Annotated in this window: 40 protein-coding genes and 1 riboswitch (2 of these 41 running past the window's edge); of the genes, 34 read left to right on the forward strand and 6 right to left on the reverse strand. The window is 56.2% G+C overall.

Features of this window, described 5'->3' with window-relative positions:
• The 4 genes from uvrA to CJP46_RS36645 all read right to left on the reverse strand — a co-directional run.
• A protein-coding gene (uvrA, locus tag CJP46_RS23455; RefSeq protein WP_094598045.1) for an excinuclease ABC subunit UvrA crosses the window boundary here: on the reverse strand, positions 1-2,495 show its 5' portion. It extends 46 nt beyond the left edge of the window; 2,495 of the gene's 2,541 nt are visible here — the first part of the coding sequence; its start codon is at positions 2,493-2,495; its stop codon lies beyond the left edge, outside the window.
• A 284-nt stretch (positions 2,496-2,779) separates the two neighbouring features.
• Positions 2,780-4,570, reverse strand: a complete 1,791-nt coding sequence (locus tag CJP46_RS23460; protein ID WP_094598046.1) for a hypothetical protein — start codon at positions 4,568-4,570, stop codon at positions 2,780-2,782.
• 15 nt (positions 4,571-4,585) lie between these two features.
• Positions 4,586-5,521, reverse strand: coding sequence for a hypothetical protein (locus CJP46_RS23465; protein WP_094598047.1), 936 nt, complete (start codon positions 5,519-5,521; stop codon positions 4,586-4,588).
• The gene (locus CJP46_RS36645) at positions 5,514-5,663 is read right to left on the reverse strand and encodes a hypothetical protein (RefSeq protein ID WP_179281289.1); all 150 of its coding nucleotides are present in this window, start codon (positions 5,661-5,663) and stop codon (positions 5,514-5,516) included. Before CJP46_RS36645 ends, CJP46_RS23465 begins: the two co-directional genes overlap by 8 nt.
• 342 nt (positions 5,664-6,005) lie before the next feature.
• Here CJP46_RS36645 and CJP46_RS23470 point away from each other — a divergent pair, with 342 nt between their 5' ends.
• The 7 genes from CJP46_RS23470 to CJP46_RS23505 all read left to right on the forward strand — a co-directional run bounded on the left by CJP46_RS23470 (position 6,006) and on the right by CJP46_RS23505 (position 21,585).
• Positions 6,006-7,790, forward strand: a complete 1,785-nt coding sequence (locus CJP46_RS23470; protein WP_094598048.1) for a vWA domain-containing protein — start codon at positions 6,006-6,008, stop codon at positions 7,788-7,790.
• A 42-nt stretch (positions 7,791-7,832) separates the two neighbouring features.
• A complete protein-coding gene (locus CJP46_RS23475) occupies positions 7,833-11,222 on the forward strand; it encodes a tubulin-like doman-containing protein (RefSeq protein ID WP_094598049.1) in 3,390 nt (1,129 codons plus the stop codon).
• Between the two features lie 3 nt (positions 11,223-11,225).
• On the forward strand, positions 11,226-13,712 hold the full coding sequence (locus tag CJP46_RS23480; protein ID WP_094598050.1) for a transcription initiation factor TFIID: 2,487 nt from the start codon (positions 11,226-11,228) through the stop codon (positions 13,710-13,712).
• A 37-nt stretch (positions 13,713-13,749) separates the two neighbouring features.
• Entirely contained in the window at positions 13,750-15,030 is a 1,281-nt protein-coding gene (locus CJP46_RS23485; protein ID WP_094598051.1) for a vWA domain-containing protein, read from the forward strand.
• Between the two features lie 19 nt (positions 15,031-15,049).
• Entirely contained in the window at positions 15,050-15,712 is a 663-nt protein-coding gene (locus CJP46_RS23490; protein WP_094598052.1) for a beta-mannanase, read from the forward strand.
• Positions 15,713-17,089: 1,377 nt separating this feature from the next.
• Positions 17,090-18,349, forward strand: coding sequence for a hypothetical protein (locus CJP46_RS23500; protein WP_094598054.1), 1,260 nt, complete (start codon positions 17,090-17,092; stop codon positions 18,347-18,349).
• Positions 18,349-21,585, forward strand: a complete 3,237-nt coding sequence (locus CJP46_RS23505) for a GAP1-N2 domain-containing protein (protein ID WP_094598055.1) — start codon at positions 18,349-18,351, stop codon at positions 21,583-21,585. The genes CJP46_RS23500 and CJP46_RS23505 overlap by 1 nt, the downstream gene beginning before the upstream one ends.
• Before the next feature lie 92 nt (positions 21,586-21,677).
• Here the strand turns inward: CJP46_RS23505 and CJP46_RS23510 are convergent, their stop codons facing one another.
• A complete protein-coding gene (locus CJP46_RS23510; protein ID WP_094598056.1) occupies positions 21,678-22,085 on the reverse strand; it encodes a VOC family protein in 408 nt (135 codons plus the stop codon).
• Positions 22,086-22,340: 255 nt separating this feature from the next.
• Positions 22,341-22,440: riboswitch (purine riboswitch) on the forward strand.
• A gap of 152 nt (positions 22,441-22,592) precedes the next feature.
• On the opposite strand from CJP46_RS23510, the gene CJP46_RS23515 reads away from it, so the two are divergent.
• From CJP46_RS23515 to CJP46_RS23600, 18 genes are all read left to right on the forward strand, one after another.
• Complete coding sequence (locus CJP46_RS23515) at positions 22,593-24,029, forward strand: NAD(P)/FAD-dependent oxidoreductase (RefSeq protein ID WP_094598057.1); 1,437 nt, start codon at positions 22,593-22,595, stop codon at positions 24,027-24,029.
• 369 nt (positions 24,030-24,398) lie between these two features.
• On the forward strand, positions 24,399-26,084 hold the full coding sequence (locus CJP46_RS23520; protein WP_256992503.1) for a response regulator: 1,686 nt from the start codon (positions 24,399-24,401) through the stop codon (positions 26,082-26,084).
• Positions 26,081-27,877, forward strand: a complete 1,797-nt coding sequence (locus tag CJP46_RS23525; protein WP_094598059.1) for a sensor histidine kinase — start codon at positions 26,081-26,083, stop codon at positions 27,875-27,877. Before CJP46_RS23520 ends, CJP46_RS23525 begins: the two co-directional genes overlap by 4 nt.
• A 95-nt stretch (positions 27,878-27,972) precedes the next feature.
• Positions 27,973-29,388 carry an ABC transporter substrate-binding protein gene (locus tag CJP46_RS23530; protein ID WP_094598060.1) on the forward strand — a complete coding sequence of 472 codons (1,416 nt, stop codon included), beginning with the start codon at positions 27,973-27,975 and terminating at the stop codon, positions 29,386-29,388.
• A gap of 34 nt (positions 29,389-29,422) precedes the next feature.
• Positions 29,423-30,352 (forward strand): carbohydrate ABC transporter permease, encoded by a 930-nt coding sequence (locus CJP46_RS23535; RefSeq protein WP_094598254.1) that lies wholly within the window; start codon positions 29,423-29,425, stop codon positions 30,350-30,352.
• Entirely contained in the window at positions 30,349-31,179 is an 831-nt protein-coding gene (locus CJP46_RS23540; protein WP_094598061.1) for a carbohydrate ABC transporter permease, read from the forward strand. Before CJP46_RS23535 ends, CJP46_RS23540 begins: the two co-directional genes overlap by 4 nt.
• Before the next feature lie 37 nt (positions 31,180-31,216).
• A complete protein-coding gene (locus CJP46_RS23545; RefSeq protein ID WP_094598062.1) occupies positions 31,217-33,049 on the forward strand; it encodes a glycoside hydrolase family 127 protein in 1,833 nt (610 codons plus the stop codon).
• A 753-nt stretch (positions 33,050-33,802) separates the two neighbouring features.
• On the forward strand, positions 33,803-34,426 hold the full coding sequence (locus CJP46_RS23550) for a flavin reductase family protein (RefSeq protein ID WP_094598063.1): 624 nt from the start codon (positions 33,803-33,805) through the stop codon (positions 34,424-34,426).
• A 442-nt stretch (positions 34,427-34,868) separates the two neighbouring features.
• Positions 34,869-36,227: an FAD-dependent oxidoreductase gene (locus CJP46_RS23555; protein WP_256992491.1), complete on the forward strand. Its 1,359-nt coding sequence runs from the start codon at positions 34,869-34,871 to the stop codon at positions 36,225-36,227.
• A 79-nt stretch (positions 36,228-36,306) separates the two neighbouring features.
• Positions 36,307-37,599, forward strand: a complete 1,293-nt coding sequence (locus CJP46_RS23560) for a citrate transporter (protein ID WP_256992492.1) — start codon at positions 36,307-36,309, stop codon at positions 37,597-37,599.
• Positions 37,600-37,686: 87 nt separating this feature from the next.
• Positions 37,687-39,834, forward strand: coding sequence for a hydantoinase/oxoprolinase family protein (locus CJP46_RS23565; RefSeq protein WP_094598065.1), 2,148 nt, complete (start codon positions 37,687-37,689; stop codon positions 39,832-39,834).
• A gap of 60 nt (positions 39,835-39,894) precedes the next feature.
• A complete protein-coding gene (locus CJP46_RS36650; RefSeq protein WP_179281290.1) occupies positions 39,895-40,695 on the forward strand; it encodes a hypothetical protein in 801 nt (266 codons plus the stop codon).
• A gap of 101 nt (positions 40,696-40,796) precedes the next feature.
• Complete coding sequence (locus CJP46_RS23575; protein ID WP_094598066.1) at positions 40,797-41,657, forward strand: MurR/RpiR family transcriptional regulator; 861 nt, start codon at positions 40,797-40,799, stop codon at positions 41,655-41,657.
• Between the two features lie 351 nt (positions 41,658-42,008).
• Positions 42,009-43,034: a Gfo/Idh/MocA family protein gene (locus CJP46_RS23580; protein ID WP_094598067.1), complete on the forward strand. Its 1,026-nt coding sequence runs from the start codon at positions 42,009-42,011 to the stop codon at positions 43,032-43,034.
• A gap of 19 nt (positions 43,035-43,053) precedes the next feature.
• The gene (locus tag CJP46_RS23585) at positions 43,054-43,992 is read left to right on the forward strand and encodes a Gfo/Idh/MocA family protein (RefSeq protein ID WP_094598068.1); all 939 of its coding nucleotides are present in this window, start codon (positions 43,054-43,056) and stop codon (positions 43,990-43,992) included.
• Between the two features lie 212 nt (positions 43,993-44,204).
• Positions 44,205-45,101, forward strand: coding sequence for a sugar phosphate isomerase/epimerase family protein (locus CJP46_RS23590; protein WP_179281291.1), 897 nt, complete (start codon positions 44,205-44,207; stop codon positions 45,099-45,101).
• 21 nt (positions 45,102-45,122) lie between these two features.
• Positions 45,123-45,896: a glucosamine-6-phosphate deaminase gene (locus CJP46_RS23595; RefSeq protein WP_094598070.1), complete on the forward strand. Its 774-nt coding sequence runs from the start codon at positions 45,123-45,125 to the stop codon at positions 45,894-45,896.
• Between the two features lie 10 nt (positions 45,897-45,906).
• Entirely contained in the window at positions 45,907-47,151 is a 1,245-nt protein-coding gene (locus CJP46_RS23600) for an N-acetylglucosamine-6-phosphate deacetylase (RefSeq protein ID WP_094598071.1), read from the forward strand.
• Positions 47,152-47,827: 676 nt separating this feature from the next.
• Here CJP46_RS23600 and CJP46_RS23605 read toward each other — a convergent pair.
• The gene (locus CJP46_RS23605) at positions 47,828-50,104 is read right to left on the reverse strand and encodes a helix-turn-helix transcriptional regulator (RefSeq protein WP_094598072.1); all 2,277 of its coding nucleotides are present in this window, start codon (positions 50,102-50,104) and stop codon (positions 47,828-47,830) included.
• Positions 50,105-50,407: 303 nt separating this feature from the next.
• On the opposite strand from CJP46_RS23605, the gene CJP46_RS23610 reads away from it, so the two are divergent.
• The 9 genes from CJP46_RS23610 to CJP46_RS23650 all read left to right on the forward strand — a co-directional run.
• Positions 50,408-51,322, forward strand: a complete 915-nt coding sequence (locus CJP46_RS23610; protein WP_094598256.1) for an ABC transporter permease — start codon at positions 50,408-50,410, stop codon at positions 51,320-51,322.
• The gene (locus CJP46_RS23615; protein ID WP_094598073.1) at positions 51,316-52,206 is read left to right on the forward strand and encodes a carbohydrate ABC transporter permease; all 891 of its coding nucleotides are present in this window, start codon (positions 51,316-51,318) and stop codon (positions 52,204-52,206) included. The genes CJP46_RS23610 and CJP46_RS23615 overlap by 7 nt, the downstream gene beginning before the upstream one ends.
• Positions 52,207-52,243: 37 nt before the next feature.
• The gene (locus CJP46_RS23620) at positions 52,244-53,794 is read left to right on the forward strand and encodes an extracellular solute-binding protein (protein WP_094598074.1); all 1,551 of its coding nucleotides are present in this window, start codon (positions 52,244-52,246) and stop codon (positions 53,792-53,794) included.
• Positions 53,795-54,019: 225 nt separating this feature from the next.
• Positions 54,020-54,364, forward strand: a complete 345-nt coding sequence (locus CJP46_RS23625) for a GIY-YIG nuclease family protein (protein ID WP_179281292.1) — start codon at positions 54,020-54,022, stop codon at positions 54,362-54,364.
• A 2-nt stretch (positions 54,365-54,366) separates the two neighbouring features.
• Positions 54,367-54,846, forward strand: a complete 480-nt coding sequence (locus tag CJP46_RS23630) for a DUF6530 family protein (protein ID WP_094598076.1) — start codon at positions 54,367-54,369, stop codon at positions 54,844-54,846.
• A 154-nt stretch (positions 54,847-55,000) separates the two neighbouring features.
• Positions 55,001-56,329 carry an MATE family efflux transporter gene (locus tag CJP46_RS23635; protein WP_143813018.1) on the forward strand — a complete coding sequence of 443 codons (1,329 nt, stop codon included), beginning with the start codon at positions 55,001-55,003 and terminating at the stop codon, positions 56,327-56,329.
• A 91-nt stretch (positions 56,330-56,420) separates the two neighbouring features.
• Positions 56,421-56,840, forward strand: coding sequence for a VOC family protein (locus tag CJP46_RS23640; RefSeq protein WP_094598078.1), 420 nt, complete (start codon positions 56,421-56,423; stop codon positions 56,838-56,840).
• A gap of 124 nt (positions 56,841-56,964) precedes the next feature.
• Entirely contained in the window at positions 56,965-57,348 is a 384-nt protein-coding gene (locus CJP46_RS23645) for a hypothetical protein (RefSeq protein WP_094598079.1), read from the forward strand.
• A gap of 184 nt (positions 57,349-57,532) precedes the next feature.
• Positions 57,533-57,671 carry the start of a VOC family protein gene (locus tag CJP46_RS23650; RefSeq protein WP_094598080.1) on the forward strand. Its footprint extends 257 nt past the window's final position, so 139 of the gene's 396 nt are visible here — the first part of the coding sequence; the start codon lies at positions 57,533-57,535; its stop codon lies off the right edge, out of view.

The following is a 57,671-nucleotide window of genomic DNA, read 5'->3' on the forward strand; positions in this document are numbered from 1 at the left end:
TTAACAGCCGCCACGTCTTCCGGCGTGCCCTGCGCGACCAAATGTCCTCCGGCATCGCCGCCTTCGGGACCGAAATCGGCGATCCAGTCGGATGCGGCGATCAGATCGAGATGGTGCTCGATCACGATGACCGTGTTGCCGGCATCCACGAGCCGATTCAATAAGTTGCACAGATGCCGGACATCGCTGGGATGAAGCCCGGTGGTGGGTTCGTCCAGCAAGTACAGGGTATGCCCTTTGCTCTTTTTGCCGAGCTCCTTCGCCAGCTTGATCCGCTGGGCCTCTCCACCCGACAGCGTCGTTGTGGGCTGCCCCAGCTGCAGGTAGCCAAGCCCCACTTCGCCCAGCAGGTTCAGCATATCGGCAATTTCCGGGTCCTCGAAGAGGGCGGCATTCTCCAGGACGGTCAGGTTCAGAATGTCCGAAATGCTGAAGCCCTTGTACTGCACGGCCAGCACTTCCTCTTTGAACCGTTTCCCCAGGCAAACGGGGCAGCGCACCTCCACATCCGGCAGAAAGTGCATATCCAGCTGTAGGGTGCCCATGCCGCGGCATTTTTCGCATCGGCCGTCCGGCGTATTAAAAGAAAAATGCTTGGGACTCAGCCGTTGTTTCCGAGCCTCGGGCAGCTCCGCGAATAAGCTGCGGATCGGGGTAAACAGGTCGGTGTAGGTTGCGATATTGGATCGCGAAACTTTTCCGATCGGGGCTTGGTCGGCAGCAATGACCCTGTCGATATGCTCCAGACCGGTCATGCGTTCAAATTTGCCCGGTTTACTCCCGGACAAACGAAGATGGGATTTTGCCGCGGGTTCGAGGATATCGAAGAGTAGGGTGGATTTGCCTGAACCCGAAACCCCCGTCACTGTGATTAGGCATCCCAGCGGAAAGCTGACGGTCAGCTGTTTCAGATTATGGGCGGAAGCCTGCTCGATCGTAAGCTTGCTGCCGCTGCCCGCTCTCCGCGCCGGAGGGCCGGTGATGTCCATTTCCCGCAAATACCGTCCGGTAGCGGATTCGGGGATCGCTTTCAATTGTTCGAGCGTTCCGGTGCCCACGACAGTTCCGCCTTCCTTTCCGGAGCCCGGGCCAATTTCGACCAGATGGTCCGCGGCCTTCATCACATCGGTATCGTGTTCGATAACCAGCACGGTATTGCCTAAATCGCGCAGCCGTTTCAGCACCCGGATCAGCTTGTGGCTATCCCGCGGATGGAGCCCGGCCGTTGGCTCGTCCAGTACGTACAGGACGCCGGTGAGACCCGAACCGAGCAGCGAAGCGAGACGAAGCCGCTGGGCCTCCCCACCGGATAACGTGCTCGCCTTCCGGTCCAGCGACAGATATTCGAGCCCGACGTCGATCAGCCGCTGGATGCGGTCCGCCAATCCGTTGAAAACGGGCTCCCATACGGCCAGGCTTTCGCCTGGCAGATCCTGTTCCAGCTGCTTGAGCCAGGCATAGAGCGGGAGAAGAGTGAATGAGGCCGCCTCGATGATGGTCGTTCCCTGAATGGTAACGACCCGGCCTTCCCTCCCCAATCGTGATCCCCGGCAATCGGGGCAGGTCTGCTTCATAAAGTACCGATCCCATTTCTTAGAGCCTGAGCCTTCCGGATCCCCGTCATGTTCCCTGTATTTGCGCAGCAGATGGGTGACCAGGCCTTCAAAATTGCCCTTGGCCACGGATTTAGGTGGCTTGACGCCGGGGAAGTGCCGCTGGAACTGTTCGCTGGCTGCGCCGTAGAGCAGCATGTCGCGCGCGATCGCGTTATATTCGCGGATGGGCATGTACGGCTCGTATGGGAAGCCGTAATGTTTAGATGCCGCCAGCAGCACGTCCGCATAGTATTCGCGAACCCAACCGTCCCAGAGCGTTACGCCTCCTTCCAAGATGCTCTTGTCTTCTAGCAAAAGCAGGTCCACGGCAATATCGGTCACGATGCCGATTCCCGTGCAGGTAGCGCAAGCTCCTTCAGGCTTGTTGAAGGAGAAGTGGGCCATCGCCAGCTTCGGGATCGGGGCATGGCAGTGCGGGCAGGGCATTTGCATAGGCCCCTCCGCAGCATATTCAGTTTCTTCAAGATCTTCTTCGGACACCGCAGGGTTGTCTTCGAAGACGGGGTGAATGCTTTGACTGCAAGCTGGACATACGCGCACGCCAAGCTTGGCGTACAGCACACGCAGGTACGTATAAATTTCCGTAACGGTCCCGACGGTGGACCGGGGATTCCTGTTGGACACTTGCTGGCTGACGCTGATGGAAGGGGAAAGGCCGCGAATGGAATCCACCCGCGGTTTGCTGATGAAGTCCGTCACCATCCCCATGGACTCCATGTACTGCCTCTGGCACTCCTTTTGCAGCGTATCCATCGCAAGCGACGATTTGCCCGACCCGGACAGGCCCGTCAGCACGACCAGCTTGCGTTTGGGTATGCGGATCGAAATGTTTTTCAGATTATGTTCCCGCGCCCCTTCGATTTCGATAAATTCGTCCACGAATCCATCCCTCTCTTTCGTTCTGCCATATCGTATCTTAGACAACTTCAGAATAATCCATATATACGACAAAAGATGACGTAATTGAAGAAATGGCATAACAAAAAGGCCTCTCGCCGAAGCGGAAGCCTTTTAATGTTCAGAACGATGCTAAGAACGATTCACGAACGGTTCTTGCACGATGTTCAACTGGGTTCGTCTCCATCGGAAAAGAGACGGTGTTTGGCGGAGTGGCCCACCTCGTACGTTTAAATCCTGTTTGATGTAACCGAAGCCTCCCAAACCTACTCCAGCCGTTCCACGTCAACGACCGGCACGCTCACAGGCTCGACGGTCTGATCTCCGTCCGGGTACATCTCCTCGGAATCGCGGTAGGTCCCGATGACGGTCACGCTGCCCTCGGTGAATTGAAAATTGCCCCTCAGTTTCATATACGACCCTTCCATCTCGGCGAGCGCCTCACCCTGACCGCCTTGGACGACATAGATGGTGAAGCGGACCTTCTCTCCCGGATGGGACGATAGGTCGGTTGCTGTGATATCCGTAAAGTCCTGCTGGAAGCCTGCAAATTCATAAGCATCACCGTGGAGCTCATATACCGCGTTTGGCGCCGTACTGCCCGGGGCGTCCGTACCACCAGTCACGCCGCTGGCGCCAACCTCCGGATTCGTCACCAGGAGCGACTTGTCCGATTGAACGCTATAGCCGTCCGCGCTGAGTTGGAACAGCTGGACCATGCCGTTATCCCGAACTTCATAGGCGGCGTACAGCGCCTTCCGGGACGGCGAGTCCGCCTCTACCAGGATGACCGGCTTGCTGCCCATGCTGAGCGACGGTTCGATGGAGACCTTCCGGATGGCAGCGCCCTGCGGGAAATCGTGGCTGCTGTACGCCTGCACCGTCTCATCGCCGTTCATCCGGGCGAAATAGACGGTGTTGCTGCCGTCCGCCCCGATGGCATAGGCTTTGCCGCCGAAGCGATCCGCTCCTCCGCTGACGAAGTCGTAAGCCGGGGAGGGATCTGCGCTCTGCAGCAGGCGGACCGGATCGTGAACCGTCCAGGCCAGCTGGGCCGCCTTGATCTTGTCTTCCGTATCCTTGTAGCCGGATAAGGCCTGGTAGATCGCGATTGCCTCTTCATACTTATGGTTTTTCACTTTGCGGTCGGCGCTCTTCAGCCAGGTGCTGATTTGCCGGGTGATATAATCTTGGACGGCGGACTGCTTTATGCCGGTGCCGGCCATGTACGCGGCATACATCTTGGCGTGGGCGGCAAAGTTCGCCGCCTGATCTCCCTGTACGTCTTTTGTAAGCAGGGTGCGGGCAAGGGAATCGGCTTTCTCTTTGACCCAATTCGCCTTAAAGCTGCGGCTGTTATATTCCGTCATCATGGACAGGGACCAGTCCAGCATGTCCTGATATTGCCCGGCACCCGCCTTGCGGGCCATCAGGGCCTCGTCGTACGATTGAAATTTACCGCTTAACTGCTTGCTCTTCGCTTCCGCTCCGCCATAGAATTCGGCCGGAATGGCCAGCAGGCTCCATTTAAAGGTATTATCGTCAGCCTGCCCCTTGGCCAATTGATCCTTTGCCTGCTGGTAAAAGAGGGACTGGAACTGCTTGAAATCCTTGGTCAGATCCTCTGAAATCCCGTATATGGCGGAGATCTTCGGATAATAGGCGGCCAGTGGCTGGCTGGCAGCCATATACTCTTTCTTGGCGGCAACCAAGTCGGTGTACACATTCATGATTCCGTCAAAATCCCGGTTCCCGGCGGCAGTCTCCGCCCTTTGATCCAGACGGGACAGCGACTGCTTCATGGAGGTGATCGGCTCAAGCTCCTTCAGGCGGGAGGCGATCAGATCTTCCTTGTAGCGAATGGACCGGTTTGCGGCGGCTTTTTGGTACCATTCCTCCGCGTTGATCAGATCTTTCTGCTCGTAGTACTGGCCCGCTTTGGCGACCCACTCGATCTTCCGGTTCATGTCATAGCCTTTGACTCCGATCAGGACCACTGCCGCAGCACAGAGCAAAATATACAAATTGCGCAGGGTTAGCGCGTTTTTCATCGTCATATCTTTATGGCCTCTTTATTCCCATTTTTGAAAATCCGGGTCCGAGCGGTATTTTTCATTATAAATGGCGGATACCTCTTCGCGGAGACCGTCCCAGGACTGGTTCGGATTGCGCCGCACGATCTGGTACAGCCGCAAAAACCGTTCCCGCGGCAGGCCGCGCGCGTAGCGCCGGATGAAGTCAGGATACATGTCCACGTACTTCTTCATACGCACAGCTGCACCCGCAGCCGCCGTCATAATGCTGGCGCCCTGCTTCATTTGCAGGATGTAACGCTCATGAATGAGCAGATAACGAATGGCGCTGGCTTTGATCAGCTCGCGTTTGACCTTGGCGATTTCGCCGATATAAGCGGCCAGGTCGGAATCGAAATCCTCAATCAGCAGCGGCTCCAGTTCGAGATCCATGTCTTTACGGAGCACGAACGACTGGAGCAGCACGATTTGCTGCAGCCGGATCCGGTCGTTATGCACGATGGTGGCGATCTCCCGCAGAATCTCGTAACCGATTTGCTCGTCATCTTTGATGGCGGCCGAGGCGGTGGACAGATTCAAATAGATGCCTTCTAAGATCAGGCGCTGGCTGCGGTGCAGCAGCTTGTCCAGCTGGCGGCGCGTCTCGGACGGAAGCATCCGGCGCTGGAGCAGCCACAGGAGCACCGTCAGCAGGATGCCCACGCCCAGGGAGACGGCGATCTGAAGGAACGTCTGGCTCAGCAGCACCGCTACCAGCGTCAGCAGAAGGGCGACAAGCCTTTCGGTCTGCATCGACCGCTTGGCATTGATCGCCGCCTGGTCCATGACCGGTATAAGCGCGTGCCGGCCGCAGTTAGCGCACGTATCTTCCCACAGGACGGTAAAATGATGGCAATGTTTGCAAACTCTTAACTTTTGGTAGGCATATCTCGTTTTATAATAGGGGCGCAGACGTACCGGCGTCTTCTTAACCATGGCGGTCTCCCGGATTGGCGATGGTGAGCAGCGTTTCGTCGAGCTCTTCCGGCAGCGGCGCGGTCTTCTGGCCTCTGAAATAATTGACGGATTTGATCAAAACAAAAAGAAACAAAACGGCGAGACATCCGTAAGCAATCATATCAATATTCCTTTCTTTCGGATGGATAATTATGCAAATTAATAGATAGGCCCTAATGCCTACGAGCCGCGGTGTGCCTGTAAACATTGAACTTTGGCAGGTATAATTATATCATAATGTTATAGATTGGGATATTTTAGCGCTTGGCATGGAAGTTTCTACTGAATATGGAATGAAACTAGAAACGGCGCTTCACGTTTTTTTATCGTTTCTTAAGGAATATTTAAGACTTTTTGCCTAGAGTTAATAGAAGTCCTCTTGCGGCCAGGAAAGGTCGAATTTTGCGGAATACTGGCCTCGAATGGTGAAAGCCGAAGACTAACGTTGTGAAGGAGAAACCTTATGCATACAAAAAATAAATGGGCGCTGTGCCTGCTGGCCGCGGTGCTGCTGCTCGTGTCCTGGTGCGGCTTCCTGCCGCCGGTTTCGGCCGCGGGGCAGCCGTCCTCCCAGATTGACGCCGTGCTGGTGATGGATGCCAGCAATTCGATGAAGGCGAGCGATCCGAACCGGATCAGCGGCGAGGCGATGAAGATGTTCATCGACATGCTGTCCGCCCAGGGGGACAAGGTCGGGATCGTCTCCTATACAGACAAGATCCAGCGGGAGAAGGCGCTGCTTGAAATCCAGTCCGCGGCGGACAAGGAAGATTTGAAGCAGTTCATCGACCAGCTTGACCGCGGCGCTTATACCGACATTTCGGTCGGCGTGGATGAAGCCGTGAAGGTGCTGAAACAGGGCTTGGACAAGAGCCATGAGCCGATGATCGTCGTCCTGGCGGATGGCAACAACGAGCTCGATCCCAAGTCGGGCAAGACGGAGCAGCAGGCCGACCAGCAGCTGAACGCCGCCGTGCAGGAGGCGAAGCAGGCAGGCATCCCCATCTATACGATCGGGCTGAATGCCGACGGCAAGCTGAACAAGGCCGCCTTGGCGGACCTGGCCAGCCAGACCGGGGCCAAATCCTTTTCCACCAGCTCGGCGGATGATTTGCCGCAAATCTTAAGCGAAATTTTCGCCAGCCATCAGAAGCTGAAGATCGTTCCGGTGCAGTCGATTACCGCGAACGGCAGCTATCAGGAAGTGATCATCAGCGTTCCGAACGCGAACGTGCTGGAAGCGAACATTTCGATGATGTCCGGCAGCCCGGTCGACGTGAAATTAACCGACCCTGCCGGCGCCGCTCAAACCATCCCTTCGGCGAACGTACTGAGCTCCAAATCGAAGACGTACTCGCTGATTAAGCTGCTGAAGCCGAAGCAGGGCGACTGGAAGCTTCAGGTGAAGGGTGTTCCAAAGGACAAAATCGACATCAATCTCGTCTTTAACTATGATTTGGACCTGACGATGGATTCGCTGCCGTCCAAATCGGTGAAGCCGGGTGACACGATAGATATCAAGTCGTATCTGGTCAGCAGCGGCCAGAAGCTTCAGGATCAGGCGCTGTACGGCAGCATGACCGCCAAGCTCCTGGTGAAGGACCTCGATACGGGCAAAACCGAGGAAGTTAAGCTGACGAATCAAGGAGACCATTTCGAAGGTTCTTATAAAATTCCCGACAAGCACCAGTACGAACTGAAAGTGCGTGCGGAAGACCAAAGCTTCTACCGTGAAACACAGCCGGTTACCGTCAGCGCGAAGCCGGCGGCTTCAGGAACGGGCTCCGGGACGGCTGCCGCGGATAAGGATGACAAGAAGCCTTTTCCGATATGGACTGTCGTCATCGGTGTGATCGTACTTGCGGCCATTGGCGCTGCGGTTGCCCTGATGGTGAATGCCGTGAAGAAGGCAAACCGGGGCTTTGTCGGGCAGATGGTCATCGAGATCCGTGACGAGAATACAGGAGAGAAGACGTACCCGCAATATAAGAAGCTGACCACGTTCCGGGGCAAGTTCAATTTGCACCAGCTGCTGCAGCTGGCGCCGGAACTCAAGGAAACCGACAAAATCATGTTTACGCCGGGCAAGAATGACCGCCTGGTGCTGAAGAATGCTTCGCCATGCACGATCGAACGTTCCGGCCGCGTGCTGGATGCATCCGCCGGGGTGGAGCTGAAGAGCGGAGACCGCCTGAGCGTGTCTCTCCAGCAGATTGACAAAACGATACAATTTGAATATTTGGTGTAAAAGTTCATTCATATCAATGCACCTTTTCCAGGAGGGGAACCTATGAAACCTGTCGTTAGAGAACATATACAACAGCTGGACGTGTCGCTGGGAGGCGGTATCGTCAGCGAAAAAATCCGGGTGGACACGATTGACAATCCGATTCTGATCATCGGCCTCGGCGGCACCGGCATCGATGCGCTGCTGCGCTTGAAATACCAGATCAACCGGCGCTTTAAGCTGCCGGAAGATCCGCTCTCCAAGAAAAAAATGGACAAGCCGGACAACGTCGAGTTTTTGGCTTTTGAAACGAACGAGCAGGACCGTAACAAGCGCTACAAAGGCGTGGGCCTTGATCCGATCAACGAATTCGTGCTGCTGTCGAACGCCGAAATCGGCGGACTGCTGCAGAACCGCAGCATTTTGGAGCCGTACATTACGGACTGGCTGTCGCCCGAGCTCAGCATCACCGACGGCATGAACGGCGCGGCGGGCGTTCGCCAGGCGGGACGCTTGCTGCTGTTCACGAAGATCAACCAGGTCGTGCAGGCGATCGACAAGAAGATCAAGACGCTGTCCGTAGGCACCAACAAAAAGCTGATGGTGTTTCTGCTGACCGGCCTCTCCGGCGGTACCGGAAGCGGCTGCTTCCTGGACATCGCCTATATCGTCCGCGGCATTATCGAGCGCGACCATGGCTCCGCCGGCATCGACCGGGTCAACACGCTCGGTTATCTGTTCACGCCGGATATTAACCTGGCGAACAAGAGCCTTAGCGAACATACGCGTGAGTACATCAAGAAGAACGGCTACGCGGCCCTCAAAGAGCTCGATTACTGGATGAACGTGGATTCTCGCGGAGAGCGGTTCAAACAGCAGTACGGCAACATTTTGACCGTCAACTCGCCGTTGCCGCCGTTTAACCTGTGCCATCTGATTTCGGCGACCAACACGGAAGGCAAGCTGCTCGAGAATGCCTACGATTACTGCATGAACGTGACCGCCGAGAACATTACGAACTTCATGGCCAGCGAGGAAAAGCAGTCCGGCGAAGAGTTTGCCATTCATGATTACATCAGCAACATCCGCACGAACATCGCCCAAATGAACAAGGCGTATCCGGCCAACTACGATTACAACATCATCGGCGCCTCGTCGGCCGTGCTTCCGATTGAGGAAATGACGACGTTCCTGGCGTACCGCCTGTTCGGCAAAATGGAAACGATGTTCGAAAAAGCGCCCAGCCAAGAAGACGTGGAGAAGTTCGCCCACAAGCTCGGCGTCGATCTCGACACGATGGTGAAGACGTTCGAATCGCGCGTGCCGGAGCCGCTGCCCGGCTACCAGAACAGCGAGCGCCTGAGCTACACGAACGTCGTTAAGAATCAGGTCGTCAACATGGACACCGAGCTGGAGCAAAATTTCCTGGCGCGGGCCCGTGAGGAATACATCAAAGCGAAGAAGCAGCTGCCGGGCGAAATCGTGGCGCAGTTCAGCGACCAGATCCGCCGCATGTTCCTGCATCCGCAGCAAGGACCGTTCTACGTGTCCCGTCTGATCTACACGGAGAAGGGGTTCAGCCTGCTCAAAATGCTGCTCTCCTACATTGAGGCGCTGCGCGAGAACCTGACCCGCATTCCGCGGGATATCGAGGTAGCACGGGAGCAGGCGAACGAGCGTCTGGGCGATGCGAAGAGCGCTTTCGTATCCAAGGACAAGAAGAAAAACTTCTACATCGAGGCCAAGATCAACGAATACTGGCTGATGGCGGATGTGGAGCGCACCGAGCAAATGATCGAGTTCTACGAAGATCTGTACGATCTGCTGAACAAGGAAAACAACCGCATTTATAACGTATATACCGAAATTTTGAACGCGCTGAACTCCATTTTCGCCAAAAACGGAGACATCCTCTTGAACGGGGAGGAGCAGCAGGATCACAAGGGCAACAAAACCTACTACTGGAATCTGGTCAGCGTGCCCGATATCTCGAAGGTCATTAACCGCATGATGGAGCAGAAGGATGTCGACGACCTGATCCGCGACTTTGCGCAGGAGTTGCTAGACCATTCAGGCCGCTGGATCCGCGAGCAGGAGATCGACGTGGTCAGTTCCATTTCGGAATTTCTGACCGACAAGTTCGGCGACCTCATTACCCGCTCGATGGAAGACTTCCTGATTATGAAGTTCGGCCAGGAGGAGTCGATCGAGAAGTTTGTGGAGCGGAACATCGCCAGCAAGCTGGACGAAGAGGCCGTGCCGGTCTTCCACTTAAGCAACAGCGCAGGCAATCTGTACTTCCCGTCGTGGGGCTTTGTCTCCGTGCCGGTGCAGGCGCCGAGTATCCTGAAGGGGATCCGCAATTACCAGAACAACTCGGTGGGCAAATCGCATTTTACTGTTAAAGAGAGCGAAGTGAAGAACCGGATCTTCTGGCTGAACACGAAAAACGGCGTGCCGCTGTTCGTTTATACGCCGCTTAAGGTGTACGAGGAGAGCTACGAACGCACGATTCTGGACAAAGAAGGCATCGGCCGCCACCTGGTGCAGACCGACCGCGTGAACTGGACGTACCTGCCTTCGCCGATTCCGGAAAAATCGTGGGGCGAGACCTACGTGAACCCGCGGGTACAGAGCTACAACGCCCGTGTCCGCACCGAGTTCGACCAGGCGCTTCAGCTGAAGGTGGTTCAGTTGAAGAATGACGACCAGAACACCAGCAACCGCTACACGGTGGTGTTTACGAAGCCGTTTGAAGCAGAGTCTGCGCTGCGCGCGTACGACATGCAGCTGAATGCTGCCAAGCCGAACCTGGGCGAAGTAAAACGGGCGCTGACCGAGCTGAAGCATTACTTGAGTGAGGGGCTGGAGCGGGAAGGATCGAAGGATATTTTTGGCTCGATCAATGAGGATCTGGCCAAGGAAAACCTGATCCGTTCGCCGGAGCTCATTACCCGGGTGCGGGCTGAATTGGCCAAGTATACTGCCATCGCCGCCAAGGCTGCCGAACTGGAGGATATCATCAGCCAGCATCAGGATGAAGAGAAATGGCTGGACCAGTTTATCGAAGCGATGTACACCGGCACGATCTGCAAGAAGGGCGCCCTGTACGTCTACGACCGCGATCCGGAAGAAGAGGCGTGGCAGCCGTTTGCCAATCTGCTGAAAAGCGTCAATTACGTCGAATACGAAGTGTTCAAGCATTTCCGCGGGCTGGATGAGAAGAGCCGCAGCACCCTGCTGCGCAAATCGTCCCGCCGGGATGCCGAGCTGACCGCTTCGGAGGATATCACCCCGCTGCTCACCAAGCTGGAGGAGCTGTCGGCGACCTTCCTGGAAGCCCGCGACCGTCTCGAATACGAGAAGGTTGAGCTGGCGGACGGAGAAGACCGCTACCAGTTCTACAGACAGATTTCTTCCAAGCTGAACGATATCCGCAGAAGGCTGAAGTAAGCGATGAACGGCATTTTAGAGCGGTTTGCATCCAGCTATGCCGCGGCCCAGGAGAGCCTGACGGGTAAGGGAGACGACCAGAGCAGCATCCATTACCCGGCGGTGCTTCTGTTTATCGGCGATAAGACAGCGGACGCCATCGGCCCGATCATGAAGATCCACCGGCAAAAGTGGGATAACAGCGCCGGAGTGACGTATTTTCATGTTGGCACGGCGTCCGGCAAGAACCAGGGTGCTATCGCTTCAGGCGAAACCCTCGGCACTTCGGTGTCCATGGCCGATAGGGGCCATCATGAGGACGGACGGTTCGAGGCCCCAGGGTACGGATTCGGCGAAATGCGTTCCGAAGACGGCGGCTCCTTGTTGAGCCGGTTTCTGTTGGACGATTCCGCTGTGCCGAATGACCCCAAAACGATACGCAAAGAGCTGTACCGGGCGTTCTACCGGAACGAAAGGCAGCTGTTTGAGCTGAATAAGGCGATCCGCCGGCTCAGCCATCATATTGCGGATTACGGCCGGATGTATTCCTCGTTCGACCGGATTCATCTCTCTGTCATTACGCGGGTCGACGACCCGCTTAATGTGTTCATACCGGAAATTTCGCTGCTGGCCCAATCGATATTCAGCCAGTCGTTCAAGTCGGTTCAGATGGACCTGTACGCGCTGATCAGCGAACGGGAGCAGCTGGAGTCGTTCGGATACGCCAGTTCCGCAGGAGTTTCCTTTCTGCGGGAGCTGGACATGATGCAGCGCCCGGAGTACGCGTTCTCCGCACCGCTGCATGTGACGGAGGACGGACTGTCCATTCCGGTAACGCACCCGGCTTCACCGCTGTTCGATCTGGTGTACGTGCTGTCGGACAAAAACGAGCGCGGCATCGCCGATCCGGGCGGCATGCAGGACAACTATGAGATCATCTGCCACCTCGGCCTGCTGAAGAACCGCAAGCAGAAGGAACATCAGGTCGACGGACAGGCGGGGAGTTATAACAACACCTCTTTTAAAAACAACATCATGACCGAGTCCGGCCGGCAGGGTTATATCTCCGCCGGTTTCTCCCGGGTCAAGCGGCCGAACCAGCCGATCGCGCTGACGGTGCTGTACCATTTCTACAGCCAGCTGCTGCTGCGGATGAAGGCCGGCAGAGAGCTCGGCATCAAGGAACGCCTGGCGTTCTTCGGGCTGGATTCAGCGGCGGTTTCGTCGCGCGCGGACCATTTGGTGCCGGACGGAAGCCGGATCGAGGAGATGAACGGCATGATGACCCGGCCGGTCGGCTTCGCTTCGCTGAAACGCATGTCCGTGCGCGAAGCGGAGGAGGCGCTGTTCGGAGACGGATGCCGGCGGTATTTCCAGGCCAACTACGAGCAGGAGACGAGCGAAGCGCTGGGCCGCCTGGACGGGGCGGAAGAGCTGGATTCCATCATCCGGCAGCGGATGTCGGAGCATCCGGAGATCAGCGTTTTCCACATTGCGGCATGGACCGGCGAGAAAGACGGAGCCGGCGGCGTGCTGGAGGCACTGCGGGGGCGGATACGCGATATGGGCAGCCAGCTGGAGGCTGATCGGGCCGAGCTCGACGGGTATTACGGGGAGCTGGTGGAGAACCTGTCTTTTCCGAAACGGCCGCTGATGGACAAGCATAATGTACGGAACTTTATCCGCTATTTTTTGGAGACCATCTACCAGCGCAAGCTGGAATTGCTTCTCCTGGAGACCGAGCTGAAGCTATACCGCCGTTACGAGGCGGAGCTGGAGCGTCTGCACGGCCACTACAAACGGCAGGCGCAGCGTCTGGAGCAGCTGGAGGGCGAGCTGCATGCCTCCGCGCAGCAAAGCATTCGGGCTGCCGATGATTATATCGGGCAGAACATTATGGAGTACTACGGACTCGTGACGGAAGACATTATGCGCGACCTGGAGGCGAAGAGGGGGCCGTATATCTTTTTCGAGGACCGTTATGTCGGGAACCTGTCGGCTCTGTCCGCTGCAGGGACTGACAGACTGCTGGAGAGGCTCATTGCTGTCGTGGAGCGCGATTTGCTGACGGCGGAGCCTTTTGATCAGACCTTTGAGGATGAACTTTTGCGCCGGGCCAACGTAACGATCGATTACAGCAACAAGCAGGTGCTGTCGAAGGAAGACCTGTTCAAGATGCTGTACCGGACCCTTGAGGAGCATGCGGTGATTAACGTGCGGCTGTTTGATTATACGCAGGAACACCGCTATGAGGAAAAATATTTCTTCGGCGACGCCCGCAGCGAATTCATCCGGTATGCCCTCGCGGCAGACGAGACTTCACGGATCTACAAGCTGGGGGTCGTGCACGAGAAGCGCAGCAGCGGCGTCGAGAAGCTGAACCTGATGGGCGGATTCCATCTGGAGGACTTGATGTACTACCGCAACGGCAAAGCCTATTATGAGACGTACGTCCAGAACGGCTACGAATTTCACGGCGTGGACCCCGGGCAGCTGCCGGAGCTGCGGTAAGGGCCCGGGCGCCACTTAAGAAAGGAAGCATGGTATCATGCAGCGTAAAATCAATTTGCTTCTGCTGCTCCTCAGCCTGATCGGCGGCGCGGCCGGCTACGTGATCGGAGAGGTCGTGCTGCACGTGTGGGGCAGCGATCTTCCGCGAATCGTGGCCATTGGAATATATTTGGGGATTCTGGCTCTCTGCATCGGCACAGGCTGCCTGATCGCGGAGATGATGTCACCGCGCCTGAACGGACCGTCCTGGAGGCAGCGGTATTTGGGGACTTCCTGGAAATTGCTCGTGCCGGCCACGTTGGTGCTGGTCTTCGTGCTGGGTCTGATTTTGGAGTTCGTCTACGAAATCAATCCCGGACATGCCAAGCCCGTCAAGGACATTGCCCTGGTCATCGACAACTCTGGAAGCATGGGGCAGACCGATCCGGACAATGACCGCTACACCGCGGCCAAAAGCCTGATCAACCGGATGGACAGCGACAACCGGGTGGCGGTGATGGTCTTTAATGACCAGACTACCCTGCTGCAGCCGTTCATGAAGGTCAAAAATAAGGACGCCAAGAGTAAGGTCATCTCCGAAATTGACGGGCTTGAAGCAACCGACGGGGGAACGAACATCAGCCTGGCGCTGGCGGATACGATGAAGCATATCGAGGAGACGAACGACGCCAGCCGGAACACGATGGTCATTCTGCTGTCGGACGGCATTAGCGATGTCGACCTGAACAGTGCCCTAGCAGCGTACAAGCAGCGCCATATCGCCGTCAACACGATCGGGCTCAGCCTGGTTCAGGCGGATGGAGCACAGCTGCTGCAGGACATTGCCCGGGAGACGGGCGGGCAGTATTACGACGTGACCAATGCGGGCGACCTGTCGCTGGTTTTCCAGCAAATCTATGAAGACGTGGGCGATCGGACGCTTCTGACCGAACGGACCGGCCCGACGCAGGACAGCGTCTATTACCGGGCGCTGCACATTGCCTTCATCGCCATTATCGGCGGGGCGATCGGCCTGTCCCTCGGCCTTGTTTTCGACAACCGGTATCTGGCCCGCAGCTTTGGCATTGGCGGCGTGGTGTCCGGTTTGATCGCCGGAGCTGTGCTTGAATTCGGCCTGTCGGGCCACACCGTTGGGGACGAAATGGTTCGCCTGCTGTCATGCCTGATTCTGGCCGGCGTGCTGGCTCTGTTCACCGGCGTCATTCCGGTGAAGGAGAACGGCAAACTGGCGACCGGTCTTCAGCGTCCGGGACAGGCCGGGCGGACGCAGTCCGGCTTCGACCGGCGCCAGAAAGACAACACGAGCAGAGGATTCTAAGCAAGGAGGCGTATGACTTATGCGGTTTATCGATGCCCAGCCGGGCGACCCGGTCATCCGCGGCTTGTCCCACCAGCTGGACGAGGACCGCTGTACCCTCCGCTGGCAGTGGCCGGAGGGGATTCAAGCCGTGTATATCGGCAGAGCCTTTGACATTCTTGCGGAGGATGCGGGGGAGGGCGGGGTTTCGGTTCCGTCCGACCCGCCTTCCGGTAAGCTTAGGCTGTATACCCGAAACGAATACAAAGCGAACAACGGTTACCACGACCGGATCGAGGGCGTCGGGCGCGTCGTCTACACCGTCTACGCATCGGTAACGGAGCAAGGTGAGGCCGTACTGTTCCGCCAGCCTGACGGGGCCAATCGCGCCGTCTTCAGCACAGGCAAAGCCCGCGTGACCGTCTCCATCCGCGAGAAGGGCGGATGGCTGCAGAAGTTCAAAACCGTGGAAATCCGGGTGACGACCGAGGTTCCGATCCCTAAGGAAGCGCTCTGCTACGTCAAAAAGCAGGGAAGCTCCCCCGCCCACAAGGAAGACGGAACGGTGTATCCGTTCGTCATGGACTTCGCGGCGGGCAAAAACGTGCTGCCCGTCATCGAGGTGGGCAAAAACGACTACGTACGCCTGTTTTTTACGGACGGGGAGAAGTACGGGCAGCTGTACGAGTTACGCTCCATATAGGTCGCTCCATATATGCCCCTGCGGCTTCTCTTGAAATCGTGTTATTTGGATGAGATTAGAAGGGAATAACACGATTTCAAAGGAAGCACGTAAACTCTCCGGTCCATATATTCCGCTTGGCAGGGGGCAATTTGTGGGTAGACTCAGGATGCTCCATATCGACATGGCGGGAGGCGCTTGTGGGCGGACTCGGGGTGCTCTATGTTCGCTTGGCTGGGAGAATTGTGGGCAGATTCAAGGTGCTTCATATCCCGCTTGGCAAGGGGGCTTGTGGGCGGACTCAGGGCGCTCTATGCTCGCTTGGCAGGAGGAAGCTGTGAGCAGACTCAGAGGAGCGGGCGGAAGCTGATTAGCTCGAAGATGGCAGGTGTGAGCCGCCTCGGGGTTCTGGGGCAGGCCATGCCGGCTGCTTGTGGGTAGGGAATGTACGATAAAATACAGAGATTAAACATATGAACTATTAAACTAGTGAAATTAAGGGTTAGAGTGAACGGAACTAGATTCAAGGGCGGATTGCTTGCTTTAAGAGACGAATTACAGGACTAAACGTTCGCAAGCTTGCGGAATCGACCTGTAAAGTTGCAGAATGGAGTTTGAAGGTTCGCGGTAGAGTTAAACGTTAGATCTGCAGAACAAATAGATTAGCAGAACGAGAAGATGACCAGAACGAATAGATTAGCAGGACGTATACATTAAGAGAGCAGAGCTTTGAGAGAAGTGCTTGGAGTTTGAAGAGCGTAAAGCATTAAAGCTTAAAGATTATAGCTTGGAACTTAGAACTTGATGATCAGAGATTAGAATGATGATCAGAGATTAGAATTTGGAGCCTAGGGAAGATCATAGCGTTAAGGGCAGGCTGAGCTGAATGCCGAGCTAACAGAACTCCCTAAGGCTTATGCAGCGCGAGGGTCTGGAGAAGAAGGACTGCTTGAGATGACCCAGCGGAGAGGACGGAATCATTCTGGAGAAGCGGCAGCGGTCGCCTTTGCCTCGGAATTTCAACCTTTAACAGGGTTAATCAAATCAGGAAATTTGGAGGCAACAGCGATCGGAAGAATGATCCGGCATCGGAGCGGGCTTTAGCTTCCATGCCACGGCTCGAAGAAGTCCTTCTCGATGTTTTGCTTTCGCAAAACGAGAGATATCAGCGGCTCTAATGAGCCAGCTCACGAAAAGGCATCAGCGGCTCTCCGAGCCAGCTCACGAAAAGGCATCAGCGGCTCTCCGAGCCAGCTCACGAAAAGGCATCAGCGGCTCTAATGAGCCAGCTTACGAAAAGCATCAGCGGCTCTTCGAGCCAGCTTACGAAAAGCATCAGCGGCTCTTACGAGCCAGCTTTTTAACATAGAAGCACTGGGAAGGGGGAACGAAAGCACCATGGGCATTTTTGACAGGTTCAAGAGAAAGCCGGAGCCGGAGCCCCGGCCATTGTTTTACGATATCGTATGTCCTTACTGCTTCAGCAAATTTTCGCCGGAGGAGGTCGTGTTCCGCGCCGCCCATCATCGGGAGGACGATGAGGATTACGCGCTCCGTGAGGATGAGGAGCTGAACCGCTACCGGGAACGCTTCGGCTTGGATTCGGTGTACGACATGGAAGCGATCCTCTATCCGCGGGACATTCCCGAGGAGCATCAAATCTACTCCGATCATGTGCTGATCGGGTTGAACGACCGCTACGGGGTGGTCACGCGCAGACGGCTGTGCCCGAAGTGCCATAACGAACTTCCGGTAACGGCGGGCAAAGTGCCGAGCAATATCATTTCGATCATCGGCGCATCGCAGGTCGGCAAATCGGTGTATATGACCTCGCTGATCCATACGCTTCAGCATATGACGGCGGACCATTTCGATGCGGCCTGCATGCCGCTGAATGCGGAGATCAGCCGTAAGTTCCGTACGATGTACGAGGAGCCGCTGTTTGAACGCGGGGACCTGCTCGCCTCCACGCAGAAGGAGAAGATGCAGGAGCCGTTTATTTTCCAATTCGTGTTCAAGGACGAGACCAAACCGCCGCTTACGCTGGTGTTCTTCGATGTGGCCGGTGAGGGCATGGTCGACGAGGACTACCTCGGTCTGCACGGGCAGCACATCAAAAACTCCGCGGGTATCCTGTTCATGGTCGATCCGCTGCAGATCCGCTCGATCCGCGAGAAGATCCGCCTGAATATAGGTGACCAGCCTGGCGAATGGGTGTCGCAGTACGACGAGCCGCGGGACGTGGTGCTGACCCTGTTCGGCGACTTTATCGCCTACGAGGACAAGGGCAAGACCGACATACCGACGGCCGTGGTGCTGACCAAGAGCGACATGCTCCACTCGTTGAAGGACGAGGACGGCGAGTACGTGAAGTCGAACAGCAACATTTTCAACAACATGGTGCACCGCAAATCTTTGAATCTGACCGAGTTCGAGAATATCGACGGGGAAATCCGCCGCTTCATCGAAAAGGTCGACCGGCCGTTTAAGGGGACGATGGACGTGTACTTTTCCAATACGGCTTATTTCGCGGTGTCTGCGCTGGGCAGCAATCCGGTGGGGCAGAAGCTGCAAAGCGTGGTCAGCCCGATCCGGGTCGATGAGCCCTTTATCTGGCTGCTGTACAAGCTGAAATACATCGAGGGGAGAGAAGACTAGTGCCTGATTTCACTCCCGAAAAAGTTCAGCAGCAAATGTATACCCGCGAACGGCGCGGGATTTTCCGCTCCACCGAAGGTTTTGATACGATCGCCAGATCGCTGGGGCTGGAGCATGGTTTTATTAAAAAGGTGCTGCATCCGTTCTGCCAGTACGACGCCCCGGCGGAGCTGACCGCGCGGAGCGAGAAGGAAGCGGCCGCTTATCCGGACGCCCTGCATCTGTTTCAGGCCGAGACCGGGGAAACGGTTCTGGGACGGAGCGTGTACCAGCCGGCGGATTTTACGGGCCTGCGCAGCGCCTTTTTTACCCATAACTACGTACTCCCTCCGGGCTGGATGGAACAGGCGGGCACAGATTACCGCAAGCTGCTGAACGCCCAGTTTGCCGATCAGTACGACATTGAGCAGGGGACGGATCTTCCCGAACTGGTGGACCTTCCGGAGGCGGAAGGCGCGCAGGAAATGGCGCCGGCCGAAGTGATGGCGCTCCTGGAGGAGCTGCACATCGACGAGAAGGTGTACAAGCAGCTGCTGTTCGCGGCCATGTCGTCCATATCGGGCAAAAAGAAGGTGTACATCGTCCTGGACGTTCCGGTGGAACAGTTATCCGTCAAAGCTCGCCAGCTGCTGAATGTGCTGTACGGCAGCCTGCCTTACGCGCTTCGCCGCGAGCTTGGATTTCTGACTTATGCCAAAGAGCCGCAGAGCAAAAAGGGCATCCACCTGACCTTTGTGGAAAAAGGGGGCCTGCGCCTCGGCGACCGCAGCGTCGAGAAGGATTATTTGTTTGAGCTGGCGGCGCGCCGCGTCATCAACGTGGACCTGGACTGGTCGAAGCAGCCTTATCTGGATTTTGCCTGGACGAATCTGCGGAATCCGGAGCGGGCGGCGGATTTTTATGCTTTTGCCGACCAAATGATGGAGGGCATGGAGCCGATCCGGCGCATTTCAGTTGCGGGATACCATGAGCTTTGCGTGCTGTACCAGATCGATCAGGGGCGGGAAGATCTGTATACGGTGCATCCCGGCCCGGTGCTCCGCTGCATTCTCGAATACCTGTCCACGCCCGGGGCGCTTCATGCCAAAGCGCGGCTGAATCAGCTGTTCTTGACGCGTTTTGACCGGGAGCTGGACCGGGTGAAGCTGGCCGAGGTGCCCGGCACGGACATCATCGAGAGCATCAAGGATTACTACGCCATCGACGGCAAAAATTTCGGCCTGCGGATCGTGGAGTACTTCATCCGTACGATCAACAATGCGCTGTCTCAGCAGCGTGAGGATATTGCGCAAGCAGCGTACGGCATGCTGGAGGGCACGCCGGCTTTAAGCCGTGCTTTCTTCGCCCGCGTGCTCAGCAGCCCGGGTCTGCCCGGCTTACTTTTCGAGCCTTATATCGAGAAGCAGCTGAAACAGGCCGCCACAGCCAGCGATCTGGTTAAACTCGCCGGTGCGTGGGTGCAGAATCATCCGATCGTGCTGGAAAACACCGTGTTCACCAAGCTTGCGGACACGCAGCTGATGGACAAGCTCGGCCGGGAGTCCGATCCGGTCCGCGCCGTAAACGCGGTGATGGACCAGCTGGATGATCTCGAGCGGGATCCGGGCCGCGGACTGGGCCAAATCGAAGGCGGATCGCGGTTTGTCGACCGGCTGGTGTATGCGGCCAATCTTTTTTTGCTGAAAGATCTGGATTTGGAACGTCTTTCGAGGGAGCAGCTGCTCGATATTGGATTTCTGCGGGAGCCGAAGGAATTGAGATCGTGGGTATCCCGCTTCGATGCGCGGGTCCGTTCCAAAGCGAATGTGATGCTGTCGCTCTATCAATGGTTCGGTACCGACCATCCGAAAAGGGAGGACGTGCTGGACGGATTGTCCTTTGCCGAGAGGGACCAAGTGCAGCATATCGGCCGCAACTGGCTGAAGCGGGAAGTGAAGCCGGAGGTGTTCGATTGGATTACCCTGGCCTTCTGCCAGGACGTGGAGACCGGAGCGGTGGACTACGGATCCCTGCTCGATTTCGTGTATAAATACGGAGACAGCCCGGAGACGGTGTACGAGTATATCCAGTGGTCGGCTAATCAGCCGCTGTTTGTGCGTCCGCGCGGCTTGGTACCGGCGTACGCCGCGGCGATCGTGTCGTTTATTAAAAGAAATGACCCGGGCGCGTTCCGGAACAAAGACAAGGTTAAACGATACTTTGACTCCGCTCCGCCGGCGCTTCAGCCCGCCTATGCCCGAGCACGGGGGGAGCTGGCGCCTTCGTGGATGAAGTTTTTCAGAAACAACCGCAAGCCGATCATGCTCAGCTCGGTACTGCTGATCGTTGTGATCGCGGCAGGCGTTACGATGCTGACGCTGCAGGCGAACGGCGCCTTCGACCGGAAGGCGGACCCTGTAGACGTGAAGAAACCGCCGGTCGCATCCCAGCCTCCGGCGACGGAGACGGCAACGGAAATTCCCCTGCTGACGGCGGAGCAGGTCAAGGATGGGGATCAAGGGGAGACGACGGAGCTCACCTTCCACTTCAAGCAGCCGGAGGCCTGCCGGAACTTCAAGGCAGGCGAGGTGACCGTCTTGGATAAGGATGGTAACATCCTGTTCGAGGCGATTGATCCGCAGACGGTTAGCCAGTGCGCGGCGGATCCGGACGCGGGAACGGATTCCGTGTCCGGAGATGCGTCTGCAGACAAGTCAACCGACGGACAGACCACCGATTCGGCGGGAACGTCGGGCACCGATGCGACGGACAGCGGTCAGAACGGCGAGTCCTCAGGGGTCTCCGGTACGGATGCGGCGAAGGACGGACAGGCGGATACCGGCGGGTCCTCCACCGGGACGACGAAAGCCGCGGATGGAACAGCGGGAACGGATTCGAACGGCGAGGGGACGGGTACCAACCAGGCGGCTGATAGTACGACCGGCAGTGCCGGCGGAAAAGACGATGCGGCCGCAGGCAGCGGAGACAGCAGCAACTCTACCTCCGGAGAAGAGACGGACGGTGCGGGAACTACGGGCACGGTGGGTTCCGGTACGGTGCTCACGGACGAATACATCAGCACCGTAACCTTGAAGCTGGGCAAAAAGCTGGACATTGCCAAGATTGAAAAAGTCAATGCGTCCGGCGGATCGTTCGTCTTGACCGCTGATCACGGGCAAGGAAATACGGATCAGGGATCCGTAGACACGTCTGATGAGAAGGCATCAGACGATCAGCTGTCGACCGAAGGAAAATAGGGCCGGGCGTCAGTGGCAGAACAGGTCTCATTCCCAACTCGAGTTAAAGAAATCCCCTCAGTCGCATGTATGATGCGACTAAGGGGTTTTTTTTAAGCTTTCATTTGCGGGGAATCCGGGTTAAGCTGCATAAATTCGATGCGATTGCCGTCCGGATCCTTCGCCCAGCACTGCCAGTTGGAGTCTTTGCCCTGCTTGGGCTCCACGTCCAAGGGGACCCCGCTCCGTTTCAAATGGGCGGCAATTTCTTCGATGCTGTCCACTTCCAGGCATAAATGAGAGAATCCGATGGGGCGCTTCACCGCAGCAGGTTTACTTTCAGCACCATGGAACAGTTCAATAAACTGGCCGTCGCGGACTTTAATATACTCGATCCAAGGGTTGCCATGATCATCCTCAATCGAAAAAGCCTTTTTGAATCCGAGAATGCCGCAGTAGAAATCAATCGATTTGTTCATATCGGCCACATCAAAGGCCAAATGCCCGATCCCTTTAATCATCCGGTATACCTCCCGTACATTGAAATAGAATCAAAAATCGGTATGGCTCGCTGCCTATAGGTAACGCTTACATCGTATCCGATCGAGGGAATATTGGCAATTCGGTTTTTTGTTGGTTTGTTATAATGTTCGGTTTTTTTAATATATAATCTATTATTCGGTTTGTTTATTCAGATGTTTGCTGGCATATACGAACGATACGTAAGTAATATGTTGACACATTCGTATTTATCCATTACACTAACTCCTGTAAATGATAAATATGGATACATTGTTCGTATAACCTCAATGATATGGTTTGAGGGTTTCTACAAGGGGCCGTAAATCCCTGGCTACGAATAGGCTGCTTTGCATACCTATTCTATGCCGGGGGTTTTTTGTTGTTTGCGGATATCCCGGCCTGGCAGGCAGCGGGCACCCCGCTTTGTCGCTTGTTGTGAAGACGCGCTCGGTCCGGGCTTTCCTGGTGATGGCCTACCGGATCTAACCCATTTCAGGAGGAACATGATGAGTAAATATGATGTCATTGTCGTTGGAGCCGGTCCGGCCGGCATTTTTGCCTGTTATGAATTCACTTTGAAGGCGCCTCACCTGAAGGTGCTTCTGGTGGATAAAGGGCATGATATTTACCGCCGCAGCTGTCCGATTCTGGAGGACAAAATCAAGTTGTGTCCGCCTGCCGGCGGCCGTAAGGAATTTGCAGGCTGCGTTCCCGCCTGCTCGATCACAGCGGGCTTCGGTGGAGCCGGAGCTTACAGCGACGGAAAATTTAACATTACGACCGAATTTGGCGGCTGGATGACGGACTATCTGCCTCCATCCAAAGTGCTCGAGTTGATTGGGTACGTGGACGAGCTGAACTTGCAGCATGGCGCCACGACGAATATTACCGATCCGACGACGGACGTCATCCGGGGCATCGAGCAGCGTGGTTACGCCGCGGGATTGAAGCTGCTGCGGGCACAGGTGCGGCATCTCGGCACCGAGCAGAACCTGGAAATTTTAAAATCGATCTACGAGTTTCTGAACACGCGCATCGACATGATGTTCAAAGCCGAGGTGGAAGACATACTCACCGTCAAAGAAGACGGCGGCCATACGGTGGAGGGCATCGTCTTGAAGAACGGGGACAGCTATGAGGCTAGCCGAGTCATCATCGCCCCAGGCCGGGACGGGTCAGCTTGGCTGACGAGCATCCTGAAGAAGCGGCGGCTCAAAATGTACAACAATCAGGTCGACGTCGGCGTTCGCGTTGAAACCTCTGACGTGGTGATGTCGGAAATCAACCAGCATCTGTACGAGGGGAAATTTGTGTTTAACACGTCTGTCGGAACCCGGGTTCGCACGTTCTGCAGTAACCCTTCCGGCCATGTCGTGGTCGAAAACCACAGCGGCGCTATGGCGGCCAACGGCCATTCTTTCAAGGATCCGGCGCTGGGCTCATCCAACACGAACTTTGCGCTGTTAGTCTCGCATAAATTTACGGAACCGTTCGATAAGCCGAACGAGTATGCCCGCGAAATTTGCAAACGGGCCAACGACCTGTCGAGCGGCGGGATTATCGTCCAGAAATACGGGGATATTTTGCGCGGACGGCGCTCGACCGAAGGGCGGATTCGGGAAGGATTTTTGGAGCCGACCCTGAAGGAGGCCGTGCCGGGGGACCTTGGTCTTGTTCTGCCTTACAATACGATGAAAAGCCTGATCGAAATGGTCGAGGCGCTGAACCATGTCACGCCGGGCATCGCTTCGGAGCATACGCTTTTCTATGGCGTCGAAGCCAAGTTTTACTCCGCTCGTCCAAAGCTGTCGGAGACGTTGGAGACGGAAATCCGCGGCCTGTACTGCGGTGGCGACGGGGCGGGGATTACGCGCGGTTTGGCCCAAGCCGGGGCGGCCGGCGTGTGGATCGCCCGCGGGATTGTGGAGTCGCTGGCCCGGTAAACATCCGAGGCGGCACCGGTGCTCAATTCGAATGCTGCATAACGGTGTGGAAATTGCTTCAGGTGAAACGAATAACGATGGTATTGCGGACGTTCTTCTTCCATCAGAATCGTCAGCGATAGATCTGGGGGCCTTTGAATGAACCGGACGACATTGAAAGCTTGATCCCGTTAGGGAAACCTTTCAGTGTCCGCTATGCAGTCCCTTCGACTTACTGAAATTTTCAAATATAGTCCATAAACCACCACACCCCGGACAGGATCGCCTCCTGCCCGGGTTGTTTTTTTATATATCTACCTGTTCTCCCATCTGATACGATGTTGTTGAATTTAATGGTATGAATTTCTGGGGGTGAACCGCTTGAGAATCATGATTGTAGACGATGAGCCGCGGCACCGCCGGGGCATGGCCGGAATGCTGCTGGCGAGCCGGCCTGGCTGCGAGGTATTTACGGCCGGGGACGGAGCCAAAGCGCTTGAAATGGCCGGCATCGACCGGCCTGACGTCATTTTTACGGACATCCGGATGCCGCAAATGGACGGGCTTACGTTCCTGCGCCGATTGAAGGAAGCCTTGCCCTACAAGCCGCGGGTCGTAATGCTGTCCGCGTATAACCTTTTCGAATATGCCCAGGAGGCATTGCGGCAAGGGGCCTTTGATTATTTGTTAAAACCGGTCGATGTCGACAAGCTGGAAGAAGTGCTGGTTCGCCTGGAAAGCATCCATCGGGAGGAGCGGGAAGCGAGGGTCCAAACCAAGGTGCTGGAGGAACAAATGACGGCAGCCTCATTGGCCCATCAAGGACGCTTAATGCAGCAGTGGCTGTCCGGCAGCCTGAGCGGGGAGGAGGAACGGAGCTGGCTTTCAACCGGAAACGCGGATGGCCAGGGTTTGGTCATCGTTTCGGAACTGGAGCCGGCCAGCGGAAAAGGAAGCGACTTTGCCACGAAATATCCGCAGCGTGAGATGCTATCCGAGCTCCGAACTTCATTACCTGACACTTACATTGAACCCCGCTCCACCTCCCTGCAGGCCGACAGGCTGCACCGCGCGCTGGAACGCGCCTGGTCTACCTTCGGTACGGCTTTTACGGTCGCATGGGATGTGGCGGATTGGACGCGGCCAAGGTGGGTCACGATCCTTCAAGCCGGCGCAAGTCTCGGTGAAAGACGGGAAGAAATCCGCAGGGTTGTTACAAGTCTTCAGACGGAGCCTGCCGGCGGGGGATCCCCTGGACGATGGGTGCATGCCATCGGGGATGAATGCGTTGATCTGACCGAGGGTGGGCCGCAGTCTTACAGAACGGCTTTGGCTGCGCTGTCGTATCTGTTTTACGACCAGCATGGCGCCGTGTTGTTCCATGACGAGCTTCTGCCCGTGCGTCCGGTTTTAACGTGCTCCGCGGCAGAGCTGCTTGATCTTCTCCATACCAGCGATGAGGATGCTGCCAAGGAGCTGTGCCGCAAGGCCGTGACCGCCATGTCGGCTGACGGCATGGCTGATCCGCAGACCGTCAAGGACCAAACTTGCCTGCTCCTGCTGAAGCTGGCGGACAGCAAACCGGGGTTGGGGCTGAACGAGGTGGTGGAAGAGGCCGTGCAGCATATCCGCTCCTGCCGCCGTTTTTCGGAAATGCTGACGATTTTGGAAGCGGCGCTCGGGCGAATCGGCAGCACGCTGAAGGAACAGAAAAAAAGCAAACGCGAGCTCGTGATCGACAGCTGCCTGGACCTGATGCGCGAGCGGTACATGGACGATTTATCCCTGGAATCGGTGGCGGAATCGTTCCGCTTCAACCCGTCTTATTTCAGTACATTGTTCAAGGAGGCAACGGGGCGCTCCTTCTCCGATGTTCTCATTGAGATCCGGATACGTAAAGCCGAAGAACTGCTGCGGGACGGCAGCAGATTAAAGGTCTATGAGATCGCCGAAAGATGCGGTTTCCGCGACACCAAATACTTTTCCCGGAGCTTCAAAAAGCATGTCGGCGCTACGCCGGAAGCGTACCGGCATTGGGCCAGACAGCAAAAATCAGGGGAGGGGAGCTCCAGATGAAATTCCGCTCCAGACTCCTGGCCAGCTATTTGGTTCTCATCGCGCTGCCTTTACTGCTGCTAAGCTTCATTTATTACCGGAACGGCTTGAGCTCAATGCGGGATCAGGCGCAAAACAGCGTGCTCGAGATCGTCAAGAAGAGCAATGAGGTCATGGACACGAAGCTGAGGAAGGTAGACCAAGGCAGTTTGGCTTTGTTCGTGGACCGGGACCTCTTTCGGATTTTCAATCGGCTGGATCCTTCCGTCCCGTCGGAGCTGCTGAATGCGGACAGGCAGGTGTCGGCCATTCTGAGCAAGTATTTTACGCAAAATGAGGATGTGTACACGTACCAGCTGTGGACCTCCTATTACAGTTTCGGCTCACAGCGGAATCTTCCGCAGGGCGATCCGACCCGCACGGCGCTGTATAAGGAGGCGGAGGCAGCACATGGCAAAATGGTCTGGTACCCTACCTACGATTTCGTCCAAATGTTCGATCAGCCCTGGCTGCAAAACAGCGATATCGATTACCGGTACATGTTTTCCGCCACCCGCCTAATGGAATTTTCCTATGTCGATAACTCCACGCTTGCAAGGATGAAGCCTGACGTAGAGAGGCCGGTGTTGACGATCGGCTTCAGGGCGGACTTTTTCAACTCCCAATTCGAGCAGAGTATTCCTGCAGGCTCAAGCTATTTGGTCATCGATCCGGATAACAAGGTCGTGGCCAGCTCGGATGCCTCCCAGGTGACCAAGGTGTTCAATGAACAATGGGTAGATGCCATTCGAAAGACGGGCAGCGGAACGCAGAGATTGGTGCTGCATGGCGAAAAGACGATCCTTTGCTTCGACCGCTCCCCCGTAACCGGCTGGCTCTCGGTGGTCATGATTCCGGAATCCACGCTCGTCCGCGGCTTTATTCCGACCATCCGCACGTCGACGATCGTGCTGGCCATGCTTCTGGCGTTGATTGCGTACTTGTTCGCTTACTTTATCGTCCGCAAAATCACGGGGCCGATCCGGCAGCTTTTCACCGCCATGCGCTCGGTCGGAGAAGGGGACTTTCAGACGCGGGTGGAGGTCCGGACCCATGACGAGTTCGGGGTGCTGCTCCAGCGGTTCAATCGGATGAATTCGCGCATCGAAACGCTGGTAAAGGAAAACTACGAAATCCGGATCAAGGAGAAGGAGGCGGAAATCATGGCGCTCAACATGCAGATGAATCCGCATTTTCTCTACAATACGCTCAACATTATGAACTGGATGGCCATCGAATCGGGACAGAAGGAGCTGAACCGGATGCTCGTCCGCCTGTCCAATATGCTGCACTACACCTCGCGCAAGGACTGGGGGGCCGTAACGATCGCCGAGGAGCTCGAATGGATGAAGGACTATTTTTTTATTATGGAGGCCCGCTTCGAATCGAAGTTTTCGGTTCATTTTGGCATCGTCCCCGAGCTGCTGGATACGCCGGTGCCGAGGCTGCTGTTTCAGCCGTTCGTCGAGAATGCCATTCTTCACGGTTTCGAGCAAATGGAAGAGGGAGGGCGCATCGAAGTTACCGGAAGGATCAAGGACGGGGTACGCATGCTGGTGGTGTCGGATAACGGGCGCGGCATGAGCCGGGAAACGGTTCACCGGATTTTGTATGCAGAGTCCGCCTCGATCGGCATCAAAAACACCATTTCCCGCATTCGTCTCGCGTATGGGGACGAGTACGGCGTCGATATCGAATCCGCCTTAGGTCAGGGAACACGCGTTATCATCACACTTCCCCATCGCCCTAATCAAAGTCCACTATTCCAAAAATAATCCGGTTTTGAAAGCGCTGCCTTAAATCTATAATCAAAGGCAACATAGGCTGCAGCTATGAAATCATTCGTAACGCAGGAGAGGGGTTAAAGTTAATGTTGAGAGCACATCGAAAACCGCTGACGGCCATGATTGCGTTTCTGCTCACGGCCGGATTGCTGCTGAGTGCCTGCACCCGGTCGGAGGAAAGCGGCGGGCCAGGAGCTGGAAGCGCTAATAAGGAAGCAACACAGGCTGACTCCGGGGAACCCATCAAGCTCCGTCTCACCTTATGGGGAGCGCCTAATGAAATTGCAGTCAACAAAAAGGTAATCGCCCGGTTCGAAGCAGAACACCCCAACGTTAAGGTGGAATTGCAGCAGATCCCTACCGATTACGACACAAAGCTGACGACCATGGTTGCAGGCAACGATGAGCCGGATGTGGCTATGATGGAATCGGCGACGATCGCCTTTCCGCTTGCGGAGCAGGGGAAATTCGTGAATCTTCAGGAATATCTGGACAACGATCCCGAAATAAAGGCCGATACTCTGGTGCCGAATATCACCTATTCCTCGGAGCCCGGCAACATCATCGGTATTGCCCCCGGCCCGGAATCGTTTACGCTTTTTTATAACGAAGATGTCTTCAAGGAAGCTGGGTTGACGCCGCCGCCTTCAAAGGTATCGGAAGCGTGGACCTGGGAACAGTTCGTGGACACCGCTAAGAAGCTGACCCTGGATAACAAAGGCCGGAACGCGGATGATCCGAATTTTGATCCGAAAAACATTAAACAATACGGGGTGAACCCCGGCAACTGGTGGGGATCGTACAGCAGCTTTATTTACTCGAACGGCGGCGACTTTGTCTCCCCGGACGGCAAGACGTTTGCTTTGAACCAGCCGGAAGCTGTCGAGGCGCTGCAAAATATCGCCGACCTGATCAATAAGTACCACGTTGCTCCGTCACCGCTGCAGGCCAAGAACATTCCGGCAACGAATGTGGCTCTGCAGACGAGAAAAGTGGCGATGGTGATTGACGGACAATGGAACACCAGCACACTTGCGGAGTCGAAAGTTCACTTTAACGTCGGGGTGCTTCCTGTCATGAAAAAGCCGGCGACCACGGTAGTTTGCGCTATGTTCTCCATCTTTAAATCCACCAAGCATCCCCAAGAGTCCTGGGAGCTGCTCAAGGCGCTCATTGACCCGGACGCGTCGATCGATATGCTGACTTACGGCACCTGGATGCCTTCGCTGAAGGACTGGTATACGGATGATGCCCTGCTGGGCAAATGGGCGGTGAATCAGCCTTCCCGGCCATCAGGCTACAAAGATGCGGTGATTGACGTTGTGCTGAATCATAGCCATGCTACGCCTACCGGCTACGTTAAAAATTTCAACAAAATCATGGATATCGTCAATCCTGCCATGGATAACGTATGGCTGGGCAAGACAACGGCCAAGGAGGCCATGGACAGTATCGCCGCCAAAGCTCAGGCCCAGGTGCAGGGGCGCCGTGACGTGAAATAGGAGACAGGAGGTACGCATGCAGACGAACATTCCGATGAACGTTCCGGTTCCCGCACGCCGCAAGGCGGGCGTGCGGGAGCGCAAAGCTTTGTTCTACGGGCTGCTGTTCACGGCTCCGGCGGTGCTCGGATTTATCCTGTTTACCGCCGGTCCCATGATCGCGAGCTTTGTACTGAGTTTGACCGATTACAACGTATTCAAGGAGTCGGTGTCATTTATCGGCTTCGACAACTATACCCGGCTCTTCTCCGGCCAAGACGAGAGCTTCTACCGCTCGCTTGGCGTCACGTTTTATTTTGTCCTGCTGCGGGTGCCGGCCTGCATCATCATTTCCTTCATCATCGCACTGCTGCTGAACATGAACATTAAGGCCCGCGCCTTGTTCCGGACGATCATTTATCTGCCGAGCATTGTGCCGGCGGTGGCATCGGCGATGATTTGGATGTGGCTGCTCAACCCGGATCTGGGTCTGATCAACATGATGCTGAAATGGCTTCATCTGCCGACGAGCGACTGGATTTTTTCCGAAAAGAGCGTCATTCCCTCCATCGTGCTGACGACGCTGTGGGGCATCGGAGGGACGGTCATCATTTTCCTGGCAGGCTTGTCCGGCATTCCCAAGCAGTACTACGAGGCGGTCGATGTGGACGGAGGCGGATGGTACCACAAGCTGCGTCATATTACGATTCCGATGGTAACGCCGACGATCTTTTTCAACGCGGTGATGACCATTATCAGTTCCTTCCAGGTGTTTAACGAGGCGTATATTTTGACTCAGGGGGGACCGAACGACAAGAGTTTGTTCTTCGTGTTCTATCTGTGGCGGACCGCGTTCCGGGATACGGAAATGGGCTATGCCTCGGCGCTGGCCTGGGTGCTGTTCGTGATCATTCTGGCGTTTACGTTCCTCGTATTCCGATCGTCGAAATCCTGGGTTCATTATGAAGGAGGCGGGCCGTCATGAGGGAATCCAGACTGAAACTGGGCGCGGGCTATGTGGCGCTTGGACTGATCTCGCTGCTTTTTATCATCCCGTTTATTTGGCTGATCCGGAGTTCGCTGATGGATTTATCGCAGATCTTCGTGATGCCGCCGGAATGGATTCCGCATCCCTTTCACTGGGACAATTACAAAAGGGCGCTTACGTCTCTTCCGTTCGGCACTTACTTTACCAATACGCTGATCATCGTGGCGAGCGTGCTGATCGGAACGGTGCTGACGAGCACGATCTCGGCGTTCGGGTTTTCACGGATCCGCTGGAAGGGGCGGGACGCCGTGTTCGCCGTCCTTCTGTCGAGCATGATGCTGCCGGGAGCGGTGACGCTCATCCCGAGCTTTCTCGGCTGGAAGGAGCTGGGGTTTTACGATACGTATTATCCGCTTATCGTGCCGTCCTTTTTCGGAGGCGGGATCTTCAATATCTTTTTGCTGCGGCAGTTTTATTTGTCGATTCCGAAAGACTTTGATGAAGCAGCCGTCGTCGATGGGGCGGGTTACTTTCAAATTTATTGGCGCATCATTCTGCCGCTCAGCCGCTCCGCGGTGATCGTTGTCGCTTTGTTCACCTTCCTGGGCACCTGGAACGACTTTATGGGACCGCTCATTTACTTGAAGAGCGACAGCCGCTTCACGCTGGCGCTAGGCCTGCAGATGTTCCAGGGCAGCTACTCGGCCCAGTGGGATCTGCTCATGGCGGCCTCTGCGGTGGTTATTCTCCCGTGCGTTATTATTTTTTTGCTGGGACAGCGTTATTTTCTAGAAGGAATTACCCTGACGGGGTTGAAAGGTTAAGCATCACGGCATATTGCATGAAGGGAGAGGGTGCAGGATGACAACGGCTCATTCGCAGCAGGGCTGGCAGGGCGTGCCTTTTACTCAGGTAAAGATTCAGGATGAACTGTGGAAGCAAAAGCTGGAGGTGTGCAAGCGGGTAACGCTCCGGACCTGTCTGGACAAATGCGAATCGACCGGGCGGATCAGCAATTTCGCCAAAGCGGCGGGCCTCATGGAAGGGCAATTCGAAGGGATTTATTTTAACGATTCCGATGTGTACAAAGTGCTTGAAGGCGCGGCATATTTGCTGATGGCGGACCGGGACCCCGAGCTTGAGGCGGAGATCGACCGGATCATCGGCTTGATTGCAGCAGCGCAGGAGCCGGACGGATACCTGACGACGTATTACACGCTTGAAGCTCCGGATCAGAAATGGACGGATATGGAAAAGCACGAAATGTATAACGGCGGCCACCTGATCGAAGCAGCGGTCGCGTATCACGCGGCTACCGGCAAGCGCACGCTGCTGGACGTGGCCTGCAAGCTGGCGGACCATTACGACAACCTGTTCGGGCCGGGCAAGCGGCACTGGGTGGAAGGCCATGAGGAGATCGAGCTGGCGCTGATTAAGCTGTATCACGCGACCGGTGAGGAGCGTTATTGGAAGCTCGCGTTGTGGCTGCTTGAGGAGCGGGGGCACGGGTATGGCCATGGCGCGATATGGGACCGCGAGGAGTGGGGACCGGCGTACTGCCAAGACGATGTGCCTGTCCGCGACATCGAGAAGGTGACCGGGCACGCCGTCCGTGCGATGTACCTGTACACCGCCATGGCGGATGTGGTGCTGGCGTCCGGGGACCGGACCTACGAGGACGCCCTGCGTAAAGTGTGGGCGCACACGGTGGAGCGGAACATGTACGTTACCGGAGGCATCGGGCCATCTCGGCATAATGAAGGGTTCACGCACGACTATGACCTCCCGAACGAGAGCGCTTACTGTGAAACCTGCGCCTCGATCGCGATGGTGTTCTGGAATCATCGGATGAGCCTGCTGTTTGGCGAGGCGAAGTACGCCGACGTCGTGGAACGCGCCATGTACAACGGGGCTTTGGCGGGAATCTCGCTGTCCGGCGACCATTTTTTCTACGTCAACCCGCTGGCGTCCCAGGGCGATCATCACCGGACCGAATGGTTCGATACGTCCTGCTGTCCGACGAATTTGGTACGGTTTCTGCCTTCGATCGGCGGATACAATTACGCCGTGAATGAGGAAGGCCCCGTCATGCTGCAGTTCGTCGCCGGCACGGCCGATCTGACGCTGAAGGACGGCAGCCGGGTTTTAATGAAAACCGTAACCCGCTATCCATGGGACGGGCACGTGCATATCGAGGTGGAGCCGGTCCAGGAAGCTGAATTCGCGGTGCGGCTGCGCCTGCCGGGATGGTGCCGCGGGGCGAAGCTGTCCATTAACGGGGAGGCGGTAGCCTCTGCGGATTGGACCGTGGACCGGGGATTTATCGTGCTCAGCCGCCGCTGGCAGCCGGGCGATACGATTGACTACGAGATGGAAATGCCGGTTCAGCAGGTGCACGCGCGGCCGGAGGTCGAGGCCGACCGGGGCCGTGTCGCGGTTCAGCGCGGGCCGCTGGTGTACTGCCTGGAGCAGGCGGATAACCCGGCACTCGCTTATGATGGGTTTGCGGTCCGGCCGGGGATTTCTTTTGGCCTGGAGCCGCGGGACGAGCTGGGCGGCATCGTTGCGCTCACCGGGTTCGACGGGCAGCGGCAGTACCGCTTCGTTCCGTATCATTTATGGGACAACCGGGAGCCGGGATTTATGCAGGTCTGGCTGAAGGAAGAAGAGGACGGGCGGCTGTACTCGGTGTAGGGTTCAGTAATATTAAAGATGAGAAGCGCCGTGGAAAGGATTCCGGTGCTTTTTGTTTTGCGGTTCGGTTTGATGGGGATGTGCTAGAGATAGAGACAAGATTAGGCGGAAATAGATGCAAAAGTGCATCTTACGTGAACATTATTCGGCGTTATGGAGAAAACAGCTGCAAAAGTACGGTGTGCAAAAGTGCATCTAATTTAGGTGGATACGGCGGATTTTGGCCCAAAGACTAAAAATAAGTGCATTATCGCAGCTAATTTGCTCGAAACCCCTGATTCCGACAAAAATGGATGCATTTTTGCAGCTAATTCACTTTTAAACGGCCCCTAAGACCACAAACTACGAAAATGGCGTCGCTCCCCGGCCAACTCAGTGCTGCGAATATTTCGCCGCTCTTTGAGCCGCTCAGCACTATGAATAAGGCCCGCTTTCGGGGTTACTCACCACTCCGAATAATAAGTTTCCGCTCTCCAGGTCACTCACCGCTGCGAAGACCTCGCACGTTGCGGAGGATCATTCGGATGTGAGAAAGCCGCCCACGCTTGGCTTTTTCTCATGTGTTCCCGGATAGGCCCGCGTGCCTCCGCCTGTTGCTACGGGTTTCGTTATCTTGCGCTTATACTTGGGAAGCCTTCCAAGCTATCGCCGACGGCAGTATACTTAAGCCGAGATAATTCCTAAGGTGGCTGCAGCCCTACAGGATATCCCTTCGTCATAGACTTTTACAAATGAATAGGGGGAAGTGAGAGGATGCTTAAAACGATAGAACCCAATATTCTCTACTTTGGCACACCTGTAGTTCTGGTCAGCACCTTGAATGAGGACGGTTCGGCCAATTTGGCCCCGATGTCGTCCGCCTGGTGGTTGAATCAGTCCTGCATGCTCGGCATGAGCGGCAAATCGAAAACCGTCCAAAATATCAAGCGTGAGCGCGAATGCGTGTTGAACCTGCCTTCGGCGGATCTGGTCAGCCAAGTGGACCGCCTGGCTCTGACGACAGGGGCGAGTCCCGTCCCTGCCTACAAAGCGGAGATGGGTTACCAATATGAGCCGGATAAGTTCGGCCTATCCGGGTTTACGCAAGTCCCGTCGGAGCTGGTGAAAGCGCCGCGGGCGGGGGAATGCCCGGTTCAACTGGAGGCGGAGCTGGTTCAGATCCATTCTTTCGAGGAGCCGAGCTCCATCGCGGCGATGGAAATGAGGATCAAGCGGATCCACATCGACGAGGAGCTGCTGATGGGCGAGAAAAACCATATCAACCCTGAGCAGTGGAACCCGCTGATCATGAGCTTTTGCGAGTTTTTCGGCCTCGGCCGCAAGCTGCACCCGTCGAGACTGGCGGAGCCGTTTATGGCGAAGAACTATGAGAAGTGATTTATGAAACAAACAACGTTAAGCGGGTTTGATGAAGTTGAGAGAGCACCGGATGGATTCCGGTGCTTTTTGTGTTGGTTTCAGGCTATACTCCCCAGGAATGTAATAAGTCAGCCCGAAAGAGTGCCGCTCCAGATCAGCTTTCCTTAACGAATTCACTCCCTCGTATTATTCCCTCAACCATACCCTCAACCATACCCTCAACCATGCCCCAACCGCCGTCCCATTGCCTCAATATCCGCCAAATCCTTGATCCGTATCCACCCCCAACCCAATGTTATATGAAGTGAATACCGGCAATAGAACTGTCGGAAAATAATTTACTAAAAATCCGGATAATTAGAAAAATATTTTCTTGAAAGCATTTACATGAACTGAAGGTTTTGATAGTCTATGAATCAAGAAACAATCATACATCATTTACCGGAGGAGTGAGGACGAATTGGAGAACAAGCTGAAGTATGATGTGGTGGTTATGGGCGGCGGCATTTCCGGCTCGATGGCTGCGGTGGCGGCCGCAAGCTCGGGGGCCAGGACGCTGATCGTGGAGTCCCACGGGTTTCTCGGCGGCACGCTGACGGCGAACGGCGTCGGGCCGATGATGACCTTCCATGCCGGGGATAAGCTGGCGATCCGGGGTTTTACCGACCAGCTGATCGAACGGCTGAAGCGGCAGGGGAAGTCGCCGGGGCACATTTTTGACACGGTCGGCTTTACGTATTCGGTGACCCCGTTCGACGCCGAGGCAATGAAGCATGAACTGGAGCTGATGGTGACCGAGAGCGGCGGTGAGATTTTGTACCACACGATGCTCGCCGGCGTGAAGGCAGAGGACGGACGGATCGTCGGCATTAAAGTATGCAACAAGTCGGGACTGACCGACATCGAGGCATCCGTGTTTATTGACGGGACCGGGGACGGGGACCTTTCCGTGGGCGCCGGAGCGGAGTTCACGAAAGGTCGGGAGTCCGACGGGGCGATGCAGCCAATGACGCTGAAAATGAAAATGTACAACGTGAACATCCCTAAAGTGAAGGAGTACATCCACGCGCACCCGGAGGATTTTCCGCTTTACAACGGCGACACCTCCATCATCGAGAAGGCGCCGCGCCTGTCGGTCGGCGGCTTTGACAGCTTGTTCCGGAAGGCGAAGGAGCGTGGCGAAATTTCGATTCAGCGCGAGAACGTGCTGTTCTTCGAGACGAACAATCCAGGCGAGGTCATTCTGAACACGACCCGGATTCTGGGGCACGACCCGACCGATGCGTTCAGCCTCAGCCTGGCGGAGATGGAAGGACGGAAGCAGTGCCGCGAGCTGGAGCTGTTCGTCCGCAAATACATTCCGGGCTTCGAGAACGCGGTGGTGGAGTCCACCGGTCCGAACATCGGGGTGCGCAGCTCCCGCCAGATCAAAGGGGTCTACACCCTGACCGCCGAGGATTTGCTGGAGCAGAAGCTTTTCGACGATACCATTGCCCACTCGGGTTATCCGATCGACATTCACAGCCCGGACGGGGAAGGAACGAAGCATCAGAAGCTGGAGTGGGGCGGCATGTACAGCATTCCGTACTCCTGCATGATCACGAATTCCGTGAAAAACCTGATCGTCATCGGCCGCTGCATCTCGGCGACGTTCGAAGCGCAGGCGGCCATGCGGACGACCCCGACGACGGGGGCGATCGGCCATGCGGGGGGCGTGGCTGCGGCATACGCGGCCAAACACGGCGTCAGTGTCCAGGACGTAGACATCAAAGCGGTGCAGGCTCAGCTCAAGGCCCAAGGAGCCCATTTGGAAATATAGGCCATGAATCATTAAACATGTGAAGTAAACATGTGAATGAACCACTTGAATGAATCTCATGACGAGAGGGGTAACCAAAGTGACTGGTGTAATGTGGGTTCAAGCGATCGGCATTTTGATTGTGTTTTTGGTGTTCGTCGGGCTGATGATGACGCGCAAAATCCCGGCAATCCTAGCTCTTCCGCTGATGGCGATCCTGTTTGCGATTATCGCCGGGGTGCCATGGAACTCGAATAATCCCGATACGACAAGCATTGCCAAAACGATCCTGGCGTCCGGCTCGATGCGGCTGTCCGGGGCGATTGCCGGCCTCGTATTCGGTGCCTGGTTCGGGCAAATCCTGAACAAGGTCGGCATTACCAAATCGATTATCCGCAAAGCCGCCGAGCTGGCCGGGGATAAGCCGATGCTGATCGCGATTCTGTTCTTCGTAACCGCATCCATTATTTTCTCCGCAGCAGGCGGACTTGGTATGGTGATCCTGGTCGGTACGATCGTTATACCGATCATGCTGACCGCCGGTATTTCGCAGTTCGTGGCATCGATCGTCGTGCTGTCCGCGGTCGGGGTCGGCGCCCTTTTCAACGTATCCAACTGGGCCGTATACGTCGACGTGCTCGGCCTCTCGGTTGACCAAATCGCCAACTACACGCTGGTGGCCGCGCTTCCGCTGATCGTGCTGTCCCTGGCCATGATCGTATTCTATATCCGCAAAGACGGCAAAGGCCGCAGAGCGTGGGCGATGCCCGCAGCTACCGGCGGCGACGGCAAGAAAGTGCCAACCTATGCGCTGATCAGTCCGCTGGTGCCGGTCATTCTGGTGTTCGCTTTTAAAATCGATATCGTTCCCGCCGTCATCATCGGCGCACTCGTCACGATTCTACTGGCCTGGCCGAAGCGCCCGATCCATGTGCTCTCCAGCGCGCTGATCGAGGGCATTCAGGACGTCGCCGGCGCCATGGCGCTGATGATCGGCATCGGCATCCTGCTCAATTCGGTTATGGCACCGCAGGTTTCGGCGCTGATTTCCCCGCTCATTGAGGCGGTGCTTCCGGGCAATCCGATCATGTACATTCTCTTCTTCACCATCCTGTCGCCGCTGGCGATTTACCGCGGTCCGCTCAACGTGTGGGGTCTTGGCAGCGGAATCGCCGCCCTGTTCGTTACGGCAGGCATGACGCCGGTCGCCGCCATGCTGGCGCTGCGCGTGGTCAGCAACGTGCAGGCGGTATCCGACCCGACGAACTCGCATAACGTATGGGTTTCGGATTTTACGAAAACCGATATTAACGAAATTTTGAAGAAGACGCTGCCTTGGATGATGGTCGCCGTCCTGATCTCGATGGTCATCGGCGCATTCATGGTGTTTTGACAAAGGTTTTTACGAATGATTCCGGACGGGGAACGGACTGCGCGGCTTGATGCGGTCCTTCCCCTGTCCTGACTTCAGGAGGATAACATGGAGAGAAAAAAAGTAAGGGTAGGCATCGACGTTGGCGGAACGTTTACGGACGCAGCCGTCATCGATAACGAAACGTTTGAGGTCATCGGCAAAATGAAAATTCCGACGACGCACCATGATGAGGACGGTGTGGCGAAAGGGATCGTGCAGATTTTGAACCGGATTCTGGAGAGCCAGGGCATTCTCCCGGAGGATGTCACGTTTATCGCCCATGGGACAACCCAGGCGACCAACGCACTGCTTGAAGGGGACGTGGCCAGAGTCGGCATTATCGGCATGGGTACGGGACTCGACGGGATGAGCGCGCGATCCGAGTCCAATCCGGGGGATATTGAGCTGGCGCCCGGCAAGTTTTTGAAGACGTACCATACGTTTCTCGACTCCAAAAATTTGACCGATGCGGACATTGAGTCGGCCATCGACACACTAGTGCAGCAGGGGGCCGAAGTCATCGTCGCCTCCGAGGCGTACAGCGTCGACGATCCGACCAATGAGCTGCGGGTCATCGAACTGGCGAACCGCAAGGGCATCTATGCCACAGGCGGTCACGAAATTTCCCAACTGTACGGGCTGAAGACACGGACGCGGACGGCGGTCGTCAACGCATCCCTCATTCCGAAAATGATGGAAACGGCCAACATGACCGAGAAGTCCGTCAAAAACGCCAATATCCAGTCCCAACTGATGATTATGCGCTGCGACGGCGGCGTGATGAGCATCGACGAGGTGCGGAAGCGCCCGATCCTGACCATGCTGTCAGGCCTCGCGGCCGGGGTGGCGGGCGCTTTGATGTACGAGAAAATTTCGGACGGCATTTTCTTCGAGGTCGGCGGAACCAGCGTGGACATTTCCGTCATTAAAAACGGCAAGGTCATGATCCAAAACGCGCAGGTCGGTGGCCACCGTACGTACCTGCAGTCGCTGGACGTCCGCACGCTCGGCATCGCCGGCGGCAGCATGATCAAGGTGTCCGCCGGCAAAATTACCGACGTCGGCCCGCGGAGCGCGCACATCGCCGGTAAGGAATACGAGGCATTCGCACAGACGGACCAAATCGTTAGCCCGAAGGTGAAATTCGTCAGCCCGCGGGAGGGCGACCCGGCCGAATACGTGATCTTCGAATGCGGAAACGGAAGGGAGTTTTCGTATACGCTGGCGGGTGCGGCCAACATCCTTGGCTACGTGCCGGAGGGCGACTATGCATATGGCAACAGGGAAGCGGCGGTAAAAGCGTGGGAAGCCCTTGCCGCACATGTCGGTTTGAGCGTGGAGGAAACCGCGCGCAAGGTGATGGACATTGCGATCGATAAAACGATGAAAACCGTGAATGAAATGATCGAGGACTATGAGCTGGACCGGGCGTTCGTCACGCTGGTCGGCGGTGGGGGCAGCGGGGCGGTGCTGGTGCCGGCGATGGCCGAGCGGGAAGGCTTCAAGAGCCAGATCGCCAGCAACGCGCCTTACGTCTCCACGATCGGCGTGGCGCTGGCCATGGTCAAGGAGCAGCTGGAACGGACCGTCGTGAATCCGACGGAAGAAGATATCAAGCGAATCCGCGCCGACATCGTGGAGCGGATCGTCCAATCGGGAGCCAGCGAGGAGACGGTGGAGGTCACGATTGAAATCGACAGCCAGAAGAACATTCTGCGGGCCATCGCGACCGGCTCGACCGAGCTTCGCTCCAAAGACCTCGGCCAGCAGGCGATGCAGGTGGAAGAAATGACGGTGGTTGCGGCCAGCTCGGTCGACCAATCGCCGGAGAACACCCGGCTGGCGGCGCAGAGCGGACGCTGGAGCCTGTTCGAAGCCGAGCGGACCAAGAAATCACTGTTCGGCCTGATGAAGAAAAAAGTCAACTACGTCGCCGTACTGGATCGCGAAGGGGTCGTCCGCTTCAAGAAGGGAAGCGTCCAGTACACGAAGGTGACGAAAGCGCAGGCCGATGACCGGCTTAACGAATTTCTGGAAGACAATACGATCTACTCCGACGCCAATGCGACCATCCCGAAGGTATTCGCCTTTTATAAGGAGAAAATGCTGGATTTGACCGGCATGCAGACGAAGGAGCAGCTGCTGTCGATTCTTACCCTTGAAACGGAGATGCTGAAGTCCGAAGACGAAATGATCGTCATTGCGTACCAATAGAACAGCTAGAGAGATTAAGAGATAGATAAAGGTTAGAACACGAAGAGGGGGATGAAAGGCATGCCGGAGTTCCAGGGATACGGTTTGAATGTTCAAAACCTCGGCTTGACCGATGAGGTGCTCGCCCATGCGGAGCTCGCCAAGGATCCGCTGTACCGCAAAATCCCAAAGGACCGCCTGGCCTATTATGTGGACCGTTCGCTCCAAAGGGGCCGGGAAGCGGCCCAGACCTGCCGGGGCATGTCTATCCGGGAGCTGTACCGCAGGGATGGACTGCGCCATGAAATCACGGACCGCTCCGGCACGTTCCATCATCTCTCTCTGCGGGCGCAGATCGATTTTGCCAAAACGCCGCCGGAAGTGGTCGTCTACGCCGCATCCCTCCGCGGCATGGCTGATGCTTACCGGGCGATCATGAGCCCGGGAGAACAGGCACAGCGCCTAAACCATACGGCAGATGCGAAACCAGAACCGGGCAATGCGCTGCAGCCGTCAGGGCTCTCGCCGGATCCTCTTTCGGAGCACGCTTCCGCCCCTCAGGACGAGGAGCTGGAGCGGCTGGTCGATATCCACCTGGCGCATGAATATTTTCACTATCTGGAGTACCGCGCCGGGCAGTTTACGAACGACATGCTGGAACCGGTCGAGGTGTTCCGGCTTGGCAGACGGCTGGTGAAGCGCTCGAGCATCGTCCAGTGCAGCGAAATTGCCGCCCATGCCTTTTGTAAGGAGATGATGGGCCTGCTCTTCCTGCCGAACGTGCTGGATTACGCCTTCCTGATCCAAAACGGTTCTTTAAGCGAAGAAGCCTTTTGCCGGGAAGTCGAGTCGTGGAAGAGCGGTCATGCGGCGGCGTTGTGACATCGTTTTCTAAATACCTTCCCTTGTATGATATAATGGGGTGTGCTAGCGGGGGTTACCGGATTAGCTATTTTCCCACAGGTAGGTCAGGAGGAGGTCACATGTCTTCACAGGTTCCGGCCGTCATCGCCAAAATCGTATCGCAAACCCAAAAGTTAACATACGGCGAAAATCAAATCGCCAACTTTGTCATTCATAATCCGGAGTTCATTACCCGTAACACCATCACCGCGATTGCGAATGAGATCGGCGTGTCCGAGACGAGCATTAACCGCTTCTGCAAAAAGGTCGGCTTCAAAGGCTTCAACGACTTCAAGATTGCCTTTGCCCAGGACGCGTTCTACCGGGATATGCAGGCGAAGAAGAAAGAAAGACGCGAGATCAATCCCATTGATGCCCTCGCTTTGGATTATAATGAGCTGATCGTGAACACGTCCGCGCTCGTGACGGAGGAGCAGCTGAACCAGGTCGTGGACCTGCTGAAAAGTGCCCGCCGGATCGTGGTCATCGGATTGTTCGATTCGTTTTTGGCGGCGATGGCGCTCCGCAATCGGCTGGCGATTATCGGCATGATGGCGGAAGCCATCAACGACAGCAGGGAAATGAAGATCGCCGCCTCCCAGTGCGGTCCGGACGATGTCGTCATCGCTTTCTCCCGTTCGGGTTCAACGAGGGAAATTATCGATGCGGTATCCATCGCTCGGGTCAATCAGGCGAAGGTGATCGCGATCACCTGCTACGACGCTTCGCCGATAACGGAGAATGCGGCCGTCGATATTATCGTTCCGGATAAAATATCCGTGAATAACAGCGCCTTTATGTCCAATCATATTACGTTCCTGTTCGTGGTCGATCTGATCATGAGCGTGTTTATTTCCTCGGATAAAAAGTATTTGAAAAAGAAGCTGGACAGCGAGGGCCTTCTGGCCAGCGACCAGTCGATCACGAATTATTTTCTGTAAGAAGAGCGTTTCCTGCCGGAGGGCAGGGGCGCTTTTTTTTGCTTATAAACCGAATCATCTCCCGAATACCGTAAGGACGCGAATCCGCATGGAAGCAGACGCCCGGCCCCTGGTGGGGTTATTTTGTTGCCTTAAATATTCAAACGGACGGTAATTCATGGCATGAATCCCCCAAAAACGGTCAAGTCCCGGAGAGCGCTGTCATATACATCTTTACGGATTCATCTTCGATCCTGCGGATGACGCCAAAGTTGTGCGCAAAGCCACAGAATGGGCGATTGGCCGTGGAGACGGGTCCCACTAGAATGGGGTTGTAAACTTACAGGTGGTTCCCACCGGGAGGAGATTGGTATGAGCAAAAAAATGCGTTTTGCCATTATTGGGGCCGGCGTGATCGCTCCCCTGCACGCAAGAGCCATCGTGAGCCATCCGGAAGCGGAGCTGGCGGCGATCGTCGACGCCGTTCCGGAGAAGGCGGCCAAGCTGGCGGAAGAATTCGGGGCGGCTCATGTATATACGGATACCCGGCAAATGCTCCGGGAATGCGATGTGGACGCCATTAGCATCTGCGTGCCCAGCGGAGGCCACCGGGATGCCACCGTCGCGGCGGCGGAGGCGGGCAAGCATGTGCTGTGCGAAAAGCCCCTCGGCATTACCAAGGCGGACATGGATGAGATGATCGAAGCTTGCCGGAGTCATGGCGTTAAGCTGGCCACCGTTTTCCAGAAACGCACCACGCCTCACGCGCTGCTAACCAAAAAGGCCATTAACGAAGGCAAGCTTGGCAAGTTAGTGCTGGGAGACGCCTACTTAAAATACTACCGGAGCCGGGAATATTACAAAAGCGCCGGATGGCGCGGAACATGGGCCATTGACGGGGGCGGAGCCCTCATGAATCAGGGGGTGCACGGCATCGACATCATCCGCTGGATGATGGGGGAAGTGGACAGCGTCTTTGCCTACGCGGCTCCGTTAATTCATGACATCGAGGTGGAGGATACGGCGGTAGCAGTTTTGAAATATAAGAATGGGGCGTTTGGGGTGATTCAAGGAGCGACGTCGGTCAATCCTGGCCAGGAGCCCCGTTTTGAAATTCACGGCGAGCACGGCACGATCATTTACGGGGACAGCGGCTTTAAAGTATGGAAAACGGTTGACGGCGAAGTTGCGCCGCTCGTTTCGGAAGGCTCCGCCGAAGGCACGGATGACCCGAATGCCATTTCTTCCGACGGCCACTACATTCTGATCGACGACCTGATTCAGGCGGTACGGGAGGATCGCGAGCCGCTCATTTCGGGAGAGGAAGCGAGAAAATCGGTGGACCTGATCCTGGCCATTTACGAGTCCTCGCGTACGGGCAAGGAAATCAAATTGTAGGAAGAGGCGATTTGCGGAAATGAGTACAGAAGAGCTGAAGATCGGAATCATCGGGCTGGACACGTCGCATGCGCCGCTCTTTGCGGAGCTGCTGAACAACCCGGATCATCCGCACCACGTGCGCGGAGGGAGAGTGACGGCTGCCTATCCGGGCGGATCGCCGGATTTTGAGCTGAGCATCGGGCGGGTGGACAAATTTACCGCCGAAGTCAGAGACAACAGCGGCATTCCTATCGTTCACAGCATTCAGGAGGCAGCCGAAAGCGCCGATGCCATCCTGCTGCTCTCGGTGGATGGGCGCGTGCACCTGGAGCAGTTCCGGCAGGTAGCCCTTTATGGGAAGCCGGTCTTTATCGACAAGCCGTTTGCCGTCACGACCCGTGACGCCAAGGCCATCTATCGGCTGGCGCAGGAGCACGGGATTCCGCTCATGAGCTGTTCCTCCGTCCGCTGGTCGGAGGGCCTGGGCCGGGCACTGGAGTCAGCCGATAAGGGGAACATCATCGGCGTGGACGCCTACGGCCCCATGGAGCTGCAGCCGACGCAGCCGGGCTTTTATTGGTACGGCATTCATGCCGCCGATATGCTGTACCGCAGCATGGGCAAGGGGTGTAAGGAGGTCACGGTCACCACAAATGATGACCATGATCTGGCCGTAGGCGTATGGGGAGACGGTCGGGTCGGAACGCTGCGAGGCAACCGGAAGGGCAACCGCCGTTTCGGTGCGCTGGTTCACCGTGAGCAGGGGACCGACCATGTCGACGTGTATACGGACGGCAAACCGTATTATGCCAGCATGATGGAAGAAGTGATCCACATGTTCCAAACGGGCGCCGCTCCGATTGATTTGACGGAGACGCTGGAGGTTATCGCGTTTCTGGAGGCGGCGAACGAAAGCCGGGAGACCGGTAAGACGGTGAAGCTGGATACGGGCATCAGCCCGGTGGCCAGCACCTAATCTTGCCGCGTGCGCTCTCCCGGCGCACGGTGTAACAATTATGCCGCGTATCTATTCCGGCGGGGTGTGATGGCTGCTGCTTACGTCTATGACGTCTGGGCGAAGCGCCATGCGGAAGTCCCCAGGATACCTGGAACGCGCAGGAAGACGTTTGACGATCTGCTTTTGCATAGATGACGAATGATGGTGATGAAAGGAGGGAGACGGGGGACATGAGTGCTGCTTTTCAACTGGGCGTCATTACCGACGAAATTTCCCAGGACATCGACGATGCGATCCGGATTGCCCGCAGGTACGGGCTTGACGCGCTGGAGCTGCGCTCCGTAGACGGTGAGCAGCTGTACCGGCTGAGCGATTTGCGCATAGAGGAGATCGGTGCGGCCATCCGTGCGGCTGGCCTTAAGGTCAGCGGCTTATCCGCCCCGGTGTTCAAATGCAATCTTCGGAATGAAGAGGAAATAGCCGAACACCGGGAGACTTTGACCCGTTATGCGGATTTGGCGCAGCGGCTCGGCACCCGGTTTGTCCGCGGCTTCAGCTTCTGGGCCGACGGCCCGCTGGAGGAAGCGTTCGACGACATCGTCCGGGAATTAAAGAGCGTGGTGCCGATTCTGGAGAGACATGGCGTCATTTACGCGCTGGAAGCGGACCCGGCTGTCTACGCCTCCAATGCAGCCAAAGCCGCTGCTTTGATCCGGGCGGTGGATTCTCCTTATATTCAAGGATTGTATGACCCCGGTAACGATCTGTGGGACCCGGACCGGGAGGTTCCTTACCCTGACGGCTACGAAGCTTTGAAGGGGCGGATCTGCCACATTCACCTGAAGGATGCGGTGAAGCAGGGAGATCATACCGAAGCGGTGGCGATCGGAAAAGGCCAGGTGGATTACGCAGGCCTGCTGCACCGCTTGGTGCAAGAGGGATATGACGGCTATTTGGTGGTCGAGACCCATTACAGGCTCCAATCGAGCCTGACGGAAGAGCAGCTCAAGCGCCCGGCCGGATATGCTTTTTCCGAGGGAGGGGAAGAGGCGACCACTGACTGCCTGAATTCCTTGTTTGAGCTGCTGGAGCGGAGCTCCATTTCAATAAGCAAGAGCGGTTCATAATTCAATGGAGGAGGAATGATCATGCCCAGTCCCCGTTTGGCGGAGAAAAAGTGGTGGAAGGACCGTCTTCAGGTCCGGCAGTACGCGTCGAGAGACGAAATGGGAAAGGCGGCGGCAGCCGATGTGTCCCAAGCAATGAAGGCGATCCTGGCGGACAGGGGCAGCCTGCGGATCGTGTTTGCCGCGGCTCCGTCGCAGAACGAGCTGCTGGACTATCTCACAGCGGATAAAGACATCGAATGGAGCCGGGTGACCGCGTTTCACATGGACGAATATATCGGGCTGGACGAAGATGCTCCCCAGCGGTTCAGCACTTTTCTAGATACCCGGCTGTTCTCCCGGGTCCGGCCGGGAACCGTCCATCTGATCGACGGTTCCGCCGATCCCGCCGCGGAGTGCGAACGGTATGCTGCGCTGCTGCAGGAGGCCCCGATCGACATCGTCTGCCTCGGCATTGGGGAGAACGGCCATTTAGCCTTTAACGATCCGCCGGTAGCCGATTTCAACGACCCGAAGACGGTAAAAATCGTCGAGCTCGATGACATGTGCCGGGAACAGCAGGTTCGGGACGGCTGCTTTGACCGGTTTCGGGAGGTGCCCGAAACGGCGATGACGCTGACGATTCCTACGCTGCTTTCCGGCGGCCGTCTGTTCTGCATCGTGCCGGGCCCGACCAAGCGCAGCGCGGTGACGCAGACGCTGGAGGGACCGATCACGACCGCCTGCCCGGCCTCCATTTTGCGGGAACACCCGAACTGTACACTATACCTGGATCGGGACTCGTATGGAGGCTGATCACCGCGGCATGGAACCTTCGGCGGCAGGCAGCCGTGACGCCCGGACCCGGCTGGAGGGTATTCATGCCCTGACCGGGGAGCATATCCGGCTCACCTTGGCAGGCGGAGTTATTGCCGGGTACGAAGTGCTCGGGACGCCGGAAGGGGCGGAGAGCCGGCGGGAGGCTGCGGCACAGATGGGCGAGCAAGATCTGCCCCTGATCGGACCGGGACTCGTGGATCTGCAGATCAACGGGTACGCGGGGCTGGATCTCAACACGCATCCGCTGCAGGCGGACACCGTCCGGCGGTTAAACGAGAGGCTGTGGGCGGAGGGCGTCACCTCTTATTTCCCCACGCTGATTACGAACAGCGACGAGGCGCTGCGAAGCGGGCTCGGCACGATTGCCGAAATGTGCGAATCGGGCGATCACAATATGGCGGGAATTCATTTGGAGGGACCGTTTATCTCCCCGGAAGACGGGCCTAGAGGGGCTCATGACGCCAGGTATGTAAGGGCGCCGGACTGGGAGCTGTTCCAGTCCTGGCAGGAGGCTGCCGGAGGACGGATCCGGATCGTCACGGTTTCGCCGGAGTGGCCGGAGGCCGTGGATTTCATCGAGCGCTGCACCGATAGCGGCGTGCTGGTCTCGATCGGCCACACCGCGGCAAGCTCGGCCCAGATCCAGGCGGCTGTCCAAGCCGGGGCGCGCATGTCGACGCATCTGGGCAATGGCGCCCACCCGGTGCTGCCCCGCCACCCGAATTACATATGGGATCAGCTGGCGGAGGAGCCTTTGTGGGCGAGCGTGATTGCGGACGGCTTCCACCTGCCGGACGCTTTTCTCCGCGTCGCCGCCAAGGTCAAGGGAGAGCGGCTGATCCTGGTCAGCGATGCCGTCAGCTTCGGCGGAATGCCGCCCGGCACGTACGACACGCATATCGGCGGACGCGTGACGCTGACGCCGGCAGGGCGGCTGCACCTGGCTGGGCAGCCCGCGCTGCTTGCGGGCTCGGCGCTGCCAATGACCGCCGGCATCGCGCACCTCGCGGGGCGGGGCATCGCCAGCCTCGGCGAGGCGTGGGCGATGGCCTCGGTCCGCCCCGCGAGCCTGCTCGGCCTGCCCGCGGCCCAGGGACTTGCGCCCGGCGCGCCCGCGGACGTGGCGCTCTTCACGAAGGATACGGCGGGCATCCGCATCCTTCGCACCTACAAGCGCGGGCAGTTGCAGTACGACGCCAGCGATGCGCAAGACGCCGGCTTCACGCGGTAACGCCTGCACCACGCACCACGGCCGTTCCACCCGATTACGCCTGCACCACGCGCCATGGCCTCAGCACGATGACGCCCGCGCGATGCCGGCTACCACTCTACCCGATGACACCAGCACTACACGCCATGGCCTCCGCCCGGTGACGCCCACGCGATGCGCGATGCACTGCCCCCACGATGATGCCCACACCACACACCGTGGCCATCTCCACCCGATGATGTCCTCACCTCGCACCATACCCCCAATCCACGCACCACGGGCGCATCGCAACCAATAGTCAGCCCGAAGCGTAGCGCGGGCTAACCAAAACATAACCCCCACCCGGATACGCAGACCGGGTGGGGGTTTTACTTTACCCACATGTGATGGCGGCAGGCGCTGCTGAGGGTCGACGGCCTTTCATGCCATTAATTTTTAATCAACGTAACTCCAACCTCGACCCAGCGGAGTGGACGGAATCGATCTGGAGAAGCGGAGCGGTCGCCTTTGTCTTTGGATTTCACCCTTGTTATGTTGCCGGTAAAGAAATCCAAAGACAACAGCGATCGGAAGAACGATCCGTACACGGAGCGCCAACGCGAGCGCCGATGTATCAGCTTTGTTATGAGATGTCACTTTAACGGACGCTAGCTTGCTACCACGCTACCCGCCCCCAGCCTGCCCGCCATCAATCCCCCTACGACGCATATTTTCGCCGATACTCCCCAGGCGTAATCCCCGCATGCCGCTTGAACATGCGGATGAACGAGTTCACGTTGCGGTAGCCGACCCGGGCCGCCACATCCTGGATGCGCAGATCCAGGTTCTGCAGAAGCTCCTTAGCGGTCCGGATACGCAGGTCGTTCAGGTAGTCGCTGAAATTGACGCCTGTCTTCTCTTTGAAATACGTCGACAGATAGCCGGACGTAATGTTCAGCTTGTCGGCCATCATGTCGAGGTTGATGTCCTCCTCCAGATTCGTGCACATATACTCCGTCACAAATGACGTGATCGGATCATGCTCCTCCGTCTTGCGCCGGATTCCTTGCAGCACGGGGTGCAGCAGGTCCTCGAACCAGCGCTCGTACTGCGCCCGGCAGTAGAAGCGCCGGGTCTCATCGAGCGCCGGGCGCCCGTCGGTATCGCCCGATGCGGCCGGGGGAAGCTGGCGCAGCGCCTTATCCAGCTCGCCGGCTACGTCTTTGGCGAACTGCCGGTAGTCACTGGCCGCCGCCTGCTTCTTCTCGAGCTGGTCCAGGCTGCGCCGGACCCACTCCTGCATGCCTTCTTCGCTGCCGCTCATCAGGCGGGTCTGGAACTCCTGCTCCCACATCGCTTTGAGGTAGCGTTCGCTCCGAGCTCCTCCGTCAGCAGGGGAGTCCTGGCGAATCCACTGCGTTTCATCCACCAGACGGCGCAGCTTCAGGCGTTCTTTGACCTGCTCATACGCGGCCGTGAAGTCCGCCCCCGCCGGCTGAACGGCTCCATAGGCCATCGTGACGAGATAGCTCTCGCGGTCCACGGAGAATACCTGCAGCAGCCGCTGCATGTATGGAGTAAGATCCGCCTCCGGATCGGGCAGGAACAACAGCGTCAGAATCTGGTGGGGCTCGGTCTGAATCGTTACGGCGTCAGGAAATGCCTGCCGCCATACATTGTCGACGTACACGCGGAGGTAGTAAGACCCTTTTCCGGTTTTCTGCTGAAAATGCGCGAAGTCCTCCTTGAACAGCACCTGGTAGACCACCACCACGTAAGGCAGGCTCGTATCGGTCAGCTCCTGGATTTCCTTCAGATTCATATGGATGTTCTTTAGCTTGTTGGTGTAGGCGTAATGCCGGAGCATGGAGTTTTTGCGTGCCAGGTCGTGCGAAATGCTTTGGTGGGAAATGCGCATTTGGTGCATTTTTCGCGTGATCAGCTCAATTTCGCGTACGGGCTCATGATCTGTGCCGCTGCCGGCATCGGCTTCGTAGCCCTTCAGCTCGTCGACGATCAGCCGGATCGGCTGATGCATGCGCCGGCTGAACAGGAAGGTCAGCACGATCAGGACGCCGACGATCGCGAGCAGCGACAGCAGGATCAGGTTCAGGTTGAGAAGCTGGCCTGAGATGCTCTGGACCGGAACGCGGCTGACATAAGTGAAGCCCGTGCCGGCCCCTTTTTTATAGAAATAATAATAATCCTTCGTTTGCATATAGGAACGTTCCGGGTCGAATGAGGTGACCAGGCCCGATGCCATGTCGGACGATGTTTGGTAGAGCGGCTGCCCGTCAGCACTCAGAATATAAAACTGGTCGCTGATCGATACGTGCAGGTTCTGCGACAGTTTCTGGGCATCGATCATGACGATGAAGTACATGTCGCGGTAAGGCATCATTTTAATGACCATGGGCATCAGCACGCCTTTAGACGCGGTATGGCCCGCCGTGTTCTCGCTAAAGGCGGCAGCTGGAAATACGCGGTAGGCGTACGATTCGTCAAACTGGCGGTCCCAAAACTCCGGCGGGTAGGAAGGACTGGTGTAATACGTGCCGAACATGGCTTTAGCGCTGCTTGTCCCGTCCTTCTCGATTACGTAGGCGTCGCTGCGGAAGTCAATAATAAGGTTGTCAAAATAAAGGAAGGGATTCGTGTAAAGCCGTTTCATCTCGGCAATGACGTCGTTGACGTAGCCGTAAGCCTTGTTGACCCTGGCATGCCGGAGCAAATTGATGTGGGTCGTCCAGAGGCTGTTCTGGTTCAGACCTAGCACCATTTCCCGTGTCAGCCGAAAATGATCTTCGTAGCCATCCACCGCATGATTAATACTCAGCTCGTTATACTTGACGATCTCCTGGTGGATCTGGCGCTTTAAATAGAAAAAGGAAACCAGGTTGAAGGCGGCAAGAAGAAAGATGACGGCCAGAAATCCAAGCAGCAATTTCGTGAAAAGCGTCGTATACCCCAGTTTTTTCGTCAGGATGAGTGACATCTCTTGAACACCTCCGGCAATGTGGGCTCTGTTACCTATATCATAAGATTTATTTTCGCGTTCAAACAATATTCACCTTTTCGGGTATCTCTACAATCTTCCGGCTGACCCCGGAAAAAGGGGATATCTTCACAAACGTGCTGATTTATTTAAGGGGAACGGTTCAAGTATGATTCGGGTACAGGGTTATCGAGCCCATGACCAAAGAGGGAGGTGCGCATGTGGGTGAAACAAGCACGATCGGAAGTGTCCGGACTGGTTGAAGCCGGCCTGCCGGGCCTGAACGTAAATCGCCGCAGAGGCATGAGCATGCAGAGCAGGCTGAAGCGTGCCTGGAGACGAAGCAGATACTTATGGCTGCTGTTTCTCCCGTGCCTGCTGTATTACGCGGTCTTTAAGTACGCACCAATGTTCGGCCTTGTCATTACGTTTAAAAACTACAATGTATTCAAGGGCATTTGGGCGAGCGATTGGGTGGGCTTCAAGTATTACCGGATGTTTTTCGAGAACCCCGATTTCTGGGTGCTGATGAAAAACACGGTGCTGCTCGGGGTCTACAAGCTGGTCTTCGGCTTCCCGGCGCCCATCATTCTGGCCCTGCTGCTGAATGAAGTCCGGAATGCCGTGCTCAAAAAATGGGTGCAGACCGTCAGCTACCTACCGCATTTCATTTCCAACGTCATCGTGGCCAGCATGGTGATCATGTTCCTGTCCCCGAACGGCGGGATCGTCAATGAACTGATTACCTCACTCGGCTTCAAGCCGGTCAATTTCATGATGGAGCCGGGATGGTTCCGGCCGGTCTATGTCCTGTCGGAAATCTGGCAGCACATCGGATGGGAGACGATTATTTTCCTGGCGGCGCTGACTGCGGTCGATCCGCAGCTGTATGAAGCGGCCAGCATCGATGGGGCGAACCGGTGGCGGAAGCTGTGGCATGTGACGCTGCCCGGCATTGCGCCGACTATCATGATCATCCTGATCCTCGATATCGGGAAGGTGCTGGAGATCGGATTTGAAAAAGTCTTCCTGATGTATAACCCCGCCATATACGACACGGCGGATATTATCAGCACGTACGTGTACCGGGTCGGGATGGAGCAGGGGAACTTCAGCTACGCCTCTTCCATCGATCTGTTCATGGGGGTTATCAGCTTTATCTTTATTTTTACGGCGAACTTTATCAGCCGCAGACTGGGGGGGACCAGCCTATGGTAAGGGCAGGGGAAGTTCGCGGCAGCCGCAGGATCAGCCTGTTTACCATCGTCAATATGCTGATTCTGCTCGGTGTCGCGGCCGTGACGCTGTATCCGTTCGTTTACATGCTTGCGGTTTCGCTCAGCGGGGACGTGTACGTCATGAAGGGAGAAGTGACGCTGTGGCCGAAAGGCTTTAATCTCCGGATGTACGATCTGGTGCTGGGAGACCCGAAAATCTGGTCGGCCTACCGGAACACAATCATCTACACCGCGGTGGGCACGGCGATCGCGATGATCATTACCTCAATGGGCGCCTATGCGCTGTCCCGCAGCGACATGACGTTTCACAAGGGCTTTACGCTTTTGATCGTGTTCACGATGTTTTTCAGCGGGGGCATGATCCCGACGTTTCTTGTAGTCCGCTCGCTCGGGCTGGTCGATACGATCTGGGGCATGGTGCTCCCGGGAGCGGTCAGCACGTGGAATCTCATTCTGATGCGGACGTTCTTCAGCGGCATTCCGAAGGAGCTGGAGGAATCGGGAAGGATAGACGGACTAAACGACATCGGTATCTTCTTCCGCATTATCGTGCCGTTATCCAAGCCGGTGTTCGCTACGATCTCATTGTTCTATGCGGTAGGCATCTGGAACAACTTCATGAATCCGCTGCTGTATTTACGCAATCCCGACCTGTTTCCGCTTCAGGTCATCCTGCGCAATCTCGTGCTGGCCGGAAGCGTCAGCTCCGGGCAGGTGACGCAGATCGGCGGGGACAACATGGTGGTCGAGGATTCGCTGAAGTTTGCAACGATCATGGTATCCACCATTCCGATCCTGATCATATATCCGTTCGTCCAGAAATATTTTGTGAAAGGATCGATGATCGGTGCGGTGAAGGGATAACTGTGATGTTCCAATATTGATCAAAGGGGCGAAACGAATGAAGAAAAGAAAGATCGCTTCGGCGCTGCTGGCCGCGCTGATGATCGTCATTGCCGCAGCCGGATGCACCAGCGGGAAGAAGGAAGAGACGAATACGGCTTCCAATCCCGGAACCGGGGGAGAGAAGCAGTCGGTTACCTTAACCGCTCTGCTCGACAACAATGCGACCTTCCCTTACAGCAAGGATTGGCCGGTCTGGAAATGGATTCAGGAGAAAACCGGCGTTACGCTGAATGTGCAGACGCCTTCGGGCAAGCTGAGCGACACGCTGAACCTGGTCATGGCCTCGGCCAACCTGCCGGACCTGATGTATATGTCAAGCCGCAGGGACTCCAACAAATACGGGGACCAGGGCGCGCTGGAAAATATTTTGGATCATGTCGACCAGATGCCGAACCTAAAGAAATGGATGGAGCAGTATCCGGAGGAAGCCAAGGCCTCGCTGTCCGCGGACGGCAAAATGTATATGTTCCCGAACCAGGGCTTTGGGGAAACGAACCGGATGATTTGGCTGTACCGCGAAGATATTTTCAAGAAAAACGGACTACAGCAGCCCAAAACCTATGAGGAGCTGCACCAGGTGCTGAAAAAGCTGAAACAGCTGTACCCGGACAGCTATCCGCTGTCGATGCGCTTCGGGCAAATTCCGGATGAGATGTATGCCAACCTGACGACCAATTTCGATACGGGCACCGACGTGTATTACGATTTTGACGATAACAAGTGGAAGTTCGGACCGACCGAGGACAACTACAAGAAAATGGTGGAGATGTGGCATACCTTCTACGAGGAAGGGCTGATTCCGCCGGATTTCCTCTCGATCCAAACGAAGCAGTGGCAGGATGTCATATCTACCGGGCAGTCCTTTGTGACCATCGATTACATCAGCCGCGTCGACTTCTTCAACAACGCGATGCGCAAGGACAATCCGGAGTACAGTCTGCAGTTCATGGCGCCGCCGGCGGGTCTGCCGGGCTTGAAGCAGCTGAACCCGTATTTCCACTATCTCGAAGGCGGTCTGACCGTAGCCTCGAGCTCCAAGCAAAAAGACGAAATTATGAAGTATATGGACTTCTTCTACAGCGAAGAGGGGCGTAACTTAAGCAGCTGGGGCAAGGAAGGCGAGACCTATACGATGGAAAATGGGGAGAAGAAGTTCAAGCCGGAGTATACTGACGTGACGGAAATGCGGAAGCAGACCGGCCTGCAGACGAGCGGCACTTATACGTGGATCGATTTTAACGCGCACCTGTCGCTGTTCTCTGACGATTTGAAAAAGGCGTATGAGGAAGCGGTCAAGTACGATCCGCCGGCAATGCAGCCGAAGCCGGCCTTTACCGATGCGGAGAACGAGGTACTGTCGGTGACCGGGCAGGCGGTAAAGAAATACCGCGAAGAGAACTTCTCCAAGTTCGTCCTGGGCACGAGAAAATTAAGCGACTGGGATAAATATGTGGAGGAAATTAACGGCCTCGGCGTTCAAAAGCTGATCGACACCTATACGGCGGCGCAGCAGCGGGTGGAGCAGGCGAAACTGGAAAATAAATAGGAAGGCGTGAGTTTGCGCCGATTCCATGAGGCACCTGGCGAACGGCGGGTGCCTTTTTTCTGCTTTTGATGCAGCTTGCCCATAACAAACGGACTAATATCCATCCAAAGGTTTTCCAAATACCTTGACAGGTTACAATATCTGTAATATAAATAATCTAGTCATTTAGTAAATTACTGATTTAGTAAATTACTAAATATTTATTTGGAAAGCGAGATGAATCGCATGGACAGAAGCCGCAGGGCGGAGCTAATCGCGCAGTACAAAGAAATGAAGCCCCAAATGGGCGTTTATATGCTTAAGTGTGTCCCTTCCGGGCGCACCTATCTGGGTTTCACGCAGGATATGAAGAGCATGCTGAACCGGCACCAGTTTACGTTAAGATCCGGCCTGCACAAATGTAAGGAGCTGCAGCGGGAATGGAACGAGCACGGGGAGGACCAATTTGAAGTGAAGGTTGTAGACACGCTCGCCTACGACAAGGATGAGTCCAAAACCGACTATACGGAGGACCTTGAGCTCCTGCGCGACATTTGGAAAGACAAATTAGAAAATGTGGAGATGATCTAACCATGAAGATCCCAACAACGTTAAAACATAAACCGGTCATCGTATCCGAGAATTACGAAAACATCGACGGCAGAAAGGCGTACAGCACGGATGCCAAGGGGCTGTCCCTGGGGCTGGCCCAGTGGAATGAGCGCGGGAAGGTGGATATTTCCGCCAAAGTATGGCGTTATACCGGCGAGAAATGGTCGCGCCAATCCGAAGAGCTTCCGATGCACCGGGTGTTGGATCTGGCGATTCTGATTCTGCGCAGCAGCACTTATTTCAGCGAAGCCTACCGGTATCCCAAGCTGTATGACCCGGAAGAGGCGACTATCGACCGCGTAGGGGTGCAGGGTGACGCCATGGAAGTGGCGGTATGCACGGACAATCCGATGATCGACGAGGATATCAAGCTTTTTGCCCAGGCATTGAACGAAGACGGCGAGCTGCTGGGCGAGCGGTTCCGCATTTTGTCCCGTCTGCTGAAGGACATGGGATACTGATGGGCGTGCCGCAGTTTTTCTACTGGAAGATGATTAAAGGAGATGGTTTCACATGAGTTCAACCAAGCAAGGTTTACAAGGCGCCTCTGGTGCCGTGTCTTCAGAGAGGCCGGGGCCGGGCGCTCCCGAGAAGAAGGATACGGTACTGCGGGCCATGATCGCCTTCCTCATTCCCCTTATTCTGAGCAATGCCCTGCAGTCCGTCGGCCAGCTGGTCAGCAGCATCGTCGTGGGGCGCTGGATCGGGGTCGAGGCGCTGGCGGCGATATCCGCGTTTTTCCCGTTATTTTTTCTGGTCATATCGTTTGTAATCGGGATCGGCTCCGGCAGTGCCATTCTGATTGGTCAGGCCTACGGGGCACGCAACGAGGAGAAGCTCAAGGCGGTCGTCGGCACGACGCTGACCTTCACGCTCATTCTCGGCATCGTCCTGGCTGTGCTGGGAGGCATTTTTACCGAGGATATTTTGCTTCTGATCGGAACCCCGTCCAACATCATCGATATTTCCGTACATTATGCCCGCATCATGTTCTGGAGCCTGCCGTTTTTGTTCCTGTATGCGGTCTATACGACGTTTATGCGCGGAACGGGCGATTCCAAAACGCCGTTTTATTTTCTGATCGTCAGTACGGTGCTGAACCTGATTCTGCTGCCCGTGCTGATCTTCGGCTGGATCGGGCTGCCTGAGCTCGGCCTGTACGGCGCGGCTTATGCGAATCTGGCCTCGACGATTGTGACCTTCATCGTGATGCTCTGGTATCTTCGTTGGAAGAAACACCCGCTGCAGTTCGACGCCTCGGTGCGCAGGCACCTGGGGATGGACCGGGAAATGCTGAAGCTGCTGCTACGTCTCGGCATTCCCTCCAGTATCAGCATGATTCTGGTGTCGCTGTCCGAGATTGCGGTCATCATTTTCGTCAACCGATTCGGCTCGGACGCAACCGCGGCCTATGGCGCAGGAAACCAGGTGGCGAGCTACGTCCAGATGCCGGCGATCAGCCTAGGCATGACCGTTTCGGTGCTGGGAGCGCAGTCGATTGGGGCCGGTCAGATGGACCGGCTGAAACAGGTCATCCGCGTGGGCATTATGCTCAACTATATCATTGGAGCGATTATCATTATCCCGGTGTACCTGTTCTCTGAGCATATTTTGTCCTGGTTCATTACGAGCGGAGATACGCTGGACATCGCCCACCGGCTGCTCATGATCACGTTGTGGAGCTACTTCATCTTCGGCCATACCCAAATTTACGGGGCGACGATGCGGTCCAGCGGCACGGTGCTGTGGCCAACGGTGTTCAACATCGTGTCGATCTGGCTCGTGGAGGTCCCTGTGGCCTACGTGCTGTCGTACCACACAAGTCTTGGCATTGAAGGCATCTGGATCGGGTACCCGGCGGCGTTCATCGCCAGCTTCATTTTAGTGTACAGCTACTACCGCTTCTCGTGGAAAAAGAAGCAGATTACGCGGCTGGTTCACTAGTAAGGTCATTGAAGAGAGGTCTTATCCCTGCCGCTGTGTTATAATGCAGGGCATACGCAACCATTTCATGAAGCAAAGGAGATGCTGATTCATGGCTGACACAAGCCAGAAGGTTATGACATTCCTCATGTTCGCCGGCCAAGCGGAGGAGGCGATGAATTTCTATACCTCCTTGTTCGATAACTCGGAAATTCGGAGCATTGTCCGATATGGGCCGGGCGAGGCCGGGGCCGAGGGCTCCGTGATGCAGGCTGCATTTACGCTCAAGGGACAGGTACTCATGTGCATCGACAGCAATATTAAGCACGACTTTACGTTCACGCCGGCCATTTCGCTGTACGTGAATTGCGATACGGAGGAAGAGATCGACGGTGCATTCCACCGCCTGTCGGAAGGCGGGTACGTCCTGATGCCGCTCGGCGAATATCCATTCAGCCGCAAATTCGGCTGGGTTGCCGATCGGTTTGGCGTAACGTGGCAGCTGAGTTTGTCCGGAAGAGAACCAAACTAACGGGATGAAGCTCCCCGGATAGCTTTATTTCATAACAAATAACAGGAGGGATGCAATTTTTGGATTGCATCCCTTTTACATAAGGAAAACTGCAGTGCCGTCGGAAGAACAGGGGGGAACAGACGTGAAGGGGAAAAGGCTTGCGTTATCGCTGATCATCGTCTTTGTGGCCGCATATGCCGCTTTCGGCGTGTGGATTGCTCATGATACGAAACGGATTTTGGTGAAAGCCATGAGCGGTGATTCGGACTATACCGATTATATGAATGAGGCCGCCTATGATGCCATCCATCCGGTTAGGCGAGGTATGACCAAGGCTGACTATTCGTATGACCCTAGCGCTCACGACATTAGCTTCGTATTTCCGCTGCACTTCTTCGGGGTATCCCGGGCTTTTGTAACCCAGCAGTATACCGATGAACATTTCGGTTTCAGGGAGCCGGTCCGGCTAACTCTCCAACTCAAATCCGGGAGATGGTATGCGACGGGTGCATCCATTCAATCTTAAAATGAAATAGACTGAAGACAATATGAAGGACTGCTTGATCGGGGCGAAGATGGCCGTGAAAGCAGTCCTTTTTTGAATGAAAAAACTTTTTTATAAATTTTTTTGCTTCCGTGTCGATTTCGTCGAAAGGCATTCGTCGTATTCATGTAAAGACAAAAAACAGGTGAAAGGTTGTTGAACAATAATGGGAGCACAAATGAACGCTTATCTGATGTCGGTGGATGCAAGAAGCCAGGCGAATTACTATATCGAGGCACTCGGCGGGGAAGTCCGGTTTGTCAGTACTTACGGAGACGCGCCCGGAGCGCCCGAGGCGATGAAGG

The sequence above is a fragment of the Paenibacillus sp. XY044 genome, from assembly GCF_002257645.1.
Lineage (GTDB): Bacteria > Bacillota > Bacilli > Paenibacillales > Paenibacillaceae > Paenibacillus_AQ.

What these genes read in the sequence shown, in the direction of transcription:
- CJP46_RS23630 (WP_094598076.1), top strand. Translation starts at nt 54,367, where the DNA reads ATGAAGATCCCAACAACGTTAAAACATAAACCGGTCATCGTATCCGAG.
- CJP46_RS23620 (WP_094598074.1), top strand. Translation starts at nt 52,244, where the DNA reads ATGAAGAAAAGAAAGATCGCTTCGGCGCTGCTGGCCGCGCTGATGATC.
- CJP46_RS23550 (WP_094598063.1), top strand. Translation starts at nt 33,803, where the DNA reads ATGCTTAAAACGATAGAACCCAATATTCTCTACTTTGGCACACCTGTA.
- CJP46_RS23465 (WP_094598047.1), bottom strand. Translation starts at nt 5,521, where the DNA reads ATGGTTAAGAAGACGCCGGTACGTCTGCGCCCCTATTATAAAACGAGA.
- CJP46_RS23540 (WP_094598061.1), top strand. Translation starts at nt 30,349, where the DNA reads ATGAGGGAATCCAGACTGAAACTGGGCGCGGGCTATGTGGCGCTTGGA.
- CJP46_RS36645 (WP_179281289.1), bottom strand. Translation starts at nt 5,663, where the DNA reads ATGATTGCTTACGGATGTCTCGCCGTTTTGTTTCTTTTTGTTTTGATC.
- CJP46_RS23625 (WP_179281292.1), top strand. Translation starts at nt 54,020, where the DNA reads ATGGACAGAAGCCGCAGGGCGGAGCTAATCGCGCAGTACAAAGAAATG.
- CJP46_RS23565 (WP_094598065.1), top strand. Translation starts at nt 37,687, where the DNA reads ATGGAGAGAAAAAAAGTAAGGGTAGGCATCGACGTTGGCGGAACGTTT.
- CJP46_RS23640 (WP_094598078.1), top strand. Translation starts at nt 56,421, where the DNA reads ATGGCTGACACAAGCCAGAAGGTTATGACATTCCTCATGTTCGCCGGC.
- CJP46_RS23610 (WP_094598256.1), top strand. Translation starts at nt 50,408, where the DNA reads ATGAGCATGCAGAGCAGGCTGAAGCGTGCCTGGAGACGAAGCAGATAC.
- CJP46_RS23470 (WP_094598048.1), top strand. Translation starts at nt 6,006, where the DNA reads ATGCATACAAAAAATAAATGGGCGCTGTGCCTGCTGGCCGCGGTGCTG.
- CJP46_RS23635 (WP_143813018.1), top strand. Translation starts at nt 55,001, where the DNA reads ATGATCGCCTTCCTCATTCCCCTTATTCTGAGCAATGCCCTGCAGTCC.
- CJP46_RS23515 (WP_094598057.1), top strand. Translation starts at nt 22,593, where the DNA reads ATGAGTAAATATGATGTCATTGTCGTTGGAGCCGGTCCGGCCGGCATT.
- CJP46_RS23525 (WP_094598059.1), top strand. Translation starts at nt 26,081, where the DNA reads ATGAAATTCCGCTCCAGACTCCTGGCCAGCTATTTGGTTCTCATCGCG.
- CJP46_RS23530 (WP_094598060.1), top strand. Translation starts at nt 27,973, where the DNA reads ATGTTGAGAGCACATCGAAAACCGCTGACGGCCATGATTGCGTTTCTG.
- CJP46_RS23490 (WP_094598052.1), top strand. Translation starts at nt 15,050, where the DNA reads ATGCGGTTTATCGATGCCCAGCCGGGCGACCCGGTCATCCGCGGCTTG.
- CJP46_RS23520 (WP_256992503.1), top strand. Translation starts at nt 24,399, where the DNA reads ATGATTGTAGACGATGAGCCGCGGCACCGCCGGGGCATGGCCGGAATG.
- CJP46_RS23605 (WP_094598072.1), bottom strand. Translation starts at nt 50,104, where the DNA reads ATGTCACTCATCCTGACGAAAAAACTGGGGTATACGACGCTTTTCACG.
- CJP46_RS23545 (WP_094598062.1), top strand. Translation starts at nt 31,217, where the DNA reads ATGACAACGGCTCATTCGCAGCAGGGCTGGCAGGGCGTGCCTTTTACT.
- CJP46_RS23615 (WP_094598073.1), top strand. Translation starts at nt 51,316, where the DNA reads ATGGTAAGGGCAGGGGAAGTTCGCGGCAGCCGCAGGATCAGCCTGTTT.
- CJP46_RS23585 (WP_094598068.1), top strand. Translation starts at nt 43,054, where the DNA reads ATGAGTACAGAAGAGCTGAAGATCGGAATCATCGGGCTGGACACGTCG.
- CJP46_RS23510 (WP_094598056.1), bottom strand. Translation starts at nt 22,085, where the DNA reads ATGATTAAAGGGATCGGGCATTTGGCCTTTGATGTGGCCGATATGAAC.
- CJP46_RS23485 (WP_094598051.1), top strand. Translation starts at nt 13,750, where the DNA reads ATGCAGCGTAAAATCAATTTGCTTCTGCTGCTCCTCAGCCTGATCGGC.
- CJP46_RS36650 (WP_179281290.1), top strand. Translation starts at nt 39,895, where the DNA reads ATGCCGGAGTTCCAGGGATACGGTTTGAATGTTCAAAACCTCGGCTTG.
- CJP46_RS23475 (WP_094598049.1), top strand. Translation starts at nt 7,833, where the DNA reads ATGAAACCTGTCGTTAGAGAACATATACAACAGCTGGACGTGTCGCTG.
- CJP46_RS23575 (WP_094598066.1), top strand. Translation starts at nt 40,797, where the DNA reads ATGTCTTCACAGGTTCCGGCCGTCATCGCCAAAATCGTATCGCAAACC.
- CJP46_RS23535 (WP_094598254.1), top strand. Translation starts at nt 29,423, where the DNA reads ATGAACGTTCCGGTTCCCGCACGCCGCAAGGCGGGCGTGCGGGAGCGC.
- CJP46_RS23595 (WP_094598070.1), top strand. Translation starts at nt 45,123, where the DNA reads ATGCCCAGTCCCCGTTTGGCGGAGAAAAAGTGGTGGAAGGACCGTCTT.
- CJP46_RS23460 (WP_094598046.1), bottom strand. Translation starts at nt 4,570, where the DNA reads ATGACGATGAAAAACGCGCTAACCCTGCGCAATTTGTATATTTTGCTC.
- CJP46_RS23500 (WP_094598054.1), top strand. Translation starts at nt 17,090, where the DNA reads ATGGGCATTTTTGACAGGTTCAAGAGAAAGCCGGAGCCGGAGCCCCGG.
- CJP46_RS23580 (WP_094598067.1), top strand. Translation starts at nt 42,009, where the DNA reads ATGAGCAAAAAAATGCGTTTTGCCATTATTGGGGCCGGCGTGATCGCT.
- CJP46_RS23590 (WP_179281291.1), top strand. Translation starts at nt 44,205, where the DNA reads ATGAGTGCTGCTTTTCAACTGGGCGTCATTACCGACGAAATTTCCCAG.
- CJP46_RS23600 (WP_094598071.1), top strand. Translation starts at nt 45,907, where the DNA reads ATGGAACCTTCGGCGGCAGGCAGCCGTGACGCCCGGACCCGGCTGGAG.
- CJP46_RS23480 (WP_094598050.1), top strand. Translation starts at nt 11,226, where the DNA reads ATGAACGGCATTTTAGAGCGGTTTGCATCCAGCTATGCCGCGGCCCAG.